Source organism: Kineococcus sp. TRM81007 (genome assembly GCF_022669155.1).
In the GTDB taxonomy this organism is placed as follows: domain Bacteria; phylum Actinomycetota; class Actinomycetes; order Actinomycetales; family Kineococcaceae; genus Kineococcus.
Window position 1 is genome coordinate 43,398 of the sequence record NZ_JALBVB010000029.1, and the last position, 43,147, is coordinate 86,544.

Below are 43,147 nucleotides of genomic sequence, written 5' to 3' on the forward strand. Positions count from 1 at the left end.
CGACACTGGGGGTGTGCCCGGCCCCGCCCACCCGACGACCCGACCCGCCGGCCGGGTCCGCGCCCCCCGGTTCACCGGCCGGCGCTGGCTCGGCACCGCCGGCCCCGGCGTGCCACCCGACCTGGACGGCCGCGTCGTGCTGCTGGACTTCTTCACCTCCTCGTGCGTGAACTGCGTCCACGTCCTCCCCGAGGTCGAGGCCCTGCGGGAGCGCTTCGGCGACGCGCTCGCCGTCGTGGGCGTGCACTCGCCGAAGTTCCCGCACGAGGCGGAACCGGCCGCCCTGGACTCGGCCGTCGCCCGGCTGGGCATCGACCACCCCGTGCTCGACGACGCCGAGCGCCGCACCTGGTCGGCGTACGCGGTGCGGGCCTGGCCGACCCTCGTCGTCGTCGACCCCGCCGGGTACGTCGCCGCCACGTTCTCCGGGGAGGGGCACGGCGAACGGGTCGCCGCCGTCGTCACCGACCTCCTGGCCGCCCTCCCCGCGGCCCCCTCCTCCCGGGAGGAGGGGGCCGTTTCCGCCCCGTCGGGGAGTCCCGCAGGGGCGGGAGCGGTGGTCTCCTCCCGGGAGGGGGTGGGCGGTGCGCTGCGGTTCCCGGCCCGCGCCCTCGCGCTGCCCGGCGGGACCGTCCTCGTCGCCGACACCGGCCACCACCGGCTCGTCGAGCTCGCCGCCGACCTGACCACGCCGCTGCGCGTGATCACCGGCGGGTTCGACGAACCGCGGGGCCTGGCGCTGCTGCCGCCGGACGTCGCCGCGCGCACCGGCTACGACGTCGTCGTCGCCGACCGCGGCGCCCACGTCCTGCGCGGGGTGCGCCTGGCCGACGGGCACGTGCGCACCGTCGCCGGTACCGGCCGACAGGCCCGGCGCCGCTCCGGCGGCGGCCCCGCGCTCGCGCAGGACCTGTCGTCGCCGTGGGACGTGGCCTGGTTCGACGGGCAGGTGCTCGTCGCGATGGCCGGCACCCACCAGCTGTGGGCGTTCGACCCGCTGGACGACCCGCTGGGCGGTTCACCGGGCGGCGTCGTGCGCGTCGTCGCCGGCACCACCGCGGAGGGCCTGCGGGACGGGCCCGCTGAGGCGGCGTGGCTGGCGCAGCCGTCGGGGATCGCCGTGCAGCGCACCGGCACCGGGGAGGTGGCGTGGTTCGTCGACGCGGAGACGTCCGCGCTGCGCTCGCTGCGCCGCACCGGCCCGGTGGACCGGGCCGTGCCCGTCGTCACCGACGGCCGGATGGCGAACGCCGGCCCCATCGCCCGGCCCGGTCACGTCGTCGCCACCGCCGCGGGGACGGGGCTGTTCGACTTCGGGTTCCGCGACGGCCCCGGTGCGAGCGGACCGGAGGGGGAGCGGGCGCTGCTGCAGCACCCGCTGGGTGTGGCGGTCGCCCCGGACGGCTCGGTGCTCGTGGCCGACACGTTCAACGGCGCGGTGCGCCGCCTGGACCCCGCCACCGGCGAGGTCACCACACCGGTGGACGGCCTGGCCGAACCCACCGACGTGCTCGTCCTCGCGAGCGGCGACGGGGGCGACGGCGGGCAGGACGCGTCCCTCGTGGTCGTGGAGTCCGCCGCGCACCGCCTGACGCGCCTGCCGCTGCCGGGGGTGCTGAGCGCCGGCGGCAGCGAACGGCGCGGCCCGGCCGCCCTGCCGCCGGGCCCGGTGCGCGTGAGCGTGCAGGTGCACCCGCCGGCCGGTCAGGAGCTCGACGGGCGCTCCGGCCCCGCCGCGGTGCTGGACGTGCGCGCCGACCCGCCCGCGCTGCTGCGCGCCGGGGCCGGCGCCGCGCCGGGCGGTCAGCGCGAGGTGGAGCTCGCCACGGACGTGCCCGGCGGGGTGCTGCGCGTGGAGGTGCAGGCCGCCACCTGCGACGCGGGCAGCGGGCCGGGCGCGGCGTGCCGCCTGCACCGGCGCGTCCTGGAGGTGCCCGTGCGGGTGGACGCGGCCGCCGGGGCGGACCTGCGCCTGGACCTGCGACTGGACCTGCGACTGGACCCTCCCGCGGGACCTACTGCCGGTAGCCCTCCACCTCGCTGACGGGCCGCGCGTCCGCCTCGTCGGGGTCCAGGCCCGCGTTGCGCTTGGCCTCGCGCTGGCGCAGCAGGTCCCACAGCTGGTCCAGCTTCTGCTCGGCGTCCTTCAGCTCGGCGTGCTCCTCCTGCGCCGACAGCTTCCCCTCGGCCAGCGCCGCGCGCAGTGCGTGCTCGCGCTCGACGAGGGTGTTGATGCGCTCGTGGATGTCGTGCTCGTCCATGTGGGCATCCTCGCCGCGCACGGCCCCGCCCGCACCCCGCGGCCCCACCCGCGACCTCGGCGGGCGGGCGCGGCGCGGCTGCGCCAAGGTGGGCGGCGACCGGCCGGCGCGCGCCCGCGCCGCCACGAACGGGAGGGGGACCGGTGGGCTCCGCCAGCACCGAGGGGACCGACGAGGAGCTGCGCTCGCTGCGCGCCGCGCCGTCGGCGCGCGGGGTGGCCGTCGTCACCGGCGGCTCGGCCGGGCTGGGGCGCGCGGTCGTGCGCGAGCTCGCCGAGCGCGGCTGGGACGTCGCCGTCCTGGCTCGCGGCCGCGACGGTCTGGCCGGTGCCGTCGCCGACGTCGCCGCCCGCGGCCGCCGCGCCCTGGGCGTGCCGTGCGACGTGGGCGACCACGAGGCGGTGGAGGCCGCCGCGCAGCGCGTCGAGGCGGAGCTGGGCACGGTCGAGGTGTGGGTGAACGACGCCATGGCCAGCGTGTTCGCCCCGTTCTGGGAGGTCGACCCGCGCGACTACGAGCGCGCCACCGCCACCACCTACTTCGGCTACGTCAACGGCACCCGCGCCGCGCTGGCCCTGATGCGCCCGCGCGACCGCGGCCGGATCGTGCAGGTCGGGTCCGCGCTGGCGCACCGCGGCATCCCCCTGCAGTCCGCGTACTGCGGCGCCAAGCACGCGATCGTCGGGTTCACCGAGAGCGTCGTCACCGAGCTGCTGCACGAGGGCAGCTCCGTGACCGTCTCGATCGTCCACATGCCGGGGATGAACACCACCCAGTTCGGGTGGGTGCGCTCCACGCTGCCGAAGCACCCGCAGCCGGTGGCGCCGATCTACCAGCCGGAGCTGTGCGCGCGCGTCGTCGGGGACGTGGTGGACCGCCCGCGCCGCACCACGTGGGTCGGCGCCTCCACGGCCGGCACGATCCTCGGCAACCGGTTCGCCGCCCCGCTGCTGGACCGCTACCTGGCCCGCACGGGCGTGGACGGGCAGCAGAGCGACCAGCCGCGCGAGGCGATGGCCGGCGACTACCTGCACTCCCCGGTGCCGGGCGACCACGGCGCCCGCGGGCCGTTCGACGAGCGGTCCCACGGGCGCAGCCCGCAGGTGTGGGCGCTGCTGCACCGCCGCGCCCTGAGCGGCGCCGCCGTCGGCGCCGCGGCCCTCACCGCGGGGCTGCTGGCGCGCGCCCGCCGCTGACCGCGGCGGTCTCGCGCCGCACGTGGTGGCGCCGGCACAGCACCTCGTAGGCGATGGTGCCCACCGGGCCGACGTCCAGCGTCCCCTCCGGCTGGTCCACGTCGCCGACGACGACCTGCTCGCCGGCGACCACCATGACCCCGTCGACGGTGCGGGCGTTGTGGGTGGCGCGCGCCCCGCACCAGCACAGCGCCTCCACCTGCGGCACCTGCACCCGGTCGGCGAGCTCGATCAGCCGTGCACTGCCCGGGAAGAGGCGCGTCCTGAAGTCGCTCGTGATGCCGAACGCGAACACGTCGATCCCCAGGTCGTCGACGAGCCGGGCGAGCTGCTCGACCTGCTCGGGGGAGTAGAACTGCGCCTCGTCGCCCACGACGTAGTCGACGGGGCGCTCGGCGTGGCGGCGGGAGACCTCCTCCCACAGGTCGGTGTCCTCGGCGACCTCCAGCGCGGGCCGGGCCAGGCCGATGCGGCTGGACACCACGGCGGCGCCGGAGCGGTCGAAGCGGGTGAACAGCAGCCCGTGGCGGCCCTGCGCGCGGTGGTTGTGGTCGACCTGCAGCGCGAGCGTCGACTTCCCGCAGTCCATCGTCCCGGAGAAGAACACCAGCTCGGCCACGGGCGACCATCCTGCCGCACCCGCGCCGCCGGCCCGTCCCGCCGCCGGCGGGGGCGGGGACGTGGTGGGGCACGTGGCGGGGATGTGGCAGCCGGGGACGCGTCGTGGTGAGCTGGGCCGGTGAGCACTGGACCGGACGACGCGCACGATCCCGCGCAGGACCCCGCGCAGGGCGTCGCGGCCGGCGACGAGCGCCGCGGCGCCGCCGACCGCCGCAAGCTCATCGACCTCACCCGCGCCGAGCGTGGCGAGCCCGAGCGGCGCAGCCTCCCCGGCGTCGACCGTCGCGGCCCCGACCCCGACGACACCCCCGTGCCGGAGCTGGAGGCGGACCAGGACGTGCCCCCGCGCCCCGAGGAGGACGTCGCCGACGCCGGCGAGGACCGCTGAACCGGCCCCGCCCGGCGCCCGCGCGCCCGGCGTGCGCGCTCACACCAGCGCGCTGAACGCCTCCACGTCCCGGATCTGCCCCGACACGATGATCACGTCGTCGGTGGCGAGCACCGTCTCCGGCGTCGCGTACGTGAACCCCTGACCCGGGCGGTGGTGCGCCACCACCGTCACCCGGTGGGTGCTGCGCAGCCTCGCGCCGGCCAGCGTCTGCCCCACCATCGGCGCCGGGGCGAGGGTCTTCGCCATCGCGTACCCGTCCTCGAACTCGATGTAGTCCAGCATCCTGCCGCGCACGAGGTGCGCCACCCGCAGGCCCATCTCGTGCTCGGGGCGGATCACCTTGTGCGCACCGAGCTGCGTGAGGATCCGCGCGTGGGAGTCGCTGATCGCCTTCGCCCACACGTTGCGGATGCCGAACTGCAGCAGCGTCGACACCGTCAGGATGCTCGCCTCGAGGTTCGTGCCGATGCCCACCACGGCCCGGTCGAACTCGTGCACCGACAGCTGCCGCAGCGCCTCCTCGCGGGTGGAGTCGGCCACCACGGCGTGCGTGAGGTGCCCGGCCAGCTCGTCGACGAGCTTGGGGTCGGAGTCGATGCCGAGGACGTCCACCTGCCCGTCCTCCATGAGCTCCAGCGCCAGCGACCGGCCGAACCGGCCCAGGCCGATGACCACCACCGACCGCGGGCGTGCGAGTGCGGACCTCCTAGCCAATGATCGGCCTCCCTTCGGGGAACTCGTACAGGCGGCGGCGCTCGCGCAGGGCCAGCGCCGCCCCCAGGGTGATCGGCCCCAGGCGGCCGAGGAACATCAGCAGGGCGATGACGAGCTGGCAGGACTCCGGCCACGTCGCCACCAGCCCGGAGGACAGCCCGACCGTCGCGAAGGCGGACACCACCTCGAACAGCGTGGCGTCCAGCGGCGACCGGGTCACCTCCACGATGACCAGCGTGCCCACCACGACGACCGACAGCGACACGAGCGCCACCGTCAGCGCCTGCCGGTACACGCGGTCCGGCACGGTGCGGGCGAACACCGCGATCGTCCGCTCGCCGCGGAACTCGGCGAACACCACCACCAGCAGCAGCGCGAACGTCGTCACCTTGATGCCGCCGGCGGTGCTCGCCGAGCCGCCGCCGATGAACATCAGGACGTCCATGACGAGCCACGAGCCGCCGTTCATCTGCGACACGTCGACCGAGTTGAACCCCGAGCTGCGCGTGGCCGTGGTCTGGAACAGGCCGGCCAGCGGCCGCGCCCACCACTCCAGCGCACCGAACGTCGCCGGGTTGCGCCACTCGTTGACGGTGAGGAACACCCACCCGAACACCGTCAGCGCCGCACCCGTCACCAGCGTCAGCTTCGTGTGCAGGGACCACTGGCGCGGCTGACCGAGCCGGCGCCGCAGCTCCAGGAGCACCGGGAAGCCCAGGCCGCCGAGCGTGCTGGCCACCATGACCGCCCCGCACATCCACGGGTCGTCGGCGAAGTCGACCATGCTGTCCGAGCGCAGCACGAACCCGGCGTTGTTGAAGGCCGAGACCGCCAGGAAGACGCCCTCGCGCAGCGCGTCCAGCACACTCACCTCGTACCCCAGCAGCAGGCGGGCCGTCAGCACCACCGCCGTCGCCAGCTCCACCACCAGCGACACGCGCACGACGCCCGCGAGGACGGCCCGCACGTCCCCCAGCTCCAGGCCGCGCGACTCCGTGGCCGTCAGCATCCGCGTGCGCAGCCCGAGGCGGCGGGTGGCCAGCACGCCCAGCAGCGAGGCGGACGTCATGATCCCGAAGCCGCCGACCTGCGCCAGCGCCAGGATCACCACGAGGCCGAAGCCGGACCAGTGCGACCCGGTGTCCACCACGACGTGCCCCGTCACGCACAGCGCGCTGACCGCGGTGAACAGGGCGTCCACGAACTCCGCCCCGCCCGGCCCGCGCCGCGCCACCGGCACCCACAGCAGCGCCGTGCCGAGCGCGGCGACCGCCGCGAAGGCCAGCGCCACGACCTGTGCAGGGTGCCGGATCAGCCGCCGGCGGTTGCCGGCGACCGGCCCGGTCGGGTCCACCACCTGCGCCGCCTCCAGCTCGAACGGGGCCCCGCTGCGGCCCGGCAGCGATCAGGCTAGGGCAGCGGAGGTGGAGGTCGCGCCCGCCGCGCGTGCGCTCAGGTGCCGTCCAGCTCCGTCCCGGGCACCTCCAGCAGCTCCAGGAGGTCCGCGCGGCCGAAGAAGCGGGCCGCCTCCAGCGCGCTCGGCGTCCCCGCGTACGGGTCGGCGTCGGCGGCCACCAGCGCGGCCACCACGTCCCGGCGCCCGCGGACCACCGCCGCCGTCAGCGCCGTGCAGCCCCGGGCGTCGCGCCGGTCGGGGTCGGCGCCGCGCTCCAGCAGCGCCCGCACCGTCGCCGGGTGCCCGTGGTGGGCGGCCAGCACCAGCAGGCAGTCGCCCGCCGAGTCCGCCGAGTCCACCGGCACGCCCGCGTCCAGGTACGCGGACAGCTCGCGCGCCAGGCCCAGCCGCGCCGTCTCGAACACCCGGTGCGCCAGCTGCAGCGCGCGCTCCTCGCAGGCGTCGGACGGGCCCACGGGCTCGGCCCGTGGACCGCCGGCCTCGCCCCGCCCGGTCACGGCGCCAGGGTAGGTCGGTGCCCCGGGCCGCGCACCCCCTCGCGCGCCGCGCGCCGCGCTCACCCCTGGTCGAGGACGGCCTCCACCGCCGTCATCGCCGTGCTCAGCCCCGCCAGGTAGGCGCGCGAGACCTCGTACACCGCGTGACCGGCCTCGCCGATCCGCTGCGGGTCGTCCTCCTCGTACGACAGCACCGCCCGCAGCGCCCGCCCGGCCGTCCCGCGGCCCTCCAGCAGGGCCGCGCGCACCGAGCGGGCCACCCCGGTCGTCTCCACCAGCTCGTCCTCGGGCAGGCCCAGGACCGTCGCCACCCCCGACAGCAGCCCCACCGTGTACGCCACGTCGGCGTCCGAGGGGGCCAGCCGCGCGCACGCGCCGGCCCGCGCCAGGACCGTCGTCAGCTGCTCGGTGTCCACGCTGGTCACACCGCCCAGCAGCATGAGCACCACCCACGAGCACAGCTGGCGGCGCCCCAGCAGCACGATCGCCTGCCGCAGCGAGGAGACCTCCTCGCGCGTGCCCGCGTACGCCGAGGACACCGTGCGCAGCACCCGCAGGCTCAGCCCGGGGTCCGACGACACGAGCTGCTCGATCTCGCCGATCGGGGCGTCGCTGCCCGTCAGCGCCCGCACCAGCCGCAGGCACACCAGCTGCGACGGCGTCAGGCTCACCGACTCCAGCGTCACGGGCCGCTGCAGGCCGTACCCCTGGAACAGGTCGCAACCGGCCGCGGCGCACCGCGCGAACTCCGCGTCGTCCTCCACGCGCTCCACCACCACCAGCGCCGACGGGTTGTGCGCGCGCACCAGCGCCACCACGTCCCCGAAGCGCTCACCGGTGTCCGCCAGGTCGACCTTGACGTAGTCGGCGCGCCGCACCGCCGGCAGGCGGGCCTCCTCGCCGGCGAAGTCGTCCACGGCGAGCCGGTACCCCAGCGCGCGCAGCCGGTCCACGCCGGCCAGCAGCTCCTCGTCGACCTCGATGTCCTCCAGCAGCTCCAGCACCACCTGCCGCGGCGAGCACGGCACCGGCAGCTCACCGGTGAAGAAGCCGCGGGTGAGGTTGATGAACAGCGGCTTGTCGCCGGCGATCTGCTCCACGCCGAAGTCGCCGAAGGTGGCGCTGATGACCTGCGAGGTGGCGTGGTCCTGCTCGGTGCCGCTGGACAGGTCCGCGCTCGTGCCGCCGTGCGCGCGGAACAGCAGCTCGTAGGCGACGAGGTGGCGCCCACCGTCGTAGATGCCCTGCCGACCCACGCGGACGGTGGCGACGCTGCTCCCGGGGCGGTCGGCCTGCGGGTGCGCTGCGGCGCGGAGCCGCGCCGTCACGACGCGCCTCCGGCTGCCTCGGCGGTCCCGACCGCCCGCACGGTGCTCCTCACGTCCTCCACAACGGCTCGCCGGGCCGTGACCTGAAGCGCGCCGCGCGCCGTGCTGGGCCGAACGGGTGCCGGGGTCCGGCGCGGCGCGCCCACCTCACACCGCGGTGCGGTGGAAGCGGGCGAACGACCGGCTCGGCGTCGGGCCCCGCTGCCCCTGGTAGCGCGAGCCGGAGGCGGTGCTGCCGTAGGGGTTCTCCGCGGGGGAGGACAGCCGGAAGAAGCACAGCTGGCCGATCTTCATGCCCGGCCACAGCGTGATCGGCAGGGTCGCCACGTTCGACAGCTCCAGCGTCACGTGGCCGGAGAAGCCGGCGTCGATGAAGCCGGCCGTGGAGTGCGTCAGCAGCCCCAGCCGCCCCAGGCTCGACTTGCCCTCCAGGCGGGCGGAGACGTCGTCGGGCAGCGTGACCACCTCGTACGTGGAGGCCAGGACGAACTCGCCCGGGTGCAGGATGAACGCCTCGTCCGGCGCCACCTCCACCAGGCGCGTCAGCTCCGGCTGCTCCTGCGCCGGGTCGATCACCGAGTACTTGTGGTTGTCGAACAGCCGGAAGAAGCGGTCGATGCGCACGTCCACGCTGGACGGCTGCACCATCGACGCGTCGGAGGGCTCCAGCACCACCCGGCCGGCGGCCAGCTCGCGGCGGATGTCGCGGTCGGAGAGCAGCACGGCGACACGCTACCGCCGCGCCCGGGCCCGCCGGAGCCCCGCTGCCGGGGAGGGGACTGGACCAGGCCGCCGCGTCCGTTACAGTGGTGCCGTCCCGGCGAGCGCTGCCGGGTCACGCGGGTGTAGTTCAATGGTAGAACTTCAGCTTCCCAAGCTGATAGCGCGGGTTCGATTCCCGTCACCCGCTCAGACGTGGAGGCCCCGGTCCAGGTGGACCGGGGCCTTCGTCGTCCCGGGGACAGCCACCCGTCCCCGGTGGCGGGCCCGTGGACGGCACGCCACGGTGTCCGCCGTGTCCCTCCTCGACCCCGGTACCCCCTGGCCGCTCCTGCCCAGCCTGATCGGCCTCCTCGTCGCCGGTGTCGTCATCGTCTTCACCGGCATCCGCATGACCGCCGTCGCCGACGAGATCGCCGACCGCACGGGCATGGGGGAGGCGATCGCCGGTGCGGTGCTGCTGGGCGCCACCACGTCCCTGCCCGGCCTGGTGACCGTGGCCGTCGGCGGGCTGGCGGGCGACGCGCAGTTCGCCTTCGCCAACCCCGTCGGCGGCATCCTCATCCAGACGGTGTGGCTGGCCGTCGCCGACCTCTACTACCGCCGCGTCAACCTCGAGCACGCCGCAGCCTCCAGCCAGAACCTCATGCAGGCCCTCGTCCTCCTCGGCCTGCTGGCGGTCCCGCTGATCGGCTTCGCCGTCCCCGACCTGGCCTTCTTCGGCGTGCACCCCGCCACGATCGCGATCCCGGTGCTGTACGCGGGCGGGCTGGTCCTCGTCCGCCTGCTGCACGACGACCCCATGTGGAAACCCGTCGTGACCGACGAGACCGTCGAGGACGTGCCGCAGGAGGGCAGCGGTGCCAGCGGCCGCCGCCTCGGGGTCTCCTTCGCGCTGCTCGCGGTGGCGATGGCGGTCGCCGGGTACGTCGTGGGTCGCGCCGGGCTCGGCGTCGTCGACGCCACCGGCGCCTCCGGCGGTCTCGTCGGCTCCACCCTGACCACGGCCGTGTCGTCCCTGCCCGAGCTCGTCACCCTCATCGCCGCGGTCCGCCTGCGCGCCCTCGCGCTCGGCGTCGGCGACATCATCGGCGGCAACGTCTTCGACGCCCTGCAGATCGCGGTGGCCGACGTGTTCTACCGCGAGGGCCCGATCTACGCCGACGCCGGCGCCTCCGGCCTGCTGCTGCTCGCCGCGGGCCTGCTCATGAGCGCCCTGCTGGCGGCCGGGCTGCTGCTGCGCGGCCGGCGCGGCATCGGGTTCGAGGGCATCGCGATCCCCGTGGTGTGGGTCGGCGCGATCGTCGGCGTCAGCTCCCTGTAGCGGGCACCTCCCGGTCCGCGACGATGTCCCCGCGCGCCGGGAGGTGCCCGGGGCGGGGAGGGGACGCAGTGCTGACGATCGGGATGCTGGGCGGGATGAGCTGGGAGTCCAGCGCCGAGTACTACCGCCTCGCCAACGAGCTGGTGCGCGAGCGCCTCGGGGGGCTGCACTCCGCCCGCTGCCTGCTGGCCTCCGTGGACTTCGCCGACGTCGAGCGGCTGCAGGTCGCCGGGGAGTGGGAGGAGGCGGGACGCGTCCTGGCCCGCCACGCGGCCGGGCTCCAGGCGGGCGGCGCGGACCTGCTGCTGCTGTGCACCAACACCATGCACCAGGTCGCCGACCAGGTGCAGGACGCGGTCACCATCCCCCTGCTGCACATCGCCGACGTCACCGCCGCCGCCGTGCGCGCGGCGGGGCTCAGCAGGGTGGGGCTGCTGGCGACGGCGTTCACGATGGAGCGGGACTTCTACCGCGACCGGGTGGCCGGCCACGGTGTGGAGGTCCTCGTCCCCGGGCCGCAGCAGCGCGAGCTCGTCCACCGCGTCATCTACGACGAGCTGTGCCTCGGGGTCGTCGACGACGGCTCCCGCGCCCGCTACCGCGAGGTGATCGACGACCTCGTCGCCGCCGGCGCGCAGGGCGTCGTGCTGGGGTGCACGGAGATCGAGCTGCTCATCGGCCAGCGGGACTGCCCGGTGCCGGTCTTCCCCAGCACCCGGCTGCACGTCGAGGCCGCCGTCGAGCGGGCGCTCGCCGGCAGCGCGGCCGCTCCCGGCTGACGCGCGGTCGCGGGGCGCGGTCGTCGGGGCCGCCTCAGCGCGCGGCCACCGCCCCGACCTCCCGCAGCACCGCGTCCCAGGCGACGGGGCCGTCCGGCTCGCCCTCCACCACGCGCACCCCCGCCGCGCGCAGCACCGCCAGGTGCCCCGCCCACGCCGGGTGGGCGGCGTGCCCTGCGCTGACGCGCGGGTGCACCACCACCGGCACCGCCCGTGCGCCGATCGCCTCGCACACCGGGGTGACGGCCTGGTTGTCGGCGATGCCGAGGGCCAGCTTGGCGACGGTGCCCGCGGTGGCCGGTGCCACCACCCAGCAGCGCGGGTCCGGGTGCGGTCGCGGCTGGTGCGGCAGCCGGGGGGTGCTGCGCAGCGGGTACCCGGTCGCCTCCGCGATGCGGCGGTCCTCCCCGAGGTCCGCCAGCCACGCCGCCGCGGCCGGGGTGGCGGTCACCGCGACCGCCCAGCCCGCCGCCAGCAGCGGCTCCACCAGCCGCTCGCGCACGTCCGTGACGCCACCGGCCGCGGAGCAGGCGAGGCCGAGCACGCGGGTGGGAGGCACGGGGGCGGGGTGCACGTCAGCACCGTAGGGCCCGCCTCGACCCCTGCCCCGCACCCGTCACCGTCGGCGCCACCGGCGCCACCGGCGCCACCGGCGACCCGACGGGCTCGCGGGCCGGGTGCCGGACACCCGGACCGACGTGCGGACGTCACCCTCGCCTCGTACCTTCACCGTGCACCGGCTCGTCGAAGTGCCGGACATCGTCGATCAGCAGGGGGCAGCGGTGACGACGCCTGGCAGCGACAAGGGGCAGCGCGGCGATCAGGGGCAGCACGAGGGCCACGGCAAGCACGTGCGCCGGATGTACCTGCGCTTCGCGGCCATGATCCTCACGTCGATGGTCGTCATGTACGCCGTCATGTTCGTGGGCACGTGGCGGTGGGACCACGTCATGTTCAGCGAGAGCCGGGTCTTCATGGCCCTGACCATGGGCGGCGCGATGGCCCTGGTCATGATCGCCTGGATGCTGAAGATGTACCGCAGCGTCAAGGGGAACATCGCGATCGTCGTGGCGGGCCTGGTCCTGCTGGCCGGCGGCACCTTCCTGGACCGCAGCCAGGCGACCGTGGGCGACGTCGGCTGGATGAGCGCGATGGTCCCGCACCACTCGCTCGCGATCACGCGCTCCGCGCACGCCGACCTCGACGACGTGCGGGTCTGCCGCCTCGCCGCGTCCATCATCGAGGCTCAGAAGCGCGAGATCCGCGAGATGCAGTGGCTCATCGAGGACATCCGGGAGAACGGCGAGGTCGTGACCGCGGCCGAGCTCGAGGGCCGCCAGGTGCCCGAGTTCGAGGTGTCGGACCTGCGCGACTGCCCGAGCCCCTGAGCGCGGGGCGACCCANNTCGCCCCGGCCGCGCTCAGGGCCGCGCCACCTCGTCCAGCAGGGCGGCGATCTCGTCGAAGGAGCGCTGGGCGTCGGCCTCGCGCTCGGACTCCTCGACGTCGTGCGTCTCCAGCTCCAGGACGTACGTGCCGGTGAAGCCGCCGGCCTCCAGGGCGCCGAGCACGCCGCGGAAGTCGACGTCCCCGCGACCGATCCCGAGGTTGAGGTTCCCCGGCACGGCGTCGCGCAGGTGCACGCGCTCCACCCGCTGCGCGTGCTCGCGGGCCCAGGCCACGACGTCGTCCCCGGAGGCGACGACGTGGGAGGTGTCGAGCAGCAACCCGATCTCCTGCGGCCCCAGGGCGGCCAGGACGCGGTCGGCGCGCACCACGTCGTGGACCCAGCGGCGGTGGTGCAGCACCTCCACCAGCAGGCGCACGCCCCGCTCCCCGCACCACCGCGAGATCGCGCGCAGGTTCTCCACGGTGCGGGCGAGGTCCGCCTCCTCGTCGACGTAGGCGTCCCACGACGGCCCCCCGCACGGCACGACGAGCGCCGCACCGGTCGCCGCCGCCAGCTCGACGAGCGGTCGGACCGTCGCCGCCAGCGTCCCCGCGTCCAGCGCCGGGTCGTTCAGCGGGCCGACGTCGGAGTTCACGGCACCGGCGGTCAGGCCGTGCGCCGCGAGCGCGGCCACGTACTCCCGCGGGTCCCCGGTGAAGGGCACCGGCACGTGGTCCGTCACGGCGGGGATGGCGCCCAGGTCCACCTCCACGGCGCCGATCCGCTCGATGAGGGTCAGGGCCTCCTCCAGCGGCCGGAACCGGAAGCTGATCGTGGAGATGCCGACGCGGCGCGCCGTCGCCAGGGGTGTTCCGCTCACGGGTGCTCCTTCCGAGACCGTCCGGGGGCCGGACGCTCAGGCGATGTACGAACCGCCGTTGATGTTCTGGGTGGTCCCGGTGATGTAGGAGGCGTCCTCGCTGGAGAGGAACACGACCAGGGCGGCCAGGTCGTCGGGCGTGCCCTGGCGGCCCATCGGCACCGCGGCGGCCAGGCGCGCCTCGTTCTCCTCGTCGGTGGCGCCGGCGCGGATGTCGGTGTCCACCACGCCCGGGCTGAGGGCGTTGACGGTGATGCCGTGGGGGGCCACCTCGCGGGCCAGGGAGCGCGTCAGGCCGAGCACGCCGGCCTTCGCCGCGGAGTACGGCGTCTTGGAGAACACGCCGCCGCCCTGCTGCGCGGAGACCGAGGACATGTTCACGATCCGGCCGTAGCCGTGCTCGATCATCTGCGGCAGGAACGCCTGGCAGGCGAGGAAGGTGCCGGTGAGGTTGATGCCCACCACGCGGTGCCACTCCTTCAGGTCGACCTCCAGGAACGGGGTGGGGGAGGCGACACCGGCGATGTTGGCGAGGGCGCCCACGGGCGGCAGGTCGGAGGCGGCCAGGGCCTGCACGCAGCGGGCCAGGGACTCCTGGTCGGTCACGTCCGCGGCCAGCCCCAGCACGGGGGTCTTGAACTCGCTGGCGATCTTGTCCGCGGCGGCCTCGGCGCCGGGGCCGTCGATGTCGAGGAGGGCCACGGCCCACCCCTCGGCGGCGAACCTGCGGGCGGTGGCGAAACCGATGCCGCGGGGGGACGCGGCGCCCGTGACGACGGCGGTGCGCTGGCCGACTCCGGTCTGGTAGCTCATGTCGGGGTCCTTCACTGGGTGCGGGAGTCCGAGGGGGTCGGTGCGGGAGCGGTGGGCTCGTCAGACCGCGGCGGTCGTGGAGGCGCTCGGTGAGGTGGTGGCGGCAGCGGTGGCGCGCTCGACCTCGGCGCGGCGTGCCGGGCCGTTGGTCTCCGGCGTCGCGAGCGTCGCGACGAGACCGATGAGGCCGAACACGATGAACAGGACCGCGGGGCCCGTCCAGCCGAACGCCTCGTAGGCCGCGACGGCCGCGAAGGCGGTGAAGCCGGAGACCACGGCCGCGAGCTGGTAGGCCAGCGAGGCGCCCGAGGAGCGGGTCGCGGTGGAGAACAGCTCGGCGAACCACGCGCCCTGCGTGCCGGCCAGGGAGTTCTGGCACAGGGCGAAGGCGATGACGAAGACGGCGATGATGAGCCCGAGGTTCCCGGTGTTGAGCATGAGGAACATCGGGATGCCGAACAGGAGCATCAGCGTGGTGCCGAACGCGTAGACGGGCTTGCGGCCGATGCGGTCGGTGAGCCGGCCCCACAGCAGCGTGGCGGGGAAACCGATGAGGGCCGCGACGACGATCGCCAGGATCGTGTCGGGGCGCTCGGCCAGGCCCTGGTCGTGCACGTAGGAGGTGACGTAGGAGATGGAGACCGCGTAGCCGGCGGTCTCGGCGATGCGCAGGCCGAAGGCGCGCAGCAGGTTGCGCCAGTCCTGGCGGACCACCTCGGCGAGCGGGTTCTTCACCAGTTCGCCCTGCTCCTTGGCGTCCTCGAAGTCCGGGGACTCCTCGACCTTCAGGCGGATGTACATGCCCGCGCCGATGAGGATCGAGCTGAGCAGGAACGGCACTCGCCAGGCCCAGTCGCCCGGCAGGCTGGCGCTGGCGAGGAAGGCGAGGTTGGCGAGCAGCAGGCCCAGCGGGAAGCCGGCCTGCGGGATGGCCGTGTAGGCGCCCTTCTTCTTCCACGGGGCGTGCTCGTACGTCATGAGGATCGCACCGCCCCACTCGGCGCCGAAGGCGAGGCCCTGGATGATCCGGACGGTGACGAGCAGGATCGGGGCGAGGATGCCCACGGTCTCGTAGGTGGGCAGGGCGCCGATGAGCACCGTGGACAGGCCCATGATCAGCAGTGAGGCGATGAGCACCGGGCGCCGCCCGATCTTGTCGCCGAGGTAGCCGCCGATGATGCCGCCCAGCGGGCGGGCGGCGAACCCGACGCCCAGCGTGCCGAAGGAGAACAGCAGTGCCGTCGTGGGGTCGCTGTCCGGGAAGAACGCGTCGCCGAGGTACAGCGCCGCGGCCGTGCCGAAACCGATGAAGTCGTAGTTCTCGACCGTGGTGCCCACGGCGCTGCCGACGGCCACCCGCTTCTTGTGCTCGGTCCCGAGGACCCGACCGTTCGCTGTCGTCACTGCCATCTCCTTCGACGGGGGACCGTCCGGCATTGGACTGTCTTCGTTCCTACTGTTGACAGTAGGACGGCGGAACTGTGGCACGTCGGGGTGGGCGTCTGTCAAGTGCCCAGCGGGCCGGTGAGGGACCCGCTGCGGCTGGTCAGCCGGCGGCGGACCCCGCCCGCTCGTGCATCCGCTGCTCGATCCGCGTCGCCGCGTCCCGCATGTGGGTCCGCAGGAACTCCCGGCCGCCGACGGCGTCACCGGCCTCGAGCAGGTCGGCGATCGGCGCGTGACGCTCGTAGGCCATGTTCAGCGCCGCCGTCTCCGCCCCGGCCGCCGTGACCGCCGCCCGGGCCAGGCCGCTGACCGAGCGCCAGCTGTGCAGCAGCGTGGTGTTCCCGCTCAGCTCGCAGAGGCGCTCGTGGAACGCCAGGTCCGCGTCGAGCTGGGCCGTGAAGTCGCCCTCCGCGTCCCGCAGCGTCTCCAGCTCCTGACGCACCCGGGCCACCGCGGGGGCGCGGTCCTCGCGCGCGCAGATCAGCTCCAGCGCCAGGCTCTCCAGCGCGTGCCGGACGGCGAAGATCTCCTCCACCTCGCGCTCGGTCACCACGCGCACCGACAGGCGGCCGCGGGCGTCCGCCGTCAGCAGGCCCTCCTGCTGCAGCTGGCGCAGCGCCTCGCGCAGGGTCCCGCGGCTGACGCCGAGCGCCTCGCTGAGCTCCACCTCGGCCAGGTGGGTGCCCGGGGTCAGCTCGCCCGAGCTGATCGCCTCGCGCAACCGGGCGTGGATGAGCTCGCGGCGCGTCTGCAGCTCGATGGACCCCAGTGCGCGCAGCGGGGACTTGGCTCCGGGGGTCACCGGCTCAGGGTATCCGGGGCTGTGCGGCACCCCGCCCGCCCGACGCGGTGCCCGGCTCCGGTAGACGTGGGACCGTCGTCCCCCCTCTCCCCCGGAGGTCCCCGTGCACTGGATCGTCCTCGTGCTCTCCGGAGCCCTGGAGGCGGTGTGGGCCACCGCCCTGGACCGCTCGGAGGGGTTCACGAAGCTGTGGCCCACCGTCGTGTTCGCCGTCTCGGTCGTCGCCAGCATGGCCGGGCTGGCGTACGCGATGCGCGAGCTGCCCGTCGGCACCTCGTACGCGGTGTGGGTGGGGATCGGCGCCGTGCTGACCGTGGCGTACGCGATGCTCACCGGCGCGGAGAGCTTCTCCGTGCTCAAGGTGCTGTTCCTCGCCGGGATCGTCGGCTGCGTCATCGGGCTCAAGGTCGTGCACTGAGGCCTCCGCGCATCGCGGACCGGCTCCGCCCGTGTCCCGACCGTGTCGCTCGCTGCCCCGCCCGTCCCAGTGCCCGTCCCAGCGCCCGTCCCAGCGGGCGGGGCAGCGCCGAGAACGGCGGCACCACCGCAGCGGCGAGGTTCGATGTCAGTCCTGCTGGTCGGCGCTGTGGTAGCGGGTGCCTCGCTTGCCCTGGCCTCCCTCGACGTGGATCTGTGACCGTGACCTCAGCAGCCTCAGGGCGTGGGTCACTTGCCGGTGGCTCAGCCCCGCCGCCTCCTCGAGCTCGTGGGCCGTCATCCCGGGTGATGCGGTCAGGATGTCGAGCAGTGCTCCGGCGTTGTCCTCGCGAGCGCCTCGGTAGCGGGGGGTGGAGCCGCTGACCTGAGGTGGCGTGCGGTTCGGAGGCTCGCCGTCGACGGGAGCAGGGCGGCTCTGGTCCGCAGCGTGCGCAGCAGCGGCGCTCGGGTCCGCTCCTCCGGGGCGCAGGCTGTCGGCGAGCCGGTACAGTCGGCCGCCCCGTTCTCCGACTGCTTCCGCGACCCCCTCCTCCACGAGTCCTCCCAGCACCGAACGCGCTTCTCGTGAATCCATCGGAAATGCTTCTCGAAGTGCTTTGTTGGTGTAGGTCGCGCCGTGACGCATGTTGACCAGGACGTGCCTCTGCGTGTCGCTGAGGTGCATCGACCTCAGGCCGGACAGCCATGTCAGGTCGTCGGCGGCCAGGAGGGTGTGGCTGGGGACTCGAACGGTGAACCGGATCGCCTGGTCGTGGAACCGGGGCGGCGCCATGCCCGCTGACCGCAACTCGCGGAGAACGGTCGGGATGCCCGACGCGAGGGCCTCGACCACGCGTGCCGACCCCGCGTACCGCACGTTCCGGCAGATGCCGACGAGGTAGGCGTTGCGAGCGGAGGTCACCCCTGTGGTGCCCAGCCTGTCCACGGTCAGCCCGTACAGGCCTCCGGGGTTGGACAAGATCAACTGGTCGGGCTCGAGACGGAGGGTCGCCGCTTCGTTGAAGGCGTGGGGACCGAGGTCCCGGTGCACCAGCGCATTGCTCAGCAGTTCCCTCACGGCGATGGGGGGAAATTCCGGCTCATCCCGTCCGTGGCCGTCCGCACTGAACCTCACTCTCTTCCTGGTGTTCCTCGAGACCCACCTGAGTGCTTGGTCCAGCATCGCCGGGATCGGGCCGTCGAACCTCGGTGAGTCGGCTGATCGTGTCCCGGGTGGGTCGTCGGGCGAGGGAGGTATCGAAGCTTGGAGGACGAAGCCGGGGAAGTGCTGTTGAGGGTAGGTCCCGAGGGCGAGCAGACCGGCGACGGACGGGACGCGTTCGCCGGTCACGAGGACGCCCGTCCGGAACAGCACTTCGTCGTCCGCCATGGTGGAGAGCCGGTGCGACGTCGAACGGCAGGAGTCGACGTAGTCGGCGACGAGCTCGGGGTCCAGGTCGCTCGCGGTGGCCGTGCTCACCGGTTCGGCGTCGAAGCGAGGTGTCGTGCGGTTCGCGATGAGGGCCTGTTCCTCCAGGTCGCTGAGCTGGTAGTCGCCGTCGTAGGCCCGCAGGTACGCCTTGCGGGTGGACTTCACTCGGCAGGGCTTCAAGCTGGGGTGGGCCTCTTGCACGGTCGCGACCACGACGGTCGAATCCTCGAACTGCAGGGCGGACGTCTCCAGCACGACCGGAGGCTCCAGGGCGCTGCGTGCGGTGGAGGCCAGTGCGGCCTGGCAAGCCACCGGGTCGTAGACGCCCCTGCTGGTGAAGGCTCCGCAGTCCTCCTCCAGGCCCAGGATCAGCACCCCGCCACCCGGGGTGTTCGCGAAGGCCGACAACGTGGAGATCGCGGACTGGGGGAAGCCGCCGGCGGCGAGCTTGACCTCCACCTCCGCCAGGTCGTTCCCCTCGGTCCGGAGGTCGCCGACCACGGCTGTCAGCTCACGTACATCCACTCTCCGAAATGTACAACGAGTCGGTGGAGGTTTGAAGATGTACGACTGGAGGCTCTGCGCCCGATGAGCGAGCCGCCCGTGAGAGCGCGCGTCGGTGCGGTGAGGCTTACTGTCGTGCGCGCCACCCGGACGGGCGGCGCACGACGACGGTGTCGAGGACGGGAGTGGGCGCGTGGCGCTGAAGGTGCTGTTCCTGGGGGGTACGGGGATCATCAGCTCCGCGTGCGCGGCGCTGGCCGTGGAGCGGGGGGTGGACCTCACGGTCCTCAACCGCGGCGGCACGGCGTCCAAGCGCCCCCTGCCGCCGGGCGTGCGGCAGGTGACCGCCGACGTGCGCGACGTCGCCGGTGTCCGCGAGGCGCTGCGCGGCAGCGAGTTCGACGCCGTCGTGGACTTCCTGGCGTTCACGCCCGAGCACGTCGCCGCCGACGTGGAGACGTTCCGCGGCCGCGTCGGGCAGTACGTGTTCATCTCCAGCGCCTCGGCCTACCAGAAGCCTGTCGGGCACCTGCCGATCACCGAGTCCACCCCACTGGTGAACCCCTTCTGGCAGTACTCCCGCGACAAGATCGCCTGCGAGGAGCTGCTGGTGCGTGCCCACCGCGACGAGGGGTTCCCCGCCGTGGTGGTGCGGCCCAGCCACACGTACGACCGCACCTCGCTGCCCCTGGACGGCGGGTGGACCGCGGTGGAGCGCATGCGCCGCGGCGCGCCGGTCGTCGTGCACGGCGACGGCACCTCGCTGTGGGTGCTCACCCACCACACCGACTTCGCGAAGGGGTTCGTGCCGCTGCTGGGGGAGCCGGCGCTCACCGGCGACGCCGTGCACATCACCTCCGACGAGGCGCTGACCTGGGACGCGATCCACCGCACCGTGGCGCGCGCCGCGGGGGTGGAGGACCCCGTGCTCGTCCACGTGCCCTCCGACGCCATCGCCCGCGACGACCCCTCGCGGGGTCCGAGCCTGCTGGGCGACAAGGCGCACTCGGTGGTCTTCGACAACACCAAGCTCAAGCGGTTCGTGCCGGGGTTCGCGGCGACCACGAGCTTCGCCGCCGGTGCCCGCGAGGCCGTGGCGCACCACGACGCGCACCCGGACCTGCGCCGCACCGACCCGGAGGTCGACGCCCGCCACGACCGCCTCGCCGCCCGCTGGGGCTGAGGCGGGCGCGGCGGGCGCCGTACCGTCGGGTCAGGAGGTGGCGGCCTGCCGCCCGCCCTCCAGGCCGGGGGGCTGGTCGCCGGTCGCCTTGCGGTACAGCACCGCGGCCTGGCGCTCCACCAGCAGGCGGCTCAGGCCGATGATGGCGCCGGAAGCCAGTGCCCAGGCGACCGCTTCCTTCCACGCCACGTCCGGGTCCTCCGGGTTGGCCGGCGGTTGCGTCTTCGTGACGGTGACCCAGATCTTCTTCGTGAGGCGGTTGGCGACGGCACCCGCCGCGACGGCGGCACCAGGGCCGACGAGCTTCCAGACGAGGGGACTCATGTCGCGCACCCTGCCCTAGAGCACGCCCAGGAGCCAGCTCAGCACCGGCAGCAGCGCCGTGGCGGCGGCGCCCAGCAGCGCCACCACGAGCACGACGGTCACCAGGCGCGTCCCCCTCGAGGGGCCGCCGTCCGGTCCACGCAGGTGTCGCAGCACGCCCCCATCCTCCCCGACGTCCCCGCGTCCCTCCCTCCTCCCCTCCTCCGGCGGTCGCCCACCACGACGCACCTCCCACCCCCCGCGGTGGTCTCGCGCGGTCGAGCGCTCGCCCTCGCAAGACCACGGCGGGGGCGGCAGGAGGCCGGGGGAGGGGTGGGGGGTGGCGCGGAGCGGTAGGGTCGGGACCGAACGACAGGGGAGCGCCGTGGGGCGCTGAGAGTGCGGGCAGCCGCAGACCCTCGAACCTGACCCGGTTAGCACCGGCGTAGGGAGTCGGGCCTTCCTCGACCCGTGGCCACCAGCGCCGCGGGTCCCCCTCCTGCACCCGGGAGGTCACCGTGAGCACCACCGTCAAGACGCGCACCCGCCGGCCCGCCGGCCGCTGGCGCACCGTCGACCTCGTCACCGCCGCCGTCCTCGGCGTCGCGTTCGGCGTCGTCTTCTGGGGCTGGCACTTCGCCTACAGCGCCCTCGACCCGCTGTTCGCCCTCTTCCCGCCCGTCGCCGGCCTCGTCAGCGGCGTGTGGCTGCTGCCCGCCGTCGTCGGCGCCCTCGTCGTGCGCCGCCCCGGTGCCGCGCTGCTCGCCGAGATGGTCGCCGCCAGCGTCGAGGCGCTGCTCGGCACCCGGTGGAGCGCGAGCGTGCTCGTCTCCGGCGGCATCCAGGGCCTCGGCGTCGAGATCGCCGTCGCCCTGTTCCTGTGGCGGCGCTGGAGCCTCGGCGTCGCCGTCCTCGGCGGCGTGCTGGCGGCGTCGCTGGAGTCCGTCTACGAGTGGTTCGCCTACTGGTCGGCGTGGGGCTTCGACTGGAAGCTCGTCTACCTCGGCCTCTTCGCCGTCTCCGGTGCCCTGATCGCCGGCCTCGGCGGGTGGGCGGTCGTGCGGGCGCTGGCGCGCGCCGGTGCCCTGTCCGCGTTCGCCGCGGGCCACGAGCACCGCGCCCGTGGTTGAGCTCACCCGTGCCGCACCCGCCGCGCTGCGAGTGCGGGTGCGGGGCCTGAGCGTCACCCCGCCGGGCGCGGCCCGGCCGGTGCTGTCCGGCGTGGACCTCGACGTGCCCGCCGGGCAGCGGGTGCTGCTCGCCGGGCCCAGCGGCTCGGGCAAGTCCACCCTGCTGCGCGCCCTCGCCGGGGTGGTGGAGGAGGGCCCGGGCGGCGAGCCGGCCGCCACCGGTGAGGTCCTCGTCGGCGGCGAGGGCGCCCGCCCGGGGGTGGCGGGGCTGCTGCTGCAGGACCCGCAGGACGCGGTCGTGGCCACCACCGCCGGGCGCGACACCGCGTTCGGCCCGGAGAACCTCGCCCTGGCCCGCGAGGAGGTGTGGCGGCGCGTGGCGCGCGCCCACGCCGCGGCCCGCTTCACCGCCGGGCGCGAGCGCGAGGTGGTGACCCTCTCCGGCGGGGAGCGCCAGCGCCTGGCGCTGGCCGGGGTGCTGGCGCTGGCGCCGGGTCTGCTGCTGCTGGACGAGCCGACGTCGATGCTCGACGCGCCCACCGCGGACGCCGTGCGCGCCGCGGTGCTCGAGGCGGCCGACGGCCGCACCCTCGTCGTCGTCGACCACGACCTCGCCGGGTGGGCCCCGCACGTGGACCGGGTGGTGCTGCTGGGCCGGGACGGCCGTCCCGCCGCCGACGGGCCGCCGGGGCGCGTGCTCGCCGTTGGGGCGGGCGGCGGGGCGGGTGACGGCGAGCTGTGGCTGCCCGGCGCGCCCGACCCCGCCCCGGCCGACGTGCCGGCGGGCCTGCTGGCCCCGCGCCCGCGGGTGGGCGGCGACGCCCTGGTGGGGGAGGGCCTGGGTCTGGTGCGCCGCCGGCGCGGGCTGCGGCCCGCCGCGCCCGCGACCGTCCTGACCGGTGTGGACGTGGCGGTGCCGACGGGGCGGGTGACGCCGCTGACGGGTGCCAGCGGGTCGGGCAAGTCGTCCCTGCTGGGCGTGCTCGCCGGGCTGACCCGCCCCACCGCCGGGGACCTGCGCGCCGCGGCCGCGCTGGCCGCCAGGCTGCGCCCGCAGCCGTGGCGGTGGCGCTCGCGGGAGCTGGCGGCGCGCGCCGGCTGGGTGCCGCAGACGCCGGAGCACGCGTTCGTGCGTCCCTCGGTGCGCGCGGAGGCCGCCGCGACGGCCGCGGCGCTGGGTCTGGGGGCCGACCGGTCGGACGCCCTGCTGGAGCTGCTGGGCCTGGCGCACCGCGCGGACGTGGACCCGTTCCGGCTCTCCGGCGGGGAGCAGCGCCGCCTGGCGCTGGCGGGTGCGCTGGCGGCCGGCCCGGCGGTACTGCTGGCGGACGAGCCGACGGTGGGTCAGGACCGGCGCACGTGGTCGGTGGTGGTGGGCCTGCTGCGCGCGGCGGCCCGCGACGGCGCCGCCGTCGTCGTCAGCAGCCACGACGACCGGTTGCTCGGTGCGGTGGACCCCGCCGGGACGGCCGCGGTGCACCTGGACGCGGGGCGCCGGGTCGGCGGGCACCGGGTCGCCGGGCCGCCCGCGCGGACCCCCGCGGGGGCCGTGGGCGCGGGGAGGGCGTCGTGAGCGCCGCGCCGCGGTCGTCCACCGCCGCCCGCGACGTTGTCCACGGCTCTGTCCACAGCGGTGTGCACATCCCTGGGGACAACCCTGTGGGTGCACCTGTGCACGGTGTGGACGACGGGGTGCCCGCCACCCCGGCGCAGCGCCGCAGCGCGGGTCCGGGACCGCTCGTGCGGCACTGCGGGCCGCTGTCGCTGCTGGTGGTCTCGCTGCTGGCCGTGCCGGCGTCCTTCGCCGTGACGACGTGGGTGGCGGGCGCCGCGGCGCTGACCGCGCAGGTGCTGTGCCTGCCGCTGGTCGTGGAGCGCTGGCGGGCCCTGCCCGCCCGGCTGCTGCCGGGAGCGGTCGGAGCGCTGTCGGTGGGCTGGTCGGCGTGGCTGCTCGGAGAGCCCGGGCAGGGCGACCCGCTGCTCGCCGCGCTGACCGCCGCGCTGCGGCTGGCCGTGCTGGTGCTGCCGGGGGCGGTGCTGCTGGCGTGGGTGGACCCCGCCGAGGCCGGTGACCACCTCGCGCAGCGGGTGCGGCTGCCCGGTCGCGTCGTCGTCGCCGTCGTCGCGGCGCTGGGTCAGCTGAGCGCGCTGGCCGACGCGTGGGAGCAGTTGGCCGCCTCCCGGCGGGCGCGCGGCCTGGGGCCGGGCCGCGGGCCGCTCTCGCGCGGCCGGTGGCTGGCGTCCACGGCGTTCGGGCTGCTGGTGGACGCGGTGCGCCGCGCCGGCCGCGTCTCGGTGGCGATGGACGCGCGCGGGGCGGCGCCGGACGGCCCGGCACGCACGTGGGCGCTGCCGGCGCCGTGGCGTCGGGCGGACTCGGTGTGCGTCCTGGTGGGCGTGCTGGTGCTGGCCGTGCCGCTCGTGGTGAACGCGCTGCGCTGAGCGCCGCCGGGCCGGTGCGCCCGGCCCGGCGGCCGCCGCTCAGGCCGGCGGCAGGTCCCACACGTCGGCGAGCATCCCGCCGTCGCCGGTGTGCCGGGAGGCGGCGGGGGAGTCGAGCACGACGAGCAGCTGCTCGTCGTGGCCGGTGCCGTGAGCGTCGGGCGGGAGGACGGCGATGCCCTCGGCGTGGTCCTCGCCCCGACCGTGCGGCAGGTCCAGCACCACGGGCAGCTCGTCGGGGCGCACGACCTCGGCGCCGTCCGCGGCGCAGGCGCCGACCCAGCGGTGCACGCGCACCGGCCCGGACAGGCTCATCGACGGCCCGGCGAGCACCAGCAGGTCCTCCCCGTGCGGGCACAGGTCCCGCACGCCGAGGCCGCCCAGGTCCAGCAGGTGCAGGCGGTAGCGCTCGCCCTCGCCGGGGCCGTCGCCGAAGCGGGTCAGCTCCAGCCGGTCGGGGTGCTTCGGGTGGGTCTCGGGCCGCACCTCCACGACGACGGCCCACCCGCGCAGCACGGGGCCGCGGAAGCCGACGTACACGCGCAGCTCGCCGTCGTCGCGGTGGTGCACGGCGATGCCCTCGACGTCCACGCCGTTGTCCTTGCTGGGGATGCGCAGGAACGGGGCGATGAGGTCGTCGTCGGCGAGGAGGTCGGTCAGGGCGTCGTCGTGGGCGCCGAGCACGGCGGCGGTCAGCTCCTCGCCGTCGACCTCGACGCTGCGCGCGGGCAGGCCGGTGGCGGGGTCGATCGGCAGGCGCACCAGGACGTAGCGGTTGTCCTCGCGCACGACCTTGCCGAGGCGCTTGCGGGCCTTGGCGTCGGAGTCGTCGTCGCGGATCTTCTTGCGCTTGAGGCTGTGCGAGCCGATCGCCCACAGCCAGGGGCCGTTGCGGGCGATGCCCTCCAGGTCGGCCTCCTCCTCGCCGCCGGCCGGCAGGTCGACGAGGTCGGCGAGGTCCACGGTGACCTGCTCGGCGTAGCCGGTGACCTCGCCGTCGGCGGAGCGCTGCGCGGTGAGGCGCTCGACGGTGGCGGTCTCGTCGCCGGCGACCCACAGGTGCTCGCCGTCGGTGCGGACGGCGGAGAGGTTGGTGTGGGTCTCGCCGGCGCGGGAGGAGGGGGAGAAGCGCAGGGGCAGCTGCCGCACGGGGGAGTTCACCCGCCCGACCCTAGTGAAGGACCGGCCCGGCACGCGGGGGGTTCGTGCCGAGGGGGCCGGGACGGCGAACGCCCCCGGACCTGGTGGCCCGGGGGCGTTCGCGGTGCTCGCTGAGCGGACGACGGGACTCGAACCCGCGACCCTCACCTTGGCAAGGTGATGCGCTACCAACTGCGCTACGTCCGCACGCCTGCAGCTCCGGCCGGGCCGGTGCTGCGTGGCGTCGTAGACCTTAGCCCACTCCCGAGCCCGCTCCGAACCGGTCGGCGGACACGGGAACACGGCCGCCGTCCCGTCAGTTGAGCCGAGTGGGCTCAAGTGAGGTGACTCCCGGGTTGACAGATCCGGCGAGGTCCGCAGACTTGAGCGAAGAAGGCTCAACCGTCGAGAAGGGGATCCACCACCATGGCACGTGCGGTCGGCATCGACCTCGGTACCACCAACTCCGTCGTCTCCGTCCTGGAGGGCGGCGAGCCGACGGTCATCGCCAACGCCGAGGGTGGGCGCACGACCCCGTCCGTCGTGGCGTTCGCCAAGAACGGCGAGGTCCTGGTCGGCGAGATCGCCAAGCGCCAGGCCGTCACCAACGTGGACCGGACCATCCGCTCCGTCAAGCGCCACGTCGGCACCGACTGGAACGTCGAGATCGACGACAAGAAGTACACCCCGCAGGAGATCAGCGCCCGCGTGCTGCAGAAGCTCAAGCGCGACGCCGAGTCCTACCTGGGCGAGGCCGTCACCGACGCGGTCATCACCGTCCCGGCGTACTTCTCCGACGCGCAGCGCCAGGCCACCAAGGAGGCCGGCGAGATCGCCGGCATGAACGTCCTGCGCATCATCAACGAGCCCACCGCGGCCGCGCTGGCCTACGGCCTGGACAAGGGCAAGGAGGACGAGCTCATCCTCGTCTTCGACCTCGGCGGCGGCACGTTCGACGTGTCCCTCCTGGAGGTCGGCAAGGACGAGGACGGCTTCTCCACCATCCAGGTGCGCGCCACCTCCGGCGACAACCACCTCGGCGGCGACGACTGGGACCAGCGCATCGTCGACCACCTGCTGAAGAAGGTGCAGGGCAGCTACGGCATCGACCTGTCCAAGGACAAGATCGCCATGCAGCGCCTGCGCGAGTCCGCCGAGCAGGCCAAGAAGGAGCTGTCGACCGCGACCAGCACCGGCATCTCCCTGCAGTACCTGTCGATGACGGAGAACGGCCCCGTCCACCTGGACGAGCAGCTCACCCGCGCGCAGTTCGAGCAGATGACGCAGGACCTGCTGGACCGCACCAAGGCGCCGTTCCACTCCGTCATCAAGGACGCCGACGTCAAGCTCGCCGACATCGACCACGTCGTGCTCGTGGGTGGTTCCACCCGCATGCCCGCCGTGACGAACGTCGTCAAGGAGCTGACCGGCGGCCGCGAGCCCAACAAGGGCGTGAACCCGGACGAGGTCGTCGCCATCGGCGCCGCCCTGCAGGCCGGTGTCCTCAAGGGCGAGCGCAAGGACGTCCTGCTCATCGACGTCACCCCGCTGTCCCTGGGCATCGAGACCAAGGGCGGCATCATGACCAAGCTCATCGAGCGCAACACGGCCATCCCGACCAAGCGCTCGGAGGTGTTCACCACCGCCGACGACAACCAGCCGTCCGTGCTCATCCAGGTGTTCCAGGGCGAGCGCGAGCTGGCCCGCGACAACAAGCCGCTGGGCACGTTCGAACTGACCGGCATCGCTCCGGCCCCGCGCGGCGTGCCGCAGGTCGAGGTCACCTTCGACATCGACGCCAACGGCATCGTGCACGTGTCGGCGAAGGACCGCGGCACCGGCAAGGAGCAGTCGATGACCATCTCCGGCGGCAGCGCGCTGTCGAAGGAGGACATCGAGCGCATGGTCAAGGACGCCGAGTCCCACGCGAACGAGGACAAGCAGCGCCGCGAGGAGGCCGAGGCCCGCAACCAGGCCGAGAGCCTCGTCTACCAGACGGAGAAGTTCCTCGCCGACAACGCGGACAAGCTGCCCGCGGACGGCAAGGAGGAGACCGAGAAGGCCGTCGCGGAGCTGAAGAGCGCCCTGAACGGCACGGACGCGGCCGAGATCAAGGCCAAGACCGAGGCCGTGGCGCAGGCCAGCCAGAAGCTGGGCTCGGCGATGTACGCGCAGGCGCAGGGCGAGGGTTCCCCCGCCGGTGACGCCGGTGACGCGGGCGCCTCGAGCGGCCCCGACTTCACGAAGCCCTCCGACGAGGACGTCGTGGACGCCGAGGTCGTCGACGACGAGAAGGACAAGTGATGTCGGAGGAGTTCCCCGAACCGACCGTCGTCCGCGACCGCCGTCGCATCGACCCGGAGACCGGGCAGCTGCGCGAGCCGGCGCCCGCCGCGGAGCAGCCCGCCGAGGCGGCGGATCCCGCCGCGGCCGCGCCGACCGCGGGTGGCCCGGACGACGGTGCCGCCGACGCGGAGCTGGAGGCCGCCCAGACCCTGGCCGCCGAGCGGCTGGACGAGCTGCAGCGCCTGAACGCCGAGTACGCCAACTACCGCAAGCGGGTCGACCGCGACCGGGACGTGGCGAGGAACGCCGCGCTCTCCAGCGTGGCGGAGGCGCTGCTGCCGGTGCTGGACGACGTGCACCTGGCCCGCCAGCACGGCGACCTCAACGGCCCGTTCGCCGCGATCGCCGAGAAGCTGGAGACGACGCTGGGCCGGTTCGGCCTGGAGCGCTACGGCGAGAACGGCGAGCCGTTCGACCCGTCGGTGCACGAGGCGCTGATGCACAGCCACTCGGACGAGCACGAGGTCGCCACCTGCGTGCAGGTGCTGCAGCCGGGCTACCGGTTCGGCGAGCGGGTGCTGCGGCCGGCGCGCGTCGCGGTGGCCGACCCGCAGGGATGAGCCCCGCGGGAGTTCCGAGGATCGACGCCACAGGGAGGAGGGGACGCCGGTGAGCATGCAGGACTGGGCGGAGAAGGACTTCTACGCCGTGCTCGGCGTCTCCCACGACGCGGACACCGCGGAGGTCAAGAAGGCCTACCGCAAGAAGGCGCGGACGCTGCACCCGGACGCCAACCCGGGTGACCCGGCGGCCGAGCAGCGGTTCAAGGAGGTCGGGGAGGCGTACGCCGTCCTGTCCGACCCCGAGCAGCGCCGGCAGTACGACGGCGTGCGCGCCATGGTCGGCGGCGGCGCCCGGTTCTCCGCCGGCGGTGCCGGGGCGCCGGGCGCCGGGGCGGGTTTCGAGGACCTGCTCGGCGGGTTGTTCGGGCAGGGCCGCGGCGCGCCCGGCGGGGCGCGCTTCGGCACCCCCGGCGGTGCCGGCGCGGGCGGTTTCGAGGACCTGCTCGGCGGGCTGTTCAACCAGGGCGGTGCCGGCGGGGCGGGCGGTCAGTTCGGCGGCCCGTTCGGCGGTCCGCCGCCGCCCGCGCACGGGCAGGACCTCGAGGCGTCGGCGCGGGTGTCGTTCCGCGCCGCGCTGGACGGCGCCACGGTCACGCTGCGGGTGCCCGACCCGCGCGGCGGGCCGGCGCGCACCGTCAACGCCCGCCTGCCGCAGGGCGTGCGCGACGGTCAGAAGGTGCGCCTGCGCGGCAAGGGGATGCCCGGCCCGGGCGGCGCCGGCGACCTGCTGGTCACCGTGCACGTCGAGCCCCACCCGGTGTTCACCCGGGAGGGCGACGACCTGCGCATGGTGCTGCCGGTGTCGTTCGACGAGGCGGTGCTCGGCGCGACCGTGGAGGTGCCCACCCTGGACGGTTCCACCGTCCGGGTGAAGGTGGCTCCCGGCACGCCGTCGGGCCGGACGCTGCGGCTGAAGGGCCGCGGCGTGAAGCGCTCGCGCTCCACCGACGAGCGGGGCGACCTGCTGCTGGCGGTGGAGGTCGTGGTGCCGCAGCGCGTGGACGGCGCGGTGCGCGAAGCGGTGGAGGCCTTCGCGAAGGCCACCGCCGGCGAGGACCCGCGCGCCGGTCTGGCCGACCGCGCCCGCAGCTGACCGCGGCGGTCGCGAGGAGGTCCGCGGGGGCCGTGCCCGGGAACGGGCGCGGCCCTCGCGGGGTCGGGGAGGACGCGGGGTTCCGGGGGAGACCGGGGAGGTGGAGGGCGTGCACGACCACGACCACGACGAGGACGCAGCGGTGTTCGTCATCTCCGTGGCCGCAGAGCTGGCGGGGATGCACCCGCAGACGCTGCGGCAGTACGACCGGCTGGGCCTGGTCTCACCCAGCCGGGCGCGCGGTCGCGGGCGCCGCTACTCCGTGCGCGACATCGCGCAGCTGCGCGAGGTGCAGCGCCTGTCGCAGGAGGACGGCGTGAACCTCGCCGGCATCAAGCGGATCCTGGAGCTGGAGAACCAGGTGACCGCGATGGGCCGGCGCATCGAGGCGCTGGAGGCCGAGATCGACCTGGTGCGCCAGCAGGCGCGCCGCATCTTCGCCGCCGGGATGGCCGGCGACATCGTCGCCACCCCCGTCGGCAAGCGCCCGCCGTCACCGCAGCGCTCCACGGCGCTGGTGGTGTGGCGGCCCGAGCGCACCGGGCGCACCGGGCGCTCCGCGCGCTGACCCGTCGCGCTCACCCCGTGCGCAGGCCGCCGGCCGCGACCACCCGATCGCGGCCGGCGGCCTTCGCCGCGTAGAGGGCGCGGTCGGCCGCGGCCAGCAGCGAGCGCGCGTCCGCCCCGTGACCGGGGTGCACGGCGGTGCCGACGGAGACGGTGGGCCGCACCACCGCGCCGTCGCCCACGGGGACCACGAGACCGGCGCACGCGGCGCGCACCTCCTCCGCCCGCTCCTGCACCGCACGCTCGTCGGCGCCGGGCAGCAGCACGACGAACTCCTCGCCGCCGGTGCGCGCCGCCGTGTCCGCCGCCCGCACCGTCGCGGCCAGGGTGCGGGCGATCGCGACCAGCACCTCGTCGCCGGCGGCGTGGCCGTGGGTGTCGTTGACGGCCTTGAAGCGGTCGACGTCCAGCGCGAGCACGCCCAGGGGCGTGCCCCCGCGCACGGCCGCCCCCAGCGCGGCGTCGATCGCCCCGTCCAGGAACCGGCGGTTGTGCATGCCGGTCAGCGGGTCGCGCACGGACTCCTCCTGCAGCTGCGCGCGCAGCTGCTCGACGAGCTCGAGCTGCTCCTCCAGCCGCCGCCGCGTCTCGACGACCTCGGTGATGTCGCGGGCGACGACGACCCGCCCCAGGCCGCGACCGCGCCCGTCGTGGATGGCGGTGACGCCGACGTCCAGGTGCAGGCCGGGCACGTACTCGATCGGGTAGCGCACGTGCCGGCCGGGCAGGTCGCCGAGGGCGCGGGGGCTGAGGAAGGCGCTCGCCGCGAGCCCGACCGGGTCCGGCAGGTCGGGGCGCGAGCGGCGCAGCAGCTCCCGCCCGGCGGGGTTGACGTCCACCACGGACCCGCCGGCGTCGACGACGACGACGCAGTCGGTCACCGTCTCCAGCACCGCCTCGCGGGCGATGGGCACCACCCGCAGCAGCCCCTGCCGCAGGACGGCGCGCGCGCTGACGAGCGCGGTCACCGTGAAGCACAGCGGAGTGATGTCCTGACCGGCGAACAGGGCGGGGTTGCTGATGTTGACGGCGTTGCCCGCCAGCGGCGCGGCGGCGGCCACGAGCACGCTGGTGACCTGGCGGCGCACGGCGGCGTGCGACCGGTGCCAGGCGCGCCCGAGGTGCCCGACCCCCACGGCCAGCACCCCGTAGCACCAGGCGGTGTGCGCCCAGAACAGCGGCCCGTACACGACGGCGAAGTGGGGCGGGTCGCCGACGTAGCCGGTCGAGGTGAAGAACAGGTGGTGCCACGGGTCGGTGGCCACGGCGGCCAGGACGAGCAGCGGCACGCCGGTGAGCACGGCCACCTGGCGGCGGGTGGGCCGGTGGTGCGGGTCGTCGATCGTGCGGGCCAGCAGGTACAGGCCGACCACGCAGCCCAGGACGCCGACGAACGTGGTGTAGGTGGCGCTGCGGTGCACCAGCGCCGGCAGGTGCAGGTGCACCGGGGCGTTGCCCAGCGACCACAGGGCGAGGGCGGCGCAGACTCCGGTGAGCGCGGTGGCGGCGGGGGTGGCTCGCCGGTGGCGCCAGGCGATGAGGGCCGTGGTCGCGCTGAGCACCGCTGAGACGGCGAACGCGACGGCCAGCAGTTCCTGCACCGTCGTCCCCCGTCCCCGTGTGGAGGCGCGACCCGTCGTCCGCGCTGCGCACGGCATCGGCACGCCCCGCACGGCGCTGGAGCCCGGCTGCGCCGTCCGGGTGACGGCGCGACCGGGCTCCGGGGCGGGCCGGTTCAGCTCACTCGACGCGGGGCGAGGGCTCCCCGTGCCCGGGCACGAGCTCGCTCACGGGCCGCGGCGAGCGCCACGCCCACAGGAAGAAGGCGACGGCGACGACGAGCATCGGCGCGCCGGTCCACAGGTTGATGCTGATGCCGGCGGCCTGCTCGCGGTCCTGCTCGCCGTTGAGGGCGCCCAGGACGAGCAGGACGACGCCGTAGACGGCGAACACGAGGCCGATGATGTTGCGCAGGTCGAAGCGGCGAGCGAAGCGCACCGCCCGGCGGTCGGTCTCGGACAGGCCCGACAGGTCCTCGCTGGCGTGCTGGCTCACGGCGTCTCCTCCGAGGGGTTTCGGGGCGGTCACAGGAACGGCAGGTACAGCACGACGCACAGGACGAGCGCCACGGCGCCCAGCAGGGCGGGGGAGCGGTACCAGGCGGTGTCGCCGGCGACGTGGTCACCGGCGACGTCGATGGTGCCGACGCCCTGGACGAGCCCGCCGAGCTCCCGCTCGGGCTTGGGCCGGGTGAACGCCGAGACCAGCACCGCCACCACGACGACGGACACGAAGCTCCAGATGGAACCCCACATCGTCTCGGCCAGCGCGGACTGGAAGTGCAGGACGTCGGCGGTGTAGAGCACGTAGATGGTGACCGGGACGGCCAGGCCCACGAGGTAGGACCACAGCCCCGCCTTCGGCGTGATCCGTTTGAACAGCAGGCCGAGCAGGAAGACCGCGAACACCGGTGCGTTGAAGAACGAGAACAACGCCTGCATGTAGTTCATGATGTTGCTGAAACCGGCGGCGATGAACGCCGTGGAGACGCCGATGAGGACGCCGACGACGGTGATGGCCCGCCCCACCTTCAGGTAGTACCCGTCGGGCATGCCGGGCTTCACGTAGTCCTGCCACAGGTCGTAGGTGAAGACCGTGTTGAAGCTGGAGACGTTGGCCGCCATGCCGGCCATGAACGCGGCGAGCAGGCCGGTGACGGCGACCCCGAGGACGCCGGTGGGCAGGTACTCGCCGATGAGGGCGGGGATCGCGTCGTTGTAGGTGGGGCCGCCGGCGGAGCCCAGGCCCTGCACGGTGACGACGGCGATCATCCCGGGGATGATGATGACGAACGGGATGAACAGCTTCGGGAACGCCGCGATGAGCGGGGTGCGCCGGGCGGCGGACATGTTCCGCGCCGACAGGGCGCGCTGCACCTCGGCGAAGTTCGTGGTCCAGTAGCCGAAGCTGACGACGAACCCGAGGCCGAGCACGAGGCCGAGCCAGTCGGCGCCGATGGGGTTGGTGACGTCCCCGATCCCGGTGCCCTGCCAGGTGTGCAAGTGGCCCTCGCCGACACCGGCGGCCACCTTCTCCTGCAGCCCGTCCCAGCCGCCGACGGCCTTCAGGCCCACGACGGTCAGCGGGATGAGGCCGGCGGCGATGACGAAGAACTGCAGCACCTCGGTGTAGATGGCGCTGGAGAGGCCGCCGAGGGTGATGTAGGCGAGCACGAACACGGCCGAGACGAGGATGGCGAACCACGACGGCCAGCCGAGCAGCGCCTCGATGACCAGGGACATGGCGTACAGGTTGATGCCGGCGATGAGCAGGCTGGAGACGGAGAACGCGATCGCGTTGGCGACGTGCGCCCCGGGGCCGAAGCGCCGGCGCATGTACTCCGGGACGCTGCGGACCTTCGAGCCGTAGTAGAAGGGCATCATCACCAGGCCCAGGAACACCATGGCCGGGACGGCGCCGATCCAGTAGTAGTGCATCGTGCCGATGCCGTACTCGGCGCCGTTGGCGGCCATGCCGAGGATCTCGGTGGCGCCGAGGTTGGCGGAGACGAAGGCCAGCCCGGTCATCCAGGCCGGCATGGAACGCCCGGACAGCAGGAAGTCCAGGCTGGTGCGCACCTGGCGCCGGGCGATGAGCCCGATGCCGAGCACGACGACGAAGTAGAACAGGAGCATGCCGTAGTCCACGGCGCCCATGTCGAGCCGGAGATCGGCGGCGGTGCGCATGCGAACGTCCTCGCAGGAGTGGATCGAGAGGGCCGGCGGCGAGCAGGCCGCCGGTTACCTCACCACACTTCTTCTGCGCACGTGAAACCGGGTCCCCCCATCGGCTCCGCCGGGTGCGCGCGGTCACCGGACGCGACCCGGCGGTGACCGGTGGGCGGTGTCACCGGGAGCGGGCGGCGATCGCGAGCAGGTCGGCGGCCGGGCCGGCGGGGCGCTGCCCCCGGCGCCAGACGGCCCGCAGGTCGCGGCGCAGGTCCAGCCCCTCCACGGCGACGGCCGCCAGGCGGCCGGCGCGCAGCTCCTCGGCGACGGCGAGGTCGCTCAGCACGGCCGGTCCCGCGCCGGCCAGCACCGCCGAGCGCACCGCGCTGGTCGAGGACAGTTCCAGCACCGGTGCGGCCAGCGCGGTCCCGGGGGCGGCGGTGCTCAGCGCCTCCTCCAGGGAGGCGCGCGTGCCGGAGAGCGGTTCCCGCTGCACCAGGCGGGTGGCGGCCAGTTCCCGCGCCGGCACCGGCCGGCGCCGGCGCGCCCACGGGTGCGCCGGCGGCACGACGAGGACGAGCCGGTCGCGCGCCACGACCCGGCCGGCCAGCCCGGCGGGCAGGCGCGGGCCCTCGACGAACCCGGCGTCCGCCGCGCCGGCCAGGAGGCGGCGGGCGACCTCCTCGCTGTTGACGGCGTCGAGGCTGAGGTGCGTGTCGGGCCGCTCGGCGGCGAACGCCGCCAGCCAGTGCGGCAGCAGGTGCTCGGCGACCGTGAGGCTGGCGGCCACGCGCAGGTGGGAGGCGCGGTCGCCGCGCAGCGAGGAGATGCCGGAGTCGAGGACCTCCGCGGCGGCGAGGACGTGGCCGGCCCACTCCACGAGGAGGGAACCCTCCGGGGTCGGGCGCGAGCCGCGCGGGGTCCGCGTCAGCAGCGGGAACCCCACGAGCTGTTCCAGGCGCCGCAGCCGGGCGCTGGCCGCCTGCTGGCTGGTGGAGAGCTCGCGCGCCGCGGCGCCCACGCTGCCGGTCGCGGCGACGGTCACCAGGAGCTGGAGCGCGTCCAGGTCGGGCACGCGCGGGGACAGCACGCCCCGCACGTTAGCGCCCGCCCGCCTGCCACAACCCGCGGTTGTGGGTGCACAACCCGCCGGTGCCTACCGGGGACGGCCGTCCGGCGCGAGCGTGAGGGGGTGCCAGACCTCGGAACCCGCCCGGACCTGCCCGCGCCCCGCCCGCCGGAACGGCCCTCCGCGCACCCCCGGTGGCTGTTCCCCGCCCTGGAGCGGCCCGCGGACGCCGTGGCGCACCTGACGCCCGGCTGGTTCACGTGCGTCATGGGCACCGGCATCGTGGCCGCCGCCGCCGTCACGCTGCCCGTGCAGGTTCCCGGGCAGCGCGCGTTCGCCACCGCGCTGTGGCTCCTGGCCGCCGCGCTGCTGGTGCTGCTGCTGGCGGCCACCGCGGCGCACTGGGCCCGCCACCCTGCCACCGCGCGCGCCCACCTGGCGCACCCGGTCGTCAGCCACACCTACGGCGCGCCGCCGATGGCCCTGATGACCGTGGGGTCCGGGGCACTGCTGGTCGGCGGCGACGTCGTGGGACCGCGCGCCGCGGTGGTCCTCGGCGCGGTGCTGTGGGGCGCCGGCACCCTGCTGGGGCTGGTGTGCGCGGTCGTGGTGCCGTGCGTCGCGTTCACCCGGCACGAGAACCGCCCCGGCGCGGTGTCGGCCGGGTGGCTGGTGCCGGTGGTCCCGCCGATGGTCTCGGCGGCCACGGGTGCGCTGCTGGTGCCGCACCTGCCGGACGGTCAGGCGCGCCGGACGCTGCTGCTGGTGTGCGCGGCGATGTTCGGCGTCTCGCTGTTCGCCAGCCTGCTCGTGCTGCCGCTGCTGTGGGGGCGGCTGGCCCACCACGGGGTCGGCGCGGCGGCGGCCGTGCCGGCGCTGTGGCTGGTGCTCGGCCCCCTGGGGCAGTCGGTGACCGCTGCGGGGCTGCTGGCCCGCAGCGGCCACGGCGCCCTGCCGGAGCGGTTCGCGGCGGTGGCCGACGCGGCGGCGCTGCTCTACGGGGTGCCCGTGTGGGGCTTCGCGCTGCTGTGGGCGGCCGTCGCCGCCGTCCTCACCGCCCGCGCGGTCCGCGGCGGCATGCCGTTCGGCCTGACGTGGTGGAGCTTCACGTTCCCCGTCGGCACCGTCGTGACGGCCACCAGCGGCCTGGCGCAGCGCACGGGGCTGCCGCTGCTCACGGTGGCCGCCGTCGCGTTCTACGGGTTCCTGCTCGTGGCCTGGGCCACGGTGTCGGTGCGGACCCTGCGGGGGGCCGTGGACGGCCGGCTGCTGCTGCCGGCCTGAGCCCGCGGTCCCCGGCGGGGTCAGGCCCCGAGCGCCTGCGCGAACAGCGGGACGGCGTTGTCGAGGGCGTACCCCAGTCCCAGGGGGGTCCCGCTGGAGAACGCGGAGACGAGGTCCTGGTCGTCGAGGACGACCACGCGCCCCTCCTGCGCGGCGGGCAGCGCCTGCACCACCGGGTCGGCGCTGATCTCCTCGGCGGACGCGCCGATGGGGAACAGCACGACGAGGTCGGCGTCCAGCAGCGAGAGCTGCTCGGCGGACAGCGACACCGAGAAGCTGTCGCTGGGCAGGTCCGCGATGGCGGGGTTCTGCACGAAGCCGAGGGAGGTCATGAAGTCCACGCGGCCGTCGCCCTCGACGTAGGCGCCCCAGCCGCCGGAGTAGAAGGTGCCCACGGTGACCGTCTTGCCCTGGAACTCCGGGTGGGCGGCGGCCACGTCCTCGAAGCGGACCCGCAGGTCCGAGACGAGCTCCTCGCCGAGCTCCCCCTTGCCCAGGGCGGCCGCCACCAGGGCGACCTGCTCCTCCCAGGAGGTGCCGTAGGGGATGGTGGTCCCCGGCGGCGGCCCGACGGTCGTCGTGATCCCGGAGAGGTTCTCGTGCTTCGCCGGGTCGTTGTCGCTGCGCGTGTTGAGGATCAGGTCCGGCTGCAGCGCGGCGACCGCCTCGTAGCTGAGCTCCAGGGTGCCGAGCTGCTCGGGGGTGCGGGTGACGAGGTCGTCGGCCCACGGGCCGACGCCGTCGCCGCCGAACGCCAGCCAGTCGGAGGTGCCGACGACCTGGGTGCCCAGCGCCAGGCAGGTCTCGGCGTCGCCCCAGCCGAGGGCGACGACCCGTTGGGGGTCCTCGGGCAGCTCGACGGTGCCGAAGAGGGTCTCCACGGTGGCGGCCGAGGCGCCGTCCGCCGGGTCCGGCGTCGCGCTGGCCGAGCCCTCGCCGGACTCCGACGAGCACGCGGTCAGGGCCGTGAGGCCGGTGATCGACGTGCCGGCGAGGAGGGTGCGGCGGGACGGCAGGGACACGGGTGCTCCGATCAGGGAAGGTCAGGCTCACCTTGCTGACGTCGAGCCTAACCGACGGCGGCCCGGCGACCGCCTCGGCGGCCTCGGCCGCTCCACGCCCCGCGGTGGTCGAGGGAGCGGCGCCTTCCCCGACCGCTCTCCTCGATCACCGTGGGGGGGAACACCGGGGGGCGGCGGGTGTTGAACACCGTGGACGCCCATCGTGAGGGCACGAAACCGCAGAACGAGGAGAGCACCGTGAGCGAGACCTCCCAGAGCCCGCAGTGGCGCGTCGTCGTCGCCGCCGACGAGGCCGGGCTGTCCTACAAGGACGCCATCAAGGCCGACCTGGAGAAGGACCCGCGCGTGAAGGAGGTCATCGACGTCGGCATCAACGGCGACGAGGACACCGCCTACCCGCACGTGGCGGTGGCCGGTGCCCGCAAGATCGCCGCCGGTGAGGCCGACCGCGGCATCTTCGTGTGCGGCACCGGCATGGGCGTGGCCATCGCCGCGAACAAGGTCAAGGGCGTGCGCGCCTCGACCGCGCACGACTCCTTCTCCGTCGAGCGCCTGGTGCTCTCCAACGACGCGCAGGTCCTCACCCTGGGCGAGCGCGTGATCGGCAAGGAGCTCGCGCGCCGGCTGGCCAAGGAGTTCCTCGGCTACGTCTTCGACCCCTCCAGCGCCTCCAAGGCCAAGGTCGACGCGATCTGCGGGTACGAGACCGACACCGACGCGTCCGACGCGGCCGAGGCCGATACGGTCGCCTCCTGCTGAGACCGCCGCACACCACCGGAGAGCACGCACCATGACCAGCCGTCCACGCCCGCTCGTCGGGGTCAGCCTCAAGATGTACTTCTCGCTGGCCCGCACGCGCAGCTACCTCGCCGACGTCGCGGCCCTCGGTCCGGACGTCGCGGCGAGCGGCGTGGACGCGTTCGTCATCCCCGACTTCCTCAACATCACCACGGCCGTGGACCTGCTGCGCGGCACGCCCGTGGCGGTGGGGGCGCAGGACGCCTCCTGGGAGGACTTCGGGGCGCTGACCGGCGAGGTCTCCCCCGCGGCGCTGCGCGAAGCGGGGGTCCGCTTCGTCGAGATCGGCCACGCCGAGCGCCGCCGCATGTTCGCCGAGGACGACATCGTCACCGCCCGCAAGGCCGCCGCGGCGGCCCGCAACGGCCTGGTCCCGCTGATCTGCATCGGCGAGAACGTGCGCATCGACGTCGAGGACGCGGCCCGCACCACGATCAGCCAGGTGCTGGCCGCCCTGGAGGAGGTGCCCGGTGACGCCGAGGTCGCCATCGGCTACGAGCCCAACTGGGCCATCGGGCAGACCGAACCGGCACCCCCGGAGCACGTCGTGGGCGTCACCACCCGGCTGCGCGAGGCGCTGTCGCACCGCAGCGGCACCACCCGGATCCTCTACGGCGGCAGCGCAGGCCCCGGCCTGTTCACCCAGGTCGCCGACGGCGTCGACGGCCTGTTCCTGGGGCGCTTCGCCCACGACGTCGCCAACTTCCGCGCGGTGATCGACGAGATCGCCGAACTGCGCGGCACCGCCGACCACGTCCCCGGCCCGCAGGCCGGCGACCGCGCCTGACCCCGCCCCGGCGGGGTGCGACGCGGCTCCTGCGGCCACCCACCACTCACGACCGGAGAACGCTGTGCCCACCGCACCCCGCACCGACAAGATCACCCGCGTCGCCCAGATCGGCACCGGCTACATGGGCGGCGGCATCGCCCAGTCGCTGGCACTGGCCGGCAACGACGTCTGGCTGGCCGACGCCGACAAGGAGTCGACCCAGCGCAACTACGAGCGCCTGCTGAAGGAGTCCGAGCTCTTCGAGGGGCAGGGCCTGTTCGCGCCCGGCAGCACCGAGGTGCTGAAGGAGAAGTTCCACCCCGCCGACTCCATCGAGGAGGCCGTCGCCGACGTCCACTTCGTCGAGGAGGCGGTCTTCGAGGACCCGGCCGTCAAGAAGGACGTCCTCTCCCGCGTCGAGAAGGCCGTCACCCCCGGCACCATCATCGGCACCAACACCTCCACCATCCCGGTCAAGGTGCTCGCCGAGGCCTTCGAGGACGCCTCGCTGTTCCTCACCGTGCACTTCTCCAACCCGGCGCCGTTCATCCCGGGCGTCGAGCTCGTCACCGGCGAGGCGACCGACCCGGCCGTCCTGCCCCTCATCGACGACCTGCTCACCCGCGCCGGCCGCAAGGGCGCGCAGGTGCAGGACGTGCCCGGCTTCGTCCTGAACCGCCTGCAGTACGTCCTGCTGAAGGAGGCCATGACGGTCGTCGAGGAGGGCGTGGCCACGCCCACCGACGTCGACACGATCGTCTCCACCACCTTCGGCTTCCGCCTGCCGTTCTTCGGGCCGTTCGCCATCGCCGACATGGCCGGCCTGGACGTGTACGCCAAGGGCTTCAAGGTCCTGGAGAACCACTTCGGTGAGCGCCTCTCGGCGCCGCAGAACCTGCTGGAGCTGGTGGCGGAGGGCAAGTTCGGCACCAAGACCGGTTCCGGGTTCCTGGAGCTGGAGCCGGAGAAGCTCGCCGCGCTCATCGACTACCGCAACAAGGCCTACAAGAAGATGGCCGAGCTGCTGGCCGACCTGGGCCCCTCGCCGCTCGCCGAGTGAGCACGATCGGCCCTCCACCCCGGGTGGAGGGCCGGTCCCGCCCGGGTCAGCTCCCGGGCACCCCTTCACCGGTCAGCGCCCGCACGCGTTCGGCCGGCACGTCGAGGCGCTGCAGCTGCGCGTGCAGCACGAGGCACCCGGCGTCCGGAGCGCCCTGGGCCGCGGCGCGTGCCGCGGCCGACGCCGCGGGCAGCTCGAGGCGGCGCAGCGCCCGGCCGCTGGCCTCCAGGACCCCCAGCACGACGGGGTCGGTCAGGCGCGGCAGGGAGCCCGCGGGGCCGTCCAGCGCCAGGCAGCCCACCACGGCCGACACGGGCCCGGAGTCGTCCACGAGCGGCACGGCGACCACGGCGCCGTACTTGCCGCGCAACCGGCGGTGCTCCTCGAACGTCAGCCCCTGCCTCGCCTCCGCGGGGAGGCGCCGCCAGCCGGCGGCGTCGACCTCGCCGAGGGCGCTCTCGGCGGCGGACACGTCCACGGCGACGACCTCCCCCTCAGCCACGCACCGGCCGATCACGCCCTTGCCGGGCGCCCAGACCGTCCCCGAGGCCGCGGGACGGCGCCCCGCGCGCACCCGGTGCAGCCGCAGCAACCGCGCGGGGCGCCCCGGCCACGCCGGCCGGTGCAGCCGGTAGGCGGCGACCGCCAGCTCGCGCGGGTCCAGCCCGGTCGCGTCCACGACGCTCCACAGCACCGCGTGCAGCAGGTCGTCCAGCACGTCCCGGTGCGCGGCCCGCCGTCCGGCGCGCCACCGGCCGACCGCCTGCTCGACAGTGGAGACGACGGCGAGGACGGCGGTGAGCAGCACCAGGGCGGCCACGACGCCCGGGCCGCCGTCCCAGGTGCCGGCCCGCTCCAGACCCAGCGCGGCGCCCGCCGCAGCCGCCAGCACGGCGAGCCCCACGTCCACGACCAGTCGCCGCACGCGCTCCTCCAAACCATCGAGACGCCGGGACCCGTCGTTCCGGCGTCCACACCGTAGGGAGGCGCGCAGACACCGGTTCCCCTCCGCTGCCGGATCGCACCGGGTTTTTTACCGGATTTTGTACCCGCGATAACGGCATTTTCTCCCAGTCGCGCGCGGCGATCACCGGAGCCCGACCGCGAGGCCCCCGAGCCCGGGGGCGGCGCCCGCGGACCCGGCCTACCGCTGGGCGTCCCACCGGACGGGGACGCCGTGCGGTGGAGCCGTCCCCACGACGCGGCGCTGCCCGCCCGGCCAGGTGGTGACGGTCACCGGGTAACCCGTCTCCCCGCGGTCGAAGGCGCCCGCGTCGCCACCACCGGGTTCCAGGGAGACCCGGGCCAGCGGGGCCGCGGGCGTCGCGGCCTCGCCGAGCTGCGCCAGCCGCCGCTCGGCGGCCTCCCGCTCGTCGTCGGGCAGGTACTGCCACACCACCGAGTGCTGCACCACCGTCAGCGCCCCGTCCTGCAGCCGGAGGTCCGCCAGCAGACCGGCCGCCCCGATCCGGCGGCGGTCCACCGGAACCCGCCGCGCCAGCTCGAGGGCGGTCTCCAGGCGTGCGGCGCGGTGCGGTTGGTCCGCCCACACGTACGAGCGCAGCAGCAGCGCGCCGTCGGCCGAGGTGGGGTCCACGACGTCCGGGTCGCCGCCGACGCGCTCGACGACCCGGAAGGAACCCGGCGCCGGCCACGCCGGCGGTTCGGAGTCCCAGGCCCCCTCCAGCTCGACGGGCGACTCCTCCGGCCCACGCACCCGCCCGTCGCCACCGCGGTAGCGGAAGCGGTCCAGCAGCAGGTTCAGCCCGGCGGAGCAGCCCACCTCCCGCAGCCGCACCGGCACGGGCGGGCCGGGAGTGGGGCGCACCTGCGCGACGGCGGTGAGCAGGCCGCCCAGCAGCGCCGCGGCCCGCCCCACCTCGTTGGTCTGCGGGGCCGTGCGCAACCCCGCGCGCACCTCCTCCCCCGAGGCGGCCAGCAGGTCGCGCAACGCCGACCAGGCGGCCTCCGCGTCGCCGTCACCGCCCGTGCTGGGCAGGTGCGCGGCGTAGCCGGGGGCGGCGCCGGACAGGGCCAGGCGGTGCGCGACGCCCAGCAGCCGCAGCGGCAGCGCCGCACCCGGCGGGTCGTCCTCGTGCCCGGCGAGCACCAGGCGCACCGGGCCACCGGCCAGGACGTCGTCGGCGGCGCGGGTGAGCAGTCGCGCGTACAGGGGGGAGCCGAGGTCGGCGCAGGCGCGCGCCTGGTCGCGCAGCAGGTCCACGAGCCGCCCGGCGCCTGCCGTCCCGCCCGCGTCCGCCCCGTCCCCCGCCCGCTCACCGGTCATCCACCCACGCTAGCGAGCGCCGGGCGCGGGCACCCCACCACGCCCGCACCCGTGCGCCCCGGACCGGAGCGCCCCGGACGGAACCGGCGGAACGCCTCGAACGCCTCAACCGACCCGGTGCCCGTGCCGATGAGCACGGCACAGGCAGCACCTGCCGAGCGCGGCGCACCCCCCGGGCCGTCCACGGCCGACGTCCGACGGAGGACCACCATGGCCAGCGCTCACCCGCCCACCCCCGGTCCCCGCGGGCCGCTCGGCGCCTTCCGCGACCTGAGGACCGCGTCGAAGCTGATGGCGGGCTTCCTCGTCGTCTGCTGCGCGGTCGTCGTGGTCGGCGTCCTGGGCCTGGCACGCCTGAGCGACTCCCAGGAACGCCTGAGCGCCTACGACGTCAACGTCACCCAGCCCCTGGACGAGCTCGAGCGTGCCCACGTCCGCCTGGAACGCTCCCTGGTCCAGCTCGACGAGCTCTTCATGCAGACCGACGCCTCGGCCGTCACCGAGCTGGTCGCCGAACTGGGGACCGTCGACGACGAGCTGGACGCGCACCTCGCCGCCGGCGCGGGCCCCGACGCCCCGGCCGCCACCGGCGAGTCCATCGCCGAGGTCGCGGACCTCGTCGCGCAGTGGCGCCAGGAGCGCGACACCGTCCTGGTGCCCATCGCCCTGGGCAGCAACGACGGCGGCGAGTACGCCGCCGCCCGCGCGGAGCGCGCCGACGCGCTCTTCGAGCAGGCGCGCACCCGGCTCGACGCCCTGAAGGTGGTCCAGCGCGACTTCGGCGCCGCCTACCTCGCGGACGCCCGCGAGGCCTACGCGACCGCCCGGACCGTCACCGTCGTCACCATCGTCGCCGCCGTCGCGCTGGGGCTGGCCCTGGCCGTCGGCATCGCGCGCATGGTCTCCAAGCCGCTGGAGCGCACCGTGGAGGTCCTCGAGGGGCTGGCCGACGGCGACCTCTCCCGCACCCTGGACGTCGACACCCGCGACGAGGTGGGCGACATGGCGCGCGCCCTGAACAAGGCCATCGCGGGGATGGCCGGCACCGTGCGCGCCATCTCCGGCAACGCCGACGCCCTGGCCACCGCCAGCGAGGAGCTGACGGCCACCTCCGCCCAGCTGTCGGCGAACGCGCGGGACTCCGCCGCCCGGGTCGAGCAGGCGTCGCAGGCCGTGGACGGGGTCTCCGGCAGCGTGTCCACCGTGGCCGCGGGCACCGAGGAGATGGGCGCGTCCATCCGCGAGATCGCGGACAACGCCGCCGGCGCGAGCGAGGTGGCCACGCGCGCCGTGGGGATGGCGCAGGAGACCGGCGAGATCGTCGACCGCCTCGGGCGCTCCTCCGCGGAGGTCGGCGACGTCGTGAGGGCCATCACCGCCATCGCCGAGCAGACGAACCTGCTGGCGCTGAACGCCACCATCGAGGCCGCCC

General features: G+C 74.9%; 43 protein-coding genes, 2 tRNA genes and 1 riboswitch. Of the genes, 21 read left to right on the plus strand and 24 right to left on the minus strand.

Annotation, left to right across the window (positions count from 1 at the left end):
- Positions 1–13: 13 nt before the first annotated feature.
- Positions 14–2,044 (plus strand): thioredoxin-like domain-containing protein, encoded by a 2,031-nt coding sequence (locus tag MN205_RS02435; protein ID WP_374115816.1) that lies wholly within the window; start codon positions 14–16, stop codon positions 2,042–2,044.
- Here MN205_RS02435 and MN205_RS02440 read toward each other — a convergent pair.
- Positions 2,016–2,261 (minus strand): DUF2630 family protein, encoded by a 246-nt coding sequence (locus tag MN205_RS02440; protein ID WP_242123974.1) that lies wholly within the window; start codon positions 2,259–2,261, stop codon positions 2,016–2,018. The genes MN205_RS02435 and MN205_RS02440 overlap by 29 nt on opposite strands.
- A 188-nt stretch (positions 2,262–2,449) precedes the next feature.
- Between MN205_RS02440 and MN205_RS02445 the strand changes: the two genes are divergently transcribed.
- Positions 2,450–3,457, plus strand: a complete 1,008-nt coding sequence (locus MN205_RS02445) for an SDR family oxidoreductase (RefSeq protein WP_255817677.1) — start codon at positions 2,450–2,452, stop codon at positions 3,455–3,457.
- Here the strand turns inward: MN205_RS02445 and MN205_RS02450 are convergent.
- Positions 3,423–4,076 carry a thymidine kinase gene (locus tag MN205_RS02450; RefSeq protein WP_242123977.1) on the minus strand — a complete coding sequence of 218 codons (654 nt, stop codon included), beginning with the start codon at positions 4,074–4,076 and terminating at the stop codon, positions 3,423–3,425. The genes MN205_RS02445 and MN205_RS02450 overlap by 35 nt on opposite strands.
- A 120-nt stretch (positions 4,077–4,196) precedes the next feature.
- On the opposite strand from MN205_RS02450, the gene MN205_RS02455 reads away from it, so the two are divergent.
- Positions 4,197–4,466 (plus strand): hypothetical protein, encoded by a 270-nt coding sequence (locus MN205_RS02455; RefSeq protein ID WP_242123979.1) that lies wholly within the window; start codon positions 4,197–4,199, stop codon positions 4,464–4,466.
- Between the two features lie 39 nt (positions 4,467–4,505).
- On the opposite strand, the gene MN205_RS02460 is transcribed toward MN205_RS02455, so the two are convergent.
- The 5 genes from MN205_RS02460 to dcd form a co-directional block, all read right to left on the minus strand.
- The gene (locus tag MN205_RS02460) at positions 4,506–5,147 is read right to left on the minus strand and encodes a TrkA family potassium uptake protein (protein ID WP_242123981.1); all 642 of its coding nucleotides are present in this window, start codon (positions 5,145–5,147) and stop codon (positions 4,506–4,508) included.
- Positions 5,148–5,175: 28 nt separating this feature from the next.
- On the minus strand, positions 5,176–6,540 hold the full coding sequence (locus MN205_RS02465; RefSeq protein ID WP_242123983.1) for a TrkH family potassium uptake protein: 1,365 nt from the start codon (positions 6,538–6,540) through the stop codon (positions 5,176–5,178).
- A gap of 95 nt (positions 6,541–6,635) precedes the next feature.
- Complete coding sequence (locus MN205_RS02470; protein ID WP_242123985.1) at positions 6,636–7,097, minus strand: ankyrin repeat domain-containing protein; 462 nt, start codon at positions 7,095–7,097, stop codon at positions 6,636–6,638.
- A gap of 59 nt (positions 7,098–7,156) precedes the next feature.
- Entirely contained in the window at positions 7,157–8,425 is a 1,269-nt protein-coding gene (locus MN205_RS02475; RefSeq protein WP_242123987.1) for an EAL and HDOD domain-containing protein, read from the minus strand.
- Between the two features lie 147 nt (positions 8,426–8,572).
- The gene (dcd, locus tag MN205_RS02480; protein ID WP_242123989.1) at positions 8,573–9,148 is read right to left on the minus strand and encodes a dCTP deaminase; all 576 of its coding nucleotides are present in this window, start codon (positions 9,146–9,148) and stop codon (positions 8,573–8,575) included.
- Between the two features lie 116 nt (positions 9,149–9,264).
- On the opposite strand from dcd, the gene MN205_RS02485 reads away from it, so the two are divergent.
- From MN205_RS02485 to MN205_RS02495, 3 genes are all read left to right on the plus strand, one after another.
- Positions 9,265–9,335 (plus strand) — tRNA-Gly (locus tag MN205_RS02485).
- 105 nt (positions 9,336–9,440) lie between these two features.
- Entirely contained in the window at positions 9,441–10,469 is a 1,029-nt protein-coding gene (locus MN205_RS02490; RefSeq protein WP_242123991.1) for a sodium:calcium antiporter, read from the plus strand.
- Between the two features lie 68 nt (positions 10,470–10,537).
- Positions 10,538–11,248 (plus strand): aspartate/glutamate racemase family protein, encoded by a 711-nt coding sequence (locus tag MN205_RS02495; protein WP_242123993.1) that lies wholly within the window; start codon positions 10,538–10,540, stop codon positions 11,246–11,248.
- Positions 11,249–11,282: 34 nt separating this feature from the next.
- On the opposite strand, the gene MN205_RS02500 is transcribed toward MN205_RS02495, so the two are convergent.
- On the minus strand, positions 11,283–11,822 hold the full coding sequence (locus MN205_RS02500) for a flavoprotein (protein WP_242123995.1): 540 nt from the start codon (positions 11,820–11,822) through the stop codon (positions 11,283–11,285).
- A gap of 208 nt (positions 11,823–12,030) precedes the next feature.
- Here MN205_RS02500 and MN205_RS21435 point away from each other — a divergent pair, with 208 nt between their 5' ends.
- Positions 12,031–12,636 (plus strand): DUF305 domain-containing protein, encoded by a 606-nt coding sequence (locus tag MN205_RS21435; protein ID WP_242123997.1) that lies wholly within the window; start codon positions 12,031–12,033, stop codon positions 12,634–12,636.
- 32 nt (positions 12,637–12,668) lie between these two features.
- On the opposite strand, the gene MN205_RS02510 is transcribed toward MN205_RS21435, so the two are convergent.
- The 4 genes from MN205_RS02510 to MN205_RS02525 all read right to left on the minus strand — a co-directional run bounded on the left by MN205_RS02510 (position 12,669) and on the right by MN205_RS02525 (position 16,578).
- Positions 12,669–13,517 carry a sugar phosphate isomerase/epimerase gene (locus MN205_RS02510; RefSeq protein WP_242123999.1) on the minus strand — a complete coding sequence of 283 codons (849 nt, stop codon included), beginning with the start codon at positions 13,515–13,517 and terminating at the stop codon, positions 12,669–12,671.
- 36 nt (positions 13,518–13,553) lie between these two features.
- On the minus strand, positions 13,554–14,330 hold the full coding sequence (locus MN205_RS02515) for an SDR family NAD(P)-dependent oxidoreductase (RefSeq protein WP_242124001.1): 777 nt from the start codon (positions 14,328–14,330) through the stop codon (positions 13,554–13,556).
- A gap of 60 nt (positions 14,331–14,390) precedes the next feature.
- The gene (locus MN205_RS02520) at positions 14,391–15,740 is read right to left on the minus strand and encodes an MFS transporter (RefSeq protein ID WP_255817641.1); all 1,350 of its coding nucleotides are present in this window, start codon (positions 15,738–15,740) and stop codon (positions 14,391–14,393) included.
- Between the two features lie 136 nt (positions 15,741–15,876).
- Positions 15,877–16,578 (minus strand): GntR family transcriptional regulator, encoded by a 702-nt coding sequence (locus tag MN205_RS02525; protein WP_242124004.1) that lies wholly within the window; start codon positions 16,576–16,578, stop codon positions 15,877–15,879.
- Between the two features lie 103 nt (positions 16,579–16,681).
- Here MN205_RS02525 and MN205_RS02530 point away from each other — a divergent pair, with 103 nt between their 5' ends.
- Positions 16,682–16,996 (plus strand): multidrug efflux SMR transporter, encoded by a 315-nt coding sequence (locus MN205_RS02530; protein WP_242124006.1) that lies wholly within the window; start codon positions 16,682–16,684, stop codon positions 16,994–16,996.
- A 147-nt stretch (positions 16,997–17,143) separates the two neighbouring features.
- Here the strand turns inward: MN205_RS02530 and MN205_RS02535 are convergent, their stop codons facing one another.
- Entirely contained in the window at positions 17,144–18,928 is a 1,785-nt protein-coding gene (locus tag MN205_RS02535; protein ID WP_242124008.1) for an ATP-binding protein, read from the minus strand.
- 196 nt (positions 18,929–19,124) lie between these two features.
- Between MN205_RS02535 and MN205_RS02540 the strand changes: the two genes are divergently transcribed.
- Positions 19,125–20,114: an NAD-dependent epimerase/dehydratase family protein gene (locus MN205_RS02540; RefSeq protein WP_242124010.1), complete on the plus strand. Its 990-nt coding sequence runs from the start codon at positions 19,125–19,127 to the stop codon at positions 20,112–20,114.
- Between the two features lie 30 nt (positions 20,115–20,144).
- Here the strand turns inward: MN205_RS02540 and MN205_RS02545 are convergent, their stop codons facing one another.
- Both MN205_RS02545 and MN205_RS02550 read right to left on the minus strand, forming a co-directional pair.
- A complete protein-coding gene (locus MN205_RS02545) occupies positions 20,145–20,438 on the minus strand; it encodes a DUF4235 domain-containing protein (RefSeq protein ID WP_242124012.1) in 294 nt (97 codons plus the stop codon).
- Between the two features lie 15 nt (positions 20,439–20,453).
- Complete coding sequence (locus tag MN205_RS02550; protein ID WP_242124014.1) at positions 20,454–20,594, minus strand: hypothetical protein; 141 nt, start codon at positions 20,592–20,594, stop codon at positions 20,454–20,456.
- Positions 20,595–20,781: 187 nt separating this feature from the next.
- A riboswitch (TPP riboswitch) is annotated at positions 20,782–20,886 on the plus strand.
- Between the two features lie 49 nt (positions 20,887–20,935).
- Here MN205_RS02550 and MN205_RS02555 point away from each other — a divergent pair.
- The 3 genes from MN205_RS02555 to MN205_RS02565 all read left to right on the plus strand — a co-directional run bounded on the left by MN205_RS02555 (position 20,936) and on the right by MN205_RS02565 (position 23,989).
- Positions 20,936–21,547: an ECF transporter S component gene (locus MN205_RS02555; RefSeq protein ID WP_242124016.1), complete on the plus strand. Its 612-nt coding sequence runs from the start codon at positions 20,936–20,938 to the stop codon at positions 21,545–21,547.
- A complete protein-coding gene (locus MN205_RS02560; protein ID WP_242124018.1) occupies positions 21,540–23,120 on the plus strand; it encodes an ATP-binding cassette domain-containing protein in 1,581 nt (526 codons plus the stop codon). The genes MN205_RS02555 and MN205_RS02560 overlap by 8 nt, the downstream gene beginning before the upstream one ends.
- 119 nt (positions 23,121–23,239) lie before the next feature.
- Entirely contained in the window at positions 23,240–23,989 is a 750-nt protein-coding gene (locus tag MN205_RS02565; protein ID WP_242124020.1) for an energy-coupling factor transporter transmembrane component T, read from the plus strand.
- Positions 23,990–24,028: 39 nt separating this feature from the next.
- Here the strand turns inward: MN205_RS02565 and MN205_RS02570 are convergent, their stop codons facing one another.
- Positions 24,029–25,150 carry a DUF3616 domain-containing protein gene (locus MN205_RS02570; protein ID WP_242124022.1) on the minus strand — a complete coding sequence of 374 codons (1,122 nt, stop codon included), beginning with the start codon at positions 25,148–25,150 and terminating at the stop codon, positions 24,029–24,031.
- A gap of 113 nt (positions 25,151–25,263) precedes the next feature.
- Positions 25,264–25,336: transfer RNA gene (locus MN205_RS02575), tRNA-Gly, on the minus strand.
- A 219-nt stretch (positions 25,337–25,555) separates the two neighbouring features.
- Here MN205_RS02575 and dnaK point away from each other — a divergent pair.
- From dnaK to MN205_RS02595, 4 genes are all read left to right on the plus strand, one after another.
- A complete protein-coding gene (gene dnaK, locus MN205_RS02580) occupies positions 25,556–27,433 on the plus strand; it encodes a molecular chaperone DnaK (protein WP_242124023.1) in 1,878 nt (625 codons plus the stop codon).
- The gene (gene grpE, locus MN205_RS02585) at positions 27,433–28,035 is read left to right on the plus strand and encodes a nucleotide exchange factor GrpE (RefSeq protein ID WP_242124025.1); all 603 of its coding nucleotides are present in this window, start codon (positions 27,433–27,435) and stop codon (positions 28,033–28,035) included. Before dnaK ends, grpE begins: the two co-directional genes overlap by 1 nt.
- Positions 28,036–28,084: 49 nt before the next feature.
- Positions 28,085–29,131 (plus strand): DnaJ C-terminal domain-containing protein, encoded by a 1,047-nt coding sequence (locus MN205_RS02590; protein ID WP_374115814.1) that lies wholly within the window; start codon positions 28,085–28,087, stop codon positions 29,129–29,131.
- 178 nt (positions 29,132–29,309) lie between these two features.
- A complete protein-coding gene (locus tag MN205_RS02595) occupies positions 29,310–29,699 on the plus strand; it encodes a heat shock protein transcriptional repressor HspR (RefSeq protein ID WP_374115817.1) in 390 nt (129 codons plus the stop codon).
- 10 nt (positions 29,700–29,709) lie between these two features.
- On the opposite strand, the gene MN205_RS02600 is transcribed toward MN205_RS02595, so the two are convergent.
- The 4 genes from MN205_RS02600 to MN205_RS02615 all read right to left on the minus strand — a co-directional run bounded on the left by MN205_RS02600 (position 29,710) and on the right by MN205_RS02615 (position 34,525).
- Positions 29,710–31,299 (minus strand): diguanylate cyclase, encoded by a 1,590-nt coding sequence (locus MN205_RS02600; protein ID WP_242124027.1) that lies wholly within the window; start codon positions 31,297–31,299, stop codon positions 29,710–29,712.
- A 139-nt stretch (positions 31,300–31,438) separates the two neighbouring features.
- A complete protein-coding gene (locus tag MN205_RS02605) occupies positions 31,439–31,753 on the minus strand; it encodes a hypothetical protein (RefSeq protein WP_242124029.1) in 315 nt (104 codons plus the stop codon).
- 29 nt (positions 31,754–31,782) lie between these two features.
- Positions 31,783–33,444 (minus strand): sodium:solute symporter family protein, encoded by a 1,662-nt coding sequence (locus MN205_RS02610; protein ID WP_242124031.1) that lies wholly within the window; start codon positions 33,442–33,444, stop codon positions 31,783–31,785.
- Positions 33,445–33,604: 160 nt separating this feature from the next.
- Complete coding sequence (locus MN205_RS02615; RefSeq protein WP_374115815.1) at positions 33,605–34,525, minus strand: LysR family transcriptional regulator; 921 nt, start codon at positions 34,523–34,525, stop codon at positions 33,605–33,607.
- Positions 34,526–34,618: 93 nt separating this feature from the next.
- On the opposite strand from MN205_RS02615, the gene MN205_RS02620 reads away from it, so the two are divergent.
- A complete protein-coding gene (locus MN205_RS02620; RefSeq protein WP_242124035.1) occupies positions 34,619–35,779 on the plus strand; it encodes a TDT family transporter in 1,161 nt (386 codons plus the stop codon).
- A 20-nt stretch (positions 35,780–35,799) separates the two neighbouring features.
- On the opposite strand, the gene MN205_RS02625 is transcribed toward MN205_RS02620, so the two are convergent.
- Positions 35,800–36,795, minus strand: a complete 996-nt coding sequence (locus MN205_RS02625; RefSeq protein WP_255817696.1) for an iron-siderophore ABC transporter substrate-binding protein — start codon at positions 36,793–36,795, stop codon at positions 35,800–35,802.
- Positions 36,796–37,038: 243 nt separating this feature from the next.
- Here MN205_RS02625 and MN205_RS02630 point away from each other — a divergent pair, with 243 nt between their 5' ends.
- The 3 genes from MN205_RS02630 (at position 37,039) to MN205_RS21440 (ending at position 39,428) form a co-directional block, all read left to right on the plus strand.
- Positions 37,039–37,560 (plus strand): ribose-5-phosphate isomerase, encoded by a 522-nt coding sequence (locus tag MN205_RS02630; RefSeq protein ID WP_242124038.1) that lies wholly within the window; start codon positions 37,039–37,041, stop codon positions 37,558–37,560.
- Positions 37,561–37,591: 31 nt separating this feature from the next.
- Positions 37,592–38,386 (plus strand): triose-phosphate isomerase family protein, encoded by a 795-nt coding sequence (locus MN205_RS02635; RefSeq protein WP_242124040.1) that lies wholly within the window; start codon positions 37,592–37,594, stop codon positions 38,384–38,386.
- A gap of 64 nt (positions 38,387–38,450) precedes the next feature.
- Complete coding sequence (locus MN205_RS21440) at positions 38,451–39,428, plus strand: 3-hydroxyacyl-CoA dehydrogenase family protein (RefSeq protein ID WP_242124042.1); 978 nt, start codon at positions 38,451–38,453, stop codon at positions 39,426–39,428.
- A 46-nt stretch (positions 39,429–39,474) separates the two neighbouring features.
- Here MN205_RS21440 and MN205_RS02645 read toward each other — a convergent pair whose 3' ends face one another.
- The gene (locus tag MN205_RS02645; protein WP_242124044.1) at positions 39,475–40,353 is read right to left on the minus strand and encodes a hypothetical protein; all 879 of its coding nucleotides are present in this window, start codon (positions 40,351–40,353) and stop codon (positions 39,475–39,477) included.
- Between the two features lie 219 nt (positions 40,354–40,572).
- Positions 40,573–41,715: a DUF2332 domain-containing protein gene (locus MN205_RS02650; protein ID WP_242124046.1), complete on the minus strand. Its 1,143-nt coding sequence runs from the start codon at positions 41,713–41,715 to the stop codon at positions 40,573–40,575.
- A 210-nt stretch (positions 41,716–41,925) separates the two neighbouring features.
- Here MN205_RS02650 and MN205_RS02655 point away from each other — a divergent pair.
- A partial coding sequence (locus MN205_RS02655; RefSeq protein WP_242124048.1) for a methyl-accepting chemotaxis protein occupies positions 41,926–43,147 on the plus strand: 1,222 nt, incomplete at its 3' end.

Coding starts and splice junctions, on each gene's coding strand:
- dnaK (WP_242124023.1), top strand. CDS start 25,556: ATGGCACGTGCGGTCGGCATCGACCTCGGTACCACCAACTCCGTCGTC.
- MN205_RS02595 (WP_374115817.1), top strand. CDS start 29,310: ATGCACCCGCAGACGCTGCGGCAGTACGACCGGCTGGGCCTGGTCTCA.
- MN205_RS02650 (WP_242124046.1), bottom strand. CDS start 41,715: ATGACCGGTGAGCGGGCGGGGGACGGGGCGGACGCGGGCGGGACGGCA.
- MN205_RS02610 (WP_242124031.1), bottom strand. CDS start 33,444: ATGCGCACCGCCGCCGATCTCCGGCTCGACATGGGCGCCGTGGACTAC.
- MN205_RS02635 (WP_242124040.1), top strand. CDS start 37,592: ATGACCAGCCGTCCACGCCCGCTCGTCGGGGTCAGCCTCAAGATGTAC.
- grpE (WP_242124025.1), top strand. CDS start 27,433: ATGTCGGAGGAGTTCCCCGAACCGACCGTCGTCCGCGACCGCCGTCGC.
- MN205_RS02515 (WP_242124001.1), bottom strand. CDS start 14,330: ATGAGCTACCAGACCGGAGTCGGCCAGCGCACCGCCGTCGTCACGGGC.
- MN205_RS02545 (WP_242124012.1), bottom strand. CDS start 20,438: ATGAGTCCCCTCGTCTGGAAGCTCGTCGGCCCTGGTGCCGCCGTCGCG.
- MN205_RS02440 (WP_242123974.1), bottom strand. CDS start 2,261: ATGGACGAGCACGACATCCACGAGCGCATCAACACCCTCGTCGAGCGC.
- MN205_RS02520 (WP_255817641.1), bottom strand. CDS start 15,740: ATGGCAGTGACGACAGCGAACGGTCGGGTCCTCGGGACCGAGCACAAG.